Annotated in this window: 52 protein-coding genes (2 of these 52 cut by a window edge); 44 read left to right on the top strand and 8 right to left on the bottom strand. The window is 47.1% G+C overall.

Going from position 1 to position 57671, the window contains the following annotated elements; all coding sequences use genetic code 11:
• The 5 genes in view from argC to argH are tightly spaced (at most 3 nt apart) and all read left to right on the top strand, a layout consistent with a single transcriptional unit that may run on beyond the window.
• Positions 1-427, top strand: the final stretch of a protein-coding gene (argC, locus tag ACP7FG_RS03245) for an N-acetyl-gamma-glutamyl-phosphate reductase (RefSeq protein ID WP_439225499.1). 599 nt of this gene lie to the left of the window's left edge; the window shows 427 of its 1026 coding nt (coding positions 600-1026); the start codon falls outside the window, past its left edge; it ends in the stop codon at positions 425-427.
• Positions 424-1167: an acetylglutamate kinase gene (gene argB, locus ACP7FG_RS03240; RefSeq protein ID WP_439225498.1), complete on the top strand. Its 744-nt coding sequence runs from the start codon at positions 424-426 to the stop codon at positions 1165-1167. The genes argC and argB overlap by 4 nt, the downstream gene beginning before the upstream one ends.
• Before the next feature lie 2 nt (positions 1168-1169).
• The gene (locus ACP7FG_RS03235; RefSeq protein ID WP_439225497.1) at positions 1170-2120 is read left to right on the top strand and encodes an ornithine carbamoyltransferase; all 951 of its coding nucleotides are present in this window, start codon (positions 1170-1172) and stop codon (positions 2118-2120) included.
• Entirely contained in the window at positions 2117-3328 is a 1212-nt protein-coding gene (locus ACP7FG_RS03230; protein WP_439225496.1) for an argininosuccinate synthase, read from the top strand. The genes ACP7FG_RS03235 and ACP7FG_RS03230 overlap by 4 nt, the downstream gene beginning before the upstream one ends.
• A 3-nt stretch (positions 3329-3331) precedes the next feature.
• Positions 3332-5194: an argininosuccinate lyase gene (argH, locus tag ACP7FG_RS03225; RefSeq protein WP_439225495.1), complete on the top strand. Its 1863-nt coding sequence runs from the start codon at positions 3332-3334 to the stop codon at positions 5192-5194.
• A gap of 22 nt (positions 5195-5216) precedes the next feature.
• On the opposite strand, the gene ACP7FG_RS03220 is transcribed toward argH, so the two are convergent.
• Positions 5217-6059, bottom strand: coding sequence for an MBL fold metallo-hydrolase (locus tag ACP7FG_RS03220; protein WP_439225494.1), 843 nt, complete (start codon positions 6057-6059; stop codon positions 5217-5219).
• Positions 6060-6259: 200 nt separating this feature from the next.
• Here ACP7FG_RS03220 and ACP7FG_RS03215 point away from each other — a divergent pair, with 200 nt between their 5' ends.
• Together ACP7FG_RS03215 and ACP7FG_RS03210 are read left to right on the top strand one after the other, a co-directional pair.
• Complete coding sequence (locus tag ACP7FG_RS03215) at positions 6260-7840, top strand: hypothetical protein (protein WP_054490562.1); 1581 nt, start codon at positions 6260-6262, stop codon at positions 7838-7840.
• A 73-nt stretch (positions 7841-7913) separates the two neighbouring features.
• Positions 7914-10619, top strand: coding sequence for a TonB-dependent receptor domain-containing protein (locus ACP7FG_RS03210; protein ID WP_439225493.1), 2706 nt, complete (start codon positions 7914-7916; stop codon positions 10617-10619).
• A 195-nt stretch (positions 10620-10814) separates the two neighbouring features.
• On the opposite strand, the gene ACP7FG_RS03205 is transcribed toward ACP7FG_RS03210, so the two are convergent.
• Positions 10815-11702: a mechanosensitive ion channel family protein gene (locus ACP7FG_RS03205; protein ID WP_224798348.1), complete on the bottom strand. Its 888-nt coding sequence runs from the start codon at positions 11700-11702 to the stop codon at positions 10815-10817.
• Between the two features lie 99 nt (positions 11703-11801).
• On the opposite strand from ACP7FG_RS03205, the gene ACP7FG_RS03200 reads away from it, so the two are divergent.
• Positions 11802-13394, top strand: a complete 1593-nt coding sequence (locus ACP7FG_RS03200) for an ABC-F family ATPase (protein ID WP_199494114.1) — start codon at positions 11802-11804, stop codon at positions 13392-13394.
• Here the strand turns inward: ACP7FG_RS03200 and ACP7FG_RS03195 are convergent.
• A complete protein-coding gene (locus tag ACP7FG_RS03195; protein ID WP_439225492.1) occupies positions 13391-14056 on the bottom strand; it encodes a glutathione S-transferase family protein in 666 nt (221 codons plus the stop codon). The genes ACP7FG_RS03200 and ACP7FG_RS03195 overlap by 4 nt on opposite strands.
• A gap of 17 nt (positions 14057-14073) precedes the next feature.
• Positions 14074-14724 carry a DUF1707 SHOCT-like domain-containing protein gene (locus tag ACP7FG_RS03190; protein WP_222236617.1) on the bottom strand — a complete coding sequence of 217 codons (651 nt, stop codon included), beginning with the start codon at positions 14722-14724 and terminating at the stop codon, positions 14074-14076.
• A gap of 118 nt (positions 14725-14842) precedes the next feature.
• Between ACP7FG_RS03190 and ACP7FG_RS03185 the strand changes: the two genes are divergently transcribed.
• From ACP7FG_RS03185 to ACP7FG_RS03130, 12 genes are all read left to right on the top strand, one after another.
• Positions 14843-15286, top strand: a complete 444-nt coding sequence (locus ACP7FG_RS03185; RefSeq protein ID WP_439225491.1) for a hypothetical protein — start codon at positions 14843-14845, stop codon at positions 15284-15286.
• Between the two features lie 49 nt (positions 15287-15335).
• Complete coding sequence (locus ACP7FG_RS03180) at positions 15336-16547, top strand: M24 family metallopeptidase (RefSeq protein ID WP_439225490.1); 1212 nt, start codon at positions 15336-15338, stop codon at positions 16545-16547.
• Between the two features lie 146 nt (positions 16548-16693).
• A complete protein-coding gene (locus tag ACP7FG_RS03175) occupies positions 16694-17017 on the top strand; it encodes a hypothetical protein (RefSeq protein WP_439225489.1) in 324 nt (107 codons plus the stop codon).
• A 47-nt stretch (positions 17018-17064) separates the two neighbouring features.
• The gene (locus ACP7FG_RS03170; protein ID WP_439225488.1) at positions 17065-18312 is read left to right on the top strand and encodes a TolC family protein; all 1248 of its coding nucleotides are present in this window, start codon (positions 17065-17067) and stop codon (positions 18310-18312) included.
• The gene (locus ACP7FG_RS03165) at positions 18309-19211 is read left to right on the top strand and encodes an efflux RND transporter periplasmic adaptor subunit (protein WP_439225487.1); all 903 of its coding nucleotides are present in this window, start codon (positions 18309-18311) and stop codon (positions 19209-19211) included. Before ACP7FG_RS03170 ends, ACP7FG_RS03165 begins: the two co-directional genes overlap by 4 nt.
• A gap of 12 nt (positions 19212-19223) precedes the next feature.
• Positions 19224-22355: an efflux RND transporter permease subunit gene (locus tag ACP7FG_RS03160; RefSeq protein ID WP_439225486.1), complete on the top strand. Its 3132-nt coding sequence runs from the start codon at positions 19224-19226 to the stop codon at positions 22353-22355.
• 117 nt (positions 22356-22472) lie between these two features.
• Positions 22473-22853 carry a BlaI/MecI/CopY family transcriptional regulator gene (locus ACP7FG_RS03155; RefSeq protein ID WP_439225485.1) on the top strand — a complete coding sequence of 127 codons (381 nt, stop codon included), beginning with the start codon at positions 22473-22475 and terminating at the stop codon, positions 22851-22853.
• Entirely contained in the window at positions 22846-23787 is a 942-nt protein-coding gene (locus ACP7FG_RS03150) for a M48 family metalloprotease (RefSeq protein WP_439225484.1), read from the top strand. Before ACP7FG_RS03155 ends, ACP7FG_RS03150 begins: the two co-directional genes overlap by 8 nt.
• On the top strand, positions 23787-25013 hold the full coding sequence (locus tag ACP7FG_RS03145; protein WP_439225483.1) for a TolC family protein: 1227 nt from the start codon (positions 23787-23789) through the stop codon (positions 25011-25013). The genes ACP7FG_RS03150 and ACP7FG_RS03145 overlap by 1 nt, the downstream gene beginning before the upstream one ends.
• The gene (locus ACP7FG_RS03140; RefSeq protein WP_439225482.1) at positions 25010-25294 is read left to right on the top strand and encodes a hypothetical protein; all 285 of its coding nucleotides are present in this window, start codon (positions 25010-25012) and stop codon (positions 25292-25294) included. Before ACP7FG_RS03145 ends, ACP7FG_RS03140 begins: the two co-directional genes overlap by 4 nt.
• Before the next feature lie 22 nt (positions 25295-25316).
• Positions 25317-26837, top strand: a complete 1521-nt coding sequence (locus ACP7FG_RS03135; RefSeq protein WP_439225481.1) for an efflux RND transporter periplasmic adaptor subunit — start codon at positions 25317-25319, stop codon at positions 26835-26837.
• 8 nt (positions 26838-26845) lie between these two features.
• The gene (locus tag ACP7FG_RS03130) at positions 26846-29923 is read left to right on the top strand and encodes an efflux RND transporter permease subunit (RefSeq protein ID WP_439225480.1); all 3078 of its coding nucleotides are present in this window, start codon (positions 26846-26848) and stop codon (positions 29921-29923) included.
• A 355-nt stretch (positions 29924-30278) separates the two neighbouring features.
• Here ACP7FG_RS03130 and ACP7FG_RS03125 read toward each other — a convergent pair whose 3' ends face one another.
• Positions 30279-30479, bottom strand: coding sequence for a hypothetical protein (locus tag ACP7FG_RS03125; protein ID WP_006956255.1), 201 nt, complete (start codon positions 30477-30479; stop codon positions 30279-30281).
• 75 nt (positions 30480-30554) lie between these two features.
• Between ACP7FG_RS03125 and ACP7FG_RS03120 the strand changes: the two genes are divergently transcribed.
• From ACP7FG_RS03120 to ACP7FG_RS03080, 9 genes are all read left to right on the top strand, one after another.
• On the top strand, positions 30555-30899 hold the full coding sequence (locus ACP7FG_RS03120; protein WP_011234488.1) for a hypothetical protein: 345 nt from the start codon (positions 30555-30557) through the stop codon (positions 30897-30899).
• A gap of 66 nt (positions 30900-30965) precedes the next feature.
• Entirely contained in the window at positions 30966-31457 is a 492-nt protein-coding gene (locus ACP7FG_RS03115) for a DUF411 domain-containing protein (RefSeq protein ID WP_100690648.1), read from the top strand.
• 2 nt (positions 31458-31459) lie between these two features.
• Complete coding sequence (gene tatA / locus ACP7FG_RS03110) at positions 31460-31678, top strand: twin-arginine translocase TatA/TatE family subunit (protein ID WP_053954069.1); 219 nt, start codon at positions 31460-31462, stop codon at positions 31676-31678.
• A complete protein-coding gene (locus ACP7FG_RS03105) occupies positions 31668-33431 on the top strand; it encodes a copper resistance system multicopper oxidase (RefSeq protein ID WP_439225479.1) in 1764 nt (587 codons plus the stop codon). The genes tatA and ACP7FG_RS03105 overlap by 11 nt, the downstream gene beginning before the upstream one ends.
• A gap of 11 nt (positions 33432-33442) precedes the next feature.
• Positions 33443-34186 carry a copper resistance protein B gene (locus tag ACP7FG_RS03100; protein ID WP_053954067.1) on the top strand — a complete coding sequence of 248 codons (744 nt, stop codon included), beginning with the start codon at positions 33443-33445 and terminating at the stop codon, positions 34184-34186.
• A 26-nt stretch (positions 34187-34212) separates the two neighbouring features.
• Entirely contained in the window at positions 34213-34563 is a 351-nt protein-coding gene (locus ACP7FG_RS03095) for a copper resistance CopC family protein (RefSeq protein ID WP_011234483.1), read from the top strand.
• Positions 34560-35408, top strand: a complete 849-nt coding sequence (locus tag ACP7FG_RS03090; RefSeq protein ID WP_439225478.1) for a copper resistance D family protein — start codon at positions 34560-34562, stop codon at positions 35406-35408. Before ACP7FG_RS03095 ends, ACP7FG_RS03090 begins: the two co-directional genes overlap by 4 nt.
• Before the next feature lie 17 nt (positions 35409-35425).
• Complete coding sequence (locus ACP7FG_RS03085; protein ID WP_008489764.1) at positions 35426-35860, top strand: YybH family protein; 435 nt, start codon at positions 35426-35428, stop codon at positions 35858-35860.
• Positions 35861-35881: 21 nt separating this feature from the next.
• The gene (locus tag ACP7FG_RS03080) at positions 35882-37192 is read left to right on the top strand and encodes an APC family permease (protein WP_100690645.1); all 1311 of its coding nucleotides are present in this window, start codon (positions 35882-35884) and stop codon (positions 37190-37192) included.
• Positions 37193-37218: 26 nt separating this feature from the next.
• On the opposite strand, the gene ACP7FG_RS03075 is transcribed toward ACP7FG_RS03080, so the two are convergent.
• Positions 37219-37965, bottom strand: coding sequence for a MauE/DoxX family redox-associated membrane protein (locus ACP7FG_RS03075; RefSeq protein ID WP_006956240.1), 747 nt, complete (start codon positions 37963-37965; stop codon positions 37219-37221).
• Between the two features lie 388 nt (positions 37966-38353).
• Here ACP7FG_RS03075 and ACP7FG_RS03070 point away from each other — a divergent pair, with 388 nt between their 5' ends.
• The 15 genes from ACP7FG_RS03070 (at position 38354) to ACP7FG_RS03000 (ending at position 55860) form a co-directional block, all read left to right on the top strand.
• Positions 38354-41059, top strand: coding sequence for a TonB-dependent receptor (locus ACP7FG_RS03070; protein WP_439225477.1), 2706 nt, complete (start codon positions 38354-38356; stop codon positions 41057-41059).
• Positions 41060-41125: 66 nt separating this feature from the next.
• Positions 41126-41857, top strand: coding sequence for a hypothetical protein (locus ACP7FG_RS03065; protein WP_439225476.1), 732 nt, complete (start codon positions 41126-41128; stop codon positions 41855-41857).
• Positions 41854-43500 (top strand): 2Fe-2S iron-sulfur cluster-binding protein, encoded by a 1647-nt coding sequence (locus tag ACP7FG_RS03060; RefSeq protein WP_439225475.1) that lies wholly within the window; start codon positions 41854-41856, stop codon positions 43498-43500. Before ACP7FG_RS03065 ends, ACP7FG_RS03060 begins: the two co-directional genes overlap by 4 nt.
• 659 nt (positions 43501-44159) lie before the next feature.
• Positions 44160-45449 carry a TolC family protein gene (locus ACP7FG_RS03055; protein ID WP_439225474.1) on the top strand — a complete coding sequence of 430 codons (1290 nt, stop codon included), beginning with the start codon at positions 44160-44162 and terminating at the stop codon, positions 45447-45449.
• 1 nt (position 45450) lies between these two features.
• Positions 45451-46980, top strand: a complete 1530-nt coding sequence (locus ACP7FG_RS03050) for an efflux RND transporter periplasmic adaptor subunit (protein ID WP_224798365.1) — start codon at positions 45451-45453, stop codon at positions 46978-46980.
• On the top strand, positions 46973-50098 hold the full coding sequence (locus ACP7FG_RS03045) for an efflux RND transporter permease subunit (protein ID WP_439225473.1): 3126 nt from the start codon (positions 46973-46975) through the stop codon (positions 50096-50098). The genes ACP7FG_RS03050 and ACP7FG_RS03045 overlap by 8 nt, the downstream gene beginning before the upstream one ends.
• A 99-nt stretch (positions 50099-50197) precedes the next feature.
• Positions 50198-50575, top strand: coding sequence for a hypothetical protein (locus ACP7FG_RS03040; RefSeq protein ID WP_133540735.1), 378 nt, complete (start codon positions 50198-50200; stop codon positions 50573-50575).
• A gap of 93 nt (positions 50576-50668) precedes the next feature.
• On the top strand, positions 50669-51007 hold the full coding sequence (locus ACP7FG_RS03035) for a P-II family nitrogen regulator (RefSeq protein ID WP_034818190.1): 339 nt from the start codon (positions 50669-50671) through the stop codon (positions 51005-51007).
• Between the two features lie 57 nt (positions 51008-51064).
• A complete protein-coding gene (locus ACP7FG_RS03030) occupies positions 51065-51436 on the top strand; it encodes a hypothetical protein (protein WP_034818188.1) in 372 nt (123 codons plus the stop codon).
• A 27-nt stretch (positions 51437-51463) separates the two neighbouring features.
• The gene (locus ACP7FG_RS03025) at positions 51464-51922 is read left to right on the top strand and encodes a hypothetical protein (RefSeq protein ID WP_006956218.1); all 459 of its coding nucleotides are present in this window, start codon (positions 51464-51466) and stop codon (positions 51920-51922) included.
• A 79-nt stretch (positions 51923-52001) separates the two neighbouring features.
• The gene (locus ACP7FG_RS03020; protein WP_439225472.1) at positions 52002-54263 is read left to right on the top strand and encodes a heavy metal translocating P-type ATPase; all 2262 of its coding nucleotides are present in this window, start codon (positions 52002-52004) and stop codon (positions 54261-54263) included.
• Positions 54264-54300: 37 nt separating this feature from the next.
• Positions 54301-54654: a cupredoxin domain-containing protein gene (locus tag ACP7FG_RS03015; protein WP_011234468.1), complete on the top strand. Its 354-nt coding sequence runs from the start codon at positions 54301-54303 to the stop codon at positions 54652-54654.
• 214 nt (positions 54655-54868) lie between these two features.
• The gene (locus ACP7FG_RS03010; protein WP_417442873.1) at positions 54869-55312 is read left to right on the top strand and encodes a hypothetical protein; all 444 of its coding nucleotides are present in this window, start codon (positions 54869-54871) and stop codon (positions 55310-55312) included.
• Positions 55313-55404: 92 nt separating this feature from the next.
• Positions 55405-55674 carry a DUF5676 family membrane protein gene (locus ACP7FG_RS03005; RefSeq protein WP_133566291.1) on the top strand — a complete coding sequence of 90 codons (270 nt, stop codon included), beginning with the start codon at positions 55405-55407 and terminating at the stop codon, positions 55672-55674.
• Positions 55675-55719: 45 nt separating this feature from the next.
• Positions 55720-55860 carry a cupredoxin domain-containing protein gene (locus tag ACP7FG_RS03000; protein ID WP_153849795.1) on the top strand — a complete coding sequence of 47 codons (141 nt, stop codon included), beginning with the start codon at positions 55720-55722 and terminating at the stop codon, positions 55858-55860.
• Between the two features lie 142 nt (positions 55861-56002).
• On the opposite strand, the gene merA is transcribed toward ACP7FG_RS03000, so the two are convergent.
• Together merA and merP are read right to left on the bottom strand one after the other, a co-directional pair.
• Positions 56003-57406, bottom strand: coding sequence for a mercury(II) reductase (gene merA / locus ACP7FG_RS02995; RefSeq protein ID WP_133566289.1), 1404 nt, complete (start codon positions 57404-57406; stop codon positions 56003-56005).
• Between the two features lie 55 nt (positions 57407-57461).
• Positions 57462-57671 carry the 3' portion of a mercury resistance system periplasmic binding protein MerP gene (gene merP / locus ACP7FG_RS02990; protein ID WP_034818174.1) on the bottom strand. It continues 90 nt past the right edge of the window, so only the last 210 of its 300 coding nucleotides appear in the window; the start codon falls outside the window, past its right edge — the gene reads right to left on this strand; it ends in the stop codon at positions 57462-57464.

Raw genomic sequence — 57671 nt, 5'->3', positions numbered from 1 at the left:
AGCGTCTCTTGCTACTCAGGGGGCAGAGCTTTCTTTGCAGGCGTACGGCCTGTTTGAGCATCGGCATACGCCGGAAATTACACAGCAATTACAACATGAAGTGCTGTTCACTCCCCACTTGGCGCAATTCCCTCGTGGCATTTTGGCCACTTTGTACGCCGAGCTTAATGACGATACCAGCGATGATGACTTAACGAGCGCGTACCAGTGCTATGCGGAGCAACCCTTAGTGCGCTTTAAGAAACTGGCTCGCCCGGCCATTAAGGACGTGGTTCAGCAGCCGTTTGTGGATATTGGCTGGCACCGGCAGGGTAACCAACTGATTGTGCTGTCGGCTATTGATAACTTACTGAAAGGTGCGGCGAGTCAGGCCATTCAGTGCATTAACCTGCAACTGGGGTTGCCTGTTGAAGAGGGCTTGCTATGAAAGTCATAAAACTCGGTGGCAGCCTGTTAGAACAACCGGAAGCTTTAAGTGCGCTGTTTCAGTCGCTGAAACAAAGCGACGATGAAGTTGTGCTCGTACACGGTGGCGGAGCCCTGGTGCAACAATGGCTGGCAACCGCCGGTTTGCACAGCGAAAAGATGAACGGTTTAAGAGTCAGCCCGGAGCAGCACATGCCTTATATTGTCGGCGGACTGGCAGGTGCGGCCAATAAAACCTTAATGAAAGAGGCTATTGCCGCAGGTTTAAAACCTATTGGTCTGACGCTTTATGAAGCGGGCGTTCTCTGTGCTAAACAGTCTGAAAGCTTGGGTCAGGTTGGGGTTTGTCAGCTTCCAAATGCAGAGCCCGTGCCCGGTCTTATTTCTGATTTACTGGCTCAGGGTTACCTGCCAATTATTAGCTCTATCGGCTTCAGTGATTCCGGCGACTGGTTCAATGTTAATGCCGACGATGCTGCTGTGGCCGTCGCCGCCGCCTACAATGCCGATTTGTTGTTGATAACCGATGTTGAAGCGGTGCTGGACGGCAGTGGAAACCCTTTAAGCCATCTCAATTCAGAGTCTATTCAGGAACTCATCCAGGCAGGTGTTATTAAAGACGGTATGGAGGTGAAAGTTCGCGGGGCGCTAAGTGCCGCAAAACGCTTACGACGATGTGTGCGAATTGGCAGTTGGAATGTAATGAATAACCCCTTTTCAGGCACACAGATTAGTGAGTAAGTATGATGAAACATTGTTTATCCGGGCTGGAGTTTTCTCCGGCTGACACTTTACAGTTATTGGCGTTAGCGCAAGCGCAAAAAGCGTTCCCCGAAAAATACCAACACACGCTGGCCGGCAAAAGCGTGGTTACTCTATTTGAAAAACCAAGTTTACGCACGCGGCTGTCTTTTGACATTGGTTTGCAGAAGCTGGGCGGTCATGCGGTTTACCTGAACGAGCAGGGGCAGGGCATGGGCGTGCGTGAAACCGTTGCCGACTATGCCCGTAATCTATCCTGCTGGGCTGATGCCATTGTCGCCCGGGTTATGTCGCACAGTACTTTAGAAGATTTAGCTCAGCACGCCTCGGTTCCCGTGGTTAACAGCCTGTGCGACCGCTTTCATCCTTGTCAGGCACTGGCGGACTTTTTAACCCTGCAAGAGCAGTACGGCAATGTGCAGGGACTAAAGCTGGTGTACTTAGGCGACGGTAATAATGTTTCGCACTCGCTGATGCTAACCGCTGCCACAGTCGGCAGCGATTGCACCATTATTTGCCCGAAAGGCTATGAACCCAATGCGGACCTTGTGAAAAAAGCGAAGGCTTTGGCGAAAAAGAGCGGCGCCAACATTGTGGTGACGCACGATATTGCTGCGGTGGCAGATGCCGATGCGCTCTACACAGACACTTGGGTTTCCATGGGTGATGATCAACCTCTGGATGCGGTACGCGAGATTTTCTCCCCCTACCAAATAAACGCGCAGTTGGTTGAGCACAGTGGTGCTACTTCGGTGCTGCACTGCCAACCGGCACACCGCGGCTATGAAATTACCTCCGATGTTATGGACGGCCCTATGTCCCGCTGTTTTCAGCAGGCTGAGAACCGGCTTTACGCGCAAAACGCTTTATTAACCCTGTTATTAAACCCAACGGCAGCATTACTGCCAGAATCTATGGAGAAAGCCTCATGAGTCACGTGAAGAAAGTTGTATTGGCCTATTCTGGCGGCCTAGACACCTCAGCCATTGTGCCCTGGTTAAAAGAAAACTATGGCTGTGAAGTGGTGGCTTTTGTGGCTGATGTGGGGCAGGGCGCGGAAGAGCTGGAAGGCGTGGAAGAAAAAGCCAAAGCGTCCGGTGCGTCCGAATGCCACGTGGTTGATTTAAAAGACGAGTTTGTGAAGAGCTACGTGTACCCAACGCTCAAAACCGGCGCCATATACGAAGGCACTTACTTACTGGGTACGGCCATGGCGCGTCCGATTATTGCCAAAGCCCAGGTTGAGGTGGCCCGTAAAGTGGGTGCGGATGCGCTTGCGCATGGCTGTACCGGTAAAGGTAATGATCAGGTTCGGTTTGAGTCCTGCTACGCCGCTTTAGCTCCTGACTTACAAGTGATAGCTCCGTGGCGCGAATGGGAGTTAAGCAGTCGGGAGTCTCTGTTGGATTATCTGGCAGAGCGGGGTATTCCGTGCTCTGCGTCGGCGACCAAAATCTACAGCCGGGACGCTAACGCCTGGCATATTTCGCACGAAGGTGGAGAACTGGAAGACCCTTGGTGTGAGCCGACGGATAAAGTCTGGACCATGACGGCATCGCCAGAGCAGGCTCCGGATAAACCGGAATGTGTTTCTGTTAAGGTCGAAAATGGCGAAATTAAGGCGGTGAATGACAAAGCGATGTCGCCTTTTGAATGCTTGAATGTGCTGAATGACATTGCTGCGAAACATGGTGTCGGGCGGGTGGATATTGTTGAAAACCGCCTGGTGGGCATGAAAAGCCGGGGTTGTTACGAAACACCGGGTGGCACAGTTATGATGGCTGCTTTGCAGGCTATTGATGAGCTGGTATTGGATAAAAGCAGCCGCAGCTGGAAAGCTCAACTAAGCGAGCAGTTCGCGCAATTGCTGTACGACGGGCGCTGGTTTACCCCATTGCAGCATTCGGTGATGACGGCAGCGGAGTCTCTATGTTCGACCGCCAGCGGCGACGTGGTGCTGAAGCTCTATAAAGGCTCAGTGACAGCGGTTCAGAAACGTTCATCGAATAGCTTATACAGCGAAGACTTTGCGACCTTTGGTGCGGACGAAGTCTATAACCAGGCGCACGCCGAAGGTTTTATTCGGTTGTTCTCCCTTTCCAGCCGGATAGCGGCGTTACAGAAGCAGCAAAAGGGGTAGATTATGGCGCTATGGGGTGGACGTTTTGCGGCAGGACCCGATGCCGCGTTTCAGCAGTTTAATGATTCGCTGCCTTTTGACTATGTGCTGGCTGAGCAGGATATCACCGGCTCTAAAGCCTGGGCGAATGCGTTGCACAAGGTTGGCGTACTGAGTACTGAGGAGTGCCAGCAGTTACAGCAGGCATTGAGTGAACTGCTCAGCGAAGTACGCGAAGACCCGACGGCAGTTGCTGTTGGTGGCGACGAGGATATTCATTCTTTTGTGGAAGCAGCGCTGATAGCTAAGGTGGGTGATTTAGCCAAAAAGCTTCATACCGGGCGCAGCCGTAATGATCAGGTAGCTACCGATTTACGCTTGTGGTGCCGCGAGCAGGCCGGAGCTCTGAAACAGTCGTTAAAGCAGAATCAGCAGGCATTACTGGACCTTGCGCAACGTGAAAAAGACACGGTCATACCCGGTTACACACACCTGCAACGGGCGCAACCGGTTTTGCTGGCGCACTGGTGCCTGGCCTATGTGGAAATGCTGCAGCGCGATAGTGAGCGCTTACAAGACGCCACTGATCGGCTCAATAAAAGCCCCTTAGGTTGCGGTGCACTGGCGGGGACGGCGTATGCAGTCGACCGCGAAGCCATTGCCAGCGAGCTGGGGTTTAGCGAAGCAACACGTAACAGTCTGGATTCAGTATCCGACCGTGATTTTGTGGTGGAGCTGTTAAGCACCGCGTCGTTGTCGATGCTGCATTTGTCGCGTTTGGCGGAAGATTTGATTTTCTACAACTCCGGCGAAGCAGGCTTTATTGAGCTGGCCGATAACGTGACCTCGGGATCTTCGCTCATGCCGCAGAAGAAAAACCCGGACGCGCTGGAGTTGGTGCGCGGTAAAAGCGGCCGGGTTGTGGGCTCATTAACCGGCTTAATGATGACCTTAAAAGCGCTGCCATTGGCTTACAACAAAGACATGCAGGAAGATAAAGAAGGGCTGTTCGATGCTTTTACCACCTGGCAGGCGTCACTGGCTATGGTGACCTCAAGCCTGAATGGTCTGACGGTTAACCATGCAGCCTGTCGTAAAGCGGCGCAGGGCGGTTACGCGAATGCGACGGAATTAGCGGACTATATGGTGTCCAAAGGTATTCCTTTCCGGCAGGCGCATCACAACGTCGGTGAACTGGTGCAACAAGCCATTCAGGCGAAAAAGCCATTAGAGGATATGCCGCTGGAGGCGTTTCAGGCAGTGGTTCCGGTGATTGATCAGGACGTTTATGACTGGCTGACGCTGGATGCTCTGCTGGAAAAACGTTGTGCGCTGGGCGGTACGTCCCCGCAGCGGGTGAATGAAGCGTTAAAAGCGGCGCAGCAGCAACAGCAGATTCAGGTGCGTGACGCTAATCTGGGGGATATTGGTGCCATTTTAGACTTAGTTCAGTATTGGGCCGGAGCCGGCGAGAACCTGCCGCGGGCTAAAGACGATATCGTGCACTCGATTAACGAATTTGCAGTGACCGAAGTGAATGGTGAAGTTATGGGCTGTGCGTCTTTGTATATCTACACCACAGGTTTAGCGGAAATTCGCTCGTTAGGAGTCAACCCGAAAACCGAGGTGCGTGGTCAGGGGCGTATGCTGGTGGCTTACTTATTGAAAAAAGCTCGTTTGTTGCAGCTAAACCGAGTGATAGTACTGACCCGGGTGCCGGACTTTTTTGAGCAGCGGGGCTTTAACCATTGCTCGAAAGATACGTTACCGGAAAAGGTCATGAAGGACTGTGAGATTTGCCCAAGGCTGGCCAACTGCGACGAGCTGGCCATGGAATACCACCTTGAGCAACCGAGCGAACAGTTAATTTTCCGTTCGGTTTGTTAGTCAGATTACAGTTACTTAAAACTTAGTAGAGCGTTGCAATCCAGCGCTCTTCGTTAATAAAGGACCAACTCCAGTCTTTCCATTTGTCGCTCAGACCCTTGGTTTTCACTTCTTCAAGGCTCATGCCGCTTTGCTTCATGGCATCAACTTCGGCTTTGGTTTTTTTCATCATGTTCAAAAAGCTTTGGTAATCGGCTTTATTTGCCAACGGACCATGGCCGGGAATAATCACGGTGTCATCGGTAATACGGTTCAACAGCTGCTCCACATTCGCGATATAGCCATTCACGTCTCCGCCACTTTTCAGATCAATAAACGGGAAACGTTTATTAAAGAACAAATCGCCTGGATGCAATACGTTAGCATTTTTAAACCATACCGCGCTGTCACCGTCAGTATGACCGTTTGAGAGGTGGAAAACGTAAATGGTGTCATTGTTAAAGTGGAAGGTAATGGCAGAGTCAAAAGTAATGGCCGGCAGACCCGTTTCGTTAAAGCTGTCGTCGTTACTTAAGCGCTTACGCACATGGTCATGGGCAAAAATGGTCGAGCTTTGGTTGTTCGCGAACCACATATTGGAGCCGACATGGTCGCCGTGGAAGTGCGTGTTCAGAATATAATGAACTTCTTTACCGCTTAACTCCTGAATTTTTTCCGCAATACGCTCTGCTACCTGAGTGTATTGGTCATCGACCAGAAACACGCCATCGTCACCTGATGACATCAGCATATTGCCGCCGGCTCCGGTCAGCATGTAAATATTGTCGGCTACTTCATTGTGTTCAATGGTTACATCTTCGAAACGGTCAGCCGTAGCGGGTAAAGCAAAGGCTGCCATTAAACCGCTGATTAAAAGTTTACGCATGGGGTCTTTCCTCGTTTGTGTTTTTATTACTGATATAGGTTACTTATTCAACAAGCGCAAAGATCAAAAGAGAAAACTCAGGTTACCGAATGGTGAATATTTTGTGACACTTTTGTGTTGTCACAATCCTGTCATGCAGGCGTCTTAGTCTGCTCCCGACTTAAATCATAACTGGACAAAATCCAAGTCGGGAGAACCCAATGAAATTTAATACTTTATTCAAAATCTCTGCAGTTACAGCAGCCTTATTTTTAGCTGGTTGCGGCGGCGATATTAATGTTACCCCAACGGTGAATAACAATGGTGGCTCTGATGCTGGCGGCGATACGGGCGGTGGTGACAGCGGCTCATCAAACCCTTGTGCAAGCTATGCAGACATTCAGGGTGAGTACGACGGTCAGGACTGCTCTTATGATACAGACTTTGCCAGTGCAACCATTGAAATAGCTGAGGACATTACTTTTGAAGAATTGCCTGACGGTGGTGTTCATGTGTTTGATGGTGCTCTGCAAATTGGTGAAGACTGCGACACCACAACCGATTGTGAAATTAATCAAAATGGCCCGGTCATGACGGTTGAACCTGGCGCGGTGCTGGCATTCACTTCTGGCGAAGCCATTATTCAGATTGCTCGCGGCGCTCAGTTGAACGCTATCGGTACTTTCGACAAGCCGGTTAAGTTCACCTCGGCTAACGAGTTTGACCGTTTAAACGTATCAGGCGACGCTCCACGCTACGCAGACTGGGGTGGCATCATCGTTAACGGTAACGGTATTACCAATGAGTGTACTGATGCAGAGCGCGACGGCGGTACCTGTAACCGTGAATCGGAAGGTATTGTCAGCTTCTACGGTGGTAACGACAACACTGACGACAGCGGCTCAATGAAGTACGCACAAATTTGGTACGCAGGTTCGGGACCTCGTGACGGCGGTGACGGTGATGACTTGAACTCACTAACACTAAACGCGGTAGGCTCAGGTTCTTCTTATGAGTTTATTCACATTCACCAGGGCTTTGATGATGGCATTGAGTTCTTCGGTGGCGCTGCTGACTTAAGAAACATTGTCGTAACGGATACCCAGGATGACTCGCTGGATATGGACGCTGGTTGGCAGGGACGTGCGCAATTTGTGTTTATTAAACACGGCACAGTGACAGTAGACGGTCAGACAAACTACATGGGTAACGGTGGTTTTGAGGCAGACGGCGAGAAAAACAATGGTCCGGACTATTCGCAGGCACCAACGTCAGCACCGACTATTGCTAACGTGACCATTATCACTACCGACGGCACATCCGTACGTGATAACGACCCGTCAATCGCTACGAAATTTGACGACAACTTCCAGGGTCAGATGTACAACGTACTGAAAATTAAAGAGAACGGTACGGCAGACGACGGTTGTGTCTTCTTCACTTCTGACGGTGAAGCGGGCGTTGATAATGGCGAACTCGATTTCTACAGCTCGGTCATGGCGTGTACCAATAACTTTGTGAACACCGGTGACAATACCTTTGGTGACGGCGAAACCTACAGCCAATGGTATGACAACGGTGGTGAAAATGAAGTGCTAGACGGTTCAGCAATGGTTCTGAATGACGATGGTATTTCGACTGATATGTCTTCTTCAATCACTATTGCTGCGAATGACTTAACCGCATTGAATGATGACTTCTTTACTCCGGTTGATTTTATCGGCGCACTTTCTGACGACGATACAAGCTCTGAATGGTACCAGTGGGTTGAAACTGCTGTAGCTGCTTCTGAGCAGGACTAATTAGAGTTGGAATGCGAATAAATAGGCGCACCACAGTTGCGCCTATTTTCCGATTTTATTGCAGGAGTTGATTATGAAGAATCAATACAAACTCAAACCGGTTGCTTTAGCGGTTGGTTTGGGCCTGTTTGCCACGGCTCCGACAGCTTTGGCACAGCAAGCTGACGAAACTGAAGTTGAACGCGAGTCGACCATTGAAGAAGTGGTTACTACCGGTAGTCGTTTGCAGGGAAGTGCGGCTGCGGTGGTTGAAGAGCGCAAAAACCAGGCCTTTGTGGCGGATATTCTGGGTGCAGAGCAGCTGTCTCGTTCCGGTGACAGCGACGCGGCTTCAGCGTTGCGCCGGGTGACCGGTTTGACCTTGGTGGACGGCAAATTTATTTACGTGCGTGGTTTAGGTGAGCGCTACTCAAGTGCCCGCATTAACGGCGCCAGTATTCCCAGCCCGGACTTAACCCGTAATGTGGTGCCGCTGGACATTATTCCATCGACCATTATTGAAAGCATGGCGGTACAAAAGGTGTTTTCACCTTCCATGCCGGCGGCTTTTGGCGGTGGTAACATTGATATCCGCACACGCTCGCTGCCGGATGACTTTATTTTTAATGTTGAGGCAGGAGTCGGTCTTAACAGCAATGCCGATGACGGCTACACCTATAACCGCAACGATGACGGCATTCCTGACGGGATCCGCGATGCGATTGGTCGTTATCAGGGTGACTTTAGCTTACGCAACATTATTAATACCGATGGACTGAGCGGCAGCGGGAACAGTGCCGGTTATCAGGCGCGGGCCATTAATGCGTCACTGGCGAAACAATTACCTCGTGACATGGTGCTAAAGGAAGAGTCTCTGGATCCTAACTTTGATTTAAAAGCGACCTTAGGTAACAGTTTTGATGAGTCCTGGTTGGGCGGCACTATCGGAGTGTTGGCTGCTGCGTCTTATGACAATGACTGGGATGTCTCTGAGCGTCGTAATGCGGTTATCAGTAACAATGCTGAAGCGGGCTGTTCAACTTCGCTGGAAACTGCCGAGGATGTCTCTAACTCGTGTTACAACACCTTGTCTGAAACTACGGTGACACAGGAAACTGAGCGTCTGAACGGCTTTTTTACCGCAGGCTATGAATTAGATACACACAGTGTCAGCTACACCAAAATTTACCTGGAAGACTCAGAGGACGAGTCAGAATTTGGTATTAAGCAAAGCCCCAACGGCAGTAACCTGAAAACTATTGCCGGAACCGGTATTGCTAACCGAGAACATGAGTTCAAATACGAAGAGCGGGTACTAAACGTGGACCAATTCCGCGGCCAGCACACCTTTATGGACTATTGGGGCATTGGTTTTGACTGGCAGTACACGGAGTCAAAAGCGGAGACGGAAATTCCGACCGAAGTATCTTACCGTTTTGATGACATTTACAACACTGACGGTAGCTTCTCTGAGACTCGGGTAACGGGTGATGACAACCGCGCTATCTTCCAGTTTGTGGATATGGAAGACAACGTGAAGTCATACGGTGGTAACTTCTCGCTGCCATTAATGTTTTCCGGGTTGGAGCTGGAATTGAAAGCGGGCTACGACTTTGTTGATAAAGCACGTTACTACAACACCAGTCGTTTTAGTCTGGATAACGCTTCTGGATCACGTTTGTCAGTGCTGGATGATTTAGACAACGTACTGGAAGTTACCGGGTATCTGACCGATGAGGTCATCGACGAAAATGACTTCCGTATTACCTTCCGTGAACCGGGTGCGCCAAATGCGGATGATTACCTGGCTGCTCAGAAAATCGATGCGTATTACGGTGAGTTCGATGCCATATTCGACAATACCTGGCGTGTCAGTGGTGGTGTTCGTTACGAAGACTTTAAGCAAGTGTCATTGGCGACCTCGAGCTTAATTTTTGACGAGCAGGACCTGAATAACTACTTCAACCCTCAGCGCGTTATCGATAGCTCGATTTCAGAAGACGATGTTTACACCGCTTTGTCACTGACCTATATGGCTAATGACAATTATCAGCTTCGTTTTGGCTACGGTGAAACCGTGGTTCGTCCGGACTTGCGCGAGACGGTTCCGGTAGCTTACTACGACCCGACTACGGATATTCGCACTTTTGGTACGGCCGGTTTGCAAAGCAGTGACTTACGTAACTACGACGCTCGTTTTGAGTACTATGCGGATAATGGCGATAACTACACCGTTGCAGCGTTTTATAAGGATATTTCGAATCCTATAGAGTCGGTGCTACGGGTCGGAGATGAAGATTACACACTGACCTATGTGAACGGTGAATCAGCCGAAGTGTACGGTGTTGAGTTTGAATGGCTGCACGACTTAGGCTATTTAGCGAATGGCTTCTTTACCTCAGGTAACTTAACCTGGAGTGATTCAGAAGCGTCAATTGATCCGGCGCTGGCCGGTAACTTAACCAACCCGACTAAGCGCATGACCGGACACTCAGAGTACGTGGCTAACTTCCAGTTAAACTACGACTCTGCCAACGGCGAGCACTCAACGTCGCTGGTTTACAACGTGTTTGGTGAACGCATTCTGGCAGCAGGTGTTGGTGGACGTGAAGACGCTTACGAACAGCCTTTCCACTCGCTGGATTTGGTGTACAACTACTATCCGAGCTTCAGTTCAAAAATTGGCTTCAAGGTGAAGAACCTTCTTGGAGAAGATCAGGAAGTGACGCAATCGGATATTTTAGTACGTAGCAAAGAAGTCGGAACCGTCGTTAGCTTAAGTTACAGCTACGAGTTCTAAGTAACCTGATGTTTACATCAGGTGAGGTGGATGTAGCGGGCGCTGAGGCCGCAGGAACTATTGAGGAGGACGCCCGTAAATACATCCATGTAGGGCTTGGGCAGCGCCATCCATGGCGCTGCACACCTCCTCAATAGTCCACTGCAACCGTCGGTCGCGCCCTCTACCACCATCCTTACTGATGCAATAGCATCATTAGGTCATCTTTATCTCTAGTGGTTTCAGCGTATCTAAATGCACATCGCGCTGCGGGAAGGCGATGGTGATGTCATTCTCGGCGAATATCTTATCGATTTTAAAGCGTATGTCGGACTGTACTCGACGAATATCCATAGGGGCTTCAACTTCTGTCCAGAAGAGTAAATTGAAGGTTAAGCTGTTGTCACCAAAGTCATCGAAGAAAACTTCAAAAGGCAGGCGTTGAACAATTTTTTCGTGTTGGCTGGCGGCTTCCAGCATGAGTTCGCGAACCTTGTCGATAGGCGAGCCATAGGCAACCCCAACGGTGACTGTGCTGCGTATTTCCGTCGATACCAATGTCCAGTTTACTACGCGCTGTTCCAGGAAGTAGCTGTTAGGCACCAATACATGCACGCCGTCGAAGCGTTTGATGCGAACACAGCGGTTGCCAATTTCTTCAATTTTGCCCCGTTCATTCTCGAGCTCAACGATGTCGCCAATGCGAATAGGGCGCTCGGCAACCAATATCATGCCGGAAATCAGGTTGTTTAACAGGTTCTGGGCACCAAAACCGACACCAATGGCTAATGCACCACCTAGCACCGCGAATATGGTAATGGGGATGCCGGCAACGGGCAGGGCTATTAAGACAATGAGCACGTAAGCCATGAATGAGAACAGCTTTCTAAAGGCATAAATGGTGTTCTGCGAGGCATGACCCGATTTAAGAGCCCGTTTGACCAGGCTGGAGCCAACCCAGCGTATAACAATAACGCCAACAATAATCAGTGTAATGGCAATAATTACCTGACTGAGGTATATCTGTGCGTCGCCGGTCTTCCAAAGCTCGGTGTTCCAAATTTTACTTAAATTCGTGGAGACATCATTCCAGGACATTTGCATAGTCTATTTACCCATTAGTGAATCTTTCTTTGTAATTTACGCGAAAACCACGTACATTGCGCGCTCAATTTTTACCCTATAGTCCTGGATGTTGAATACGTGATTTCTGCTGCAAATATCACCATGCAATTTGGTGCGAAGCCTCTTTTTGAAAATATTTCTGTTAAATTCGGCAATGGCAACCGTTATGGCCTTATTGGTGCTAATGGCTGTGGTAAGTCGACCTTTATGCGCATTTTAAGTGGTGAGCAGGAGCCTTCCTCCGGCAACGTCTCGCTGGAGCCGAATACCCGCATTGGTAAGTTGCGTCAGGACCAGTTTGCGTACGAAGAGTACAGCGTGGTTGACGCCGTTATTATGGGGCACGAAGAGCTGTGGGCGGTAAAAGAAGAACGGGACCGCATTTACAGCAGTGGCGAAATGAGTGAAGAAGACGGTATGCGTGTAGCCGATTTGGAAACCGAATTTGCTGAAATGGATGGCTATACTGCGGAGTCACGCGCCGGTGAGTTATTGCTGGGACTGGGCATACCGGTAGAGCAGCACTTTGGGCTGATGTCGGCGCTGGCACCGGGTGTAAAAATTCGGGTGTTACTGGCGCAGGTACTGTTCTCCGAGCCGGATATTATGCTGCTGGACGAGCCGACCAACAACCTGGACATTAACACCATTCGTTGGTTAGAAGAGGTGTTGGCGGAAAAGCAAAGCACTATGATCATTATCTCGCACGATCGTCACTTTCTGAACACGGTTTGTACGCACATGGCTGATATTGATTACGGCGAGTTGCGCGTGTACCCGGGTAACTATGACGAATACATGTTTGCCGCTACTCAGGCGCGCGAACAGCTGATGAGCGATAACGCCAAGAAGAAAGAGAAAATTGCGGAGCTGCAGAGCTTTGTCAGTCGTTTCTCGGCGAATGCGTCAAAAGCCAAGCAGGCGACCTCGCGTCAGCGACAAATGGAAAAGATTCAGTTGGATGAGGTTAAAGCATCCAGCCGGGTGAATCCGTATATTCGCTTCACGCAAGAGAAGAAACTTTACCGGCTGGCGCTTGAAACCGAAAACGTACGTAAGAGCTTTGATGAAGAGGCCGTTTTAAAAGGCTTGAGCACATCGATAGAAGTGGGTGAGAAAGTCGCTATTATCGGTGCCAACGGTATTGGTAAAACGACTTTGCTGAAATGTTTGATGGGCGAGTACACGCCGGACTCAGGCAGCATCAAGTGGTCTGAAAATGCGGCGATAGGCTACTACGCGCAGGATCACGCTCATTGGTTTAAGCAGGAAATGACCGTTTACGAATGGATGTATCAGTGGAAGAAGCCAGGCGATGACGAACAGGCTATTCGTGGTGTGTTGGGTCGTATGCTGTTTTCTTCAGACGATATTCAGAAGCCGGTATCGATTTTATCCGGTGGTGAAAAAGGGCGGATGATCTTCGGGAAACTGATTTTGCAGCGCCCGAACATTCTGGTGATGGACGAACCGACGAACCATTTGGATATGGAATCGATAGAGTCGTTAAACATGGCACTGGAGCAGTTTGAAGGTACCTTGTTGTTTGTCAGCCATGACCGCGAGTTCGTGTCGACTTTGGCTACTCGTATTATCGAAATAACCGACAAAGGCTTACGTGACTTTGCCGGTAGTTACGATGAGTATCTGGCGCAGCTGGCTGCCGCTTAACGCTGCACCATTTTCTGGGCGCTCTTGACCAGTTCGTCAGGATCGCCCATCCGCTCCGGCTTTGTGACACCGCGTTGGCAGGCAGGACGCTCACTGATGGTGTTCATCCATCGCTTCAGGTTTTCCAGGCCGTCAAGACTGACACCGGACCAGTCGTGGGTACGCACCCAGCACCAGTTGGCAATATCCGCTAACGAGAAGTTTTCACCGGCTAAGTATTCAGACTCTCCTAAACGCTTATTCAGCACCTCGAACAGCCGACGGCTTTCGTTTTGATAACGTTCAATGGCTGACGGTAGCTTCTCCGGAAAGTACCGATAGAAGACATTAGCTTGTCCCATCATGGGGCCTATGCCACCCATTTGAAACATCAGCCATTGGATCATACGCGAACGTTCTTTCGGATCTTTAGGGTTCAGTTTGTCGTAGGTTTCTGCCAGGTACAACATAATGGCACCAGATTCAAATACCACGAAGTCGTCGTTGTCTTTATCGACAATTACCGGAATGCGCCCGTTAGGATTCATTTTCAGAAAGTCCGGGCGCTTTTGCTCGTCGTCCTGCAACTGAACGTGATGGAGATTATAGTCCAACCCCATTTCTTCTAATGTGACCGTGGCTTTGTAACCGTTGGGTGTGGCAGCCGTGTAGAGTTCAATCATATGTACCCCTTAAACCGTTAACGAGATTGAAAGGTGCCTTTTAAGCTATTTGCAAAGGCAACAAACTTCTCTTTTATGGTGCGCTTCACTTTTACCTCAACAGAACCCAGTACCTGGAAGCCCTCAATACGTATATGAGGAGCCTGCTTTAAGTTGCCCATAGACGGGGCTTTATTCTCTGTGGAACCAAGAATGCTAAAGACGTTGGTGCTGATAGTAATTTCTTCAGGCACAAAAATTTCAAGGCTTGAAAGGCCGCCTATAATTTTTATAGTAACGTCAGGGTGTTGGAATACGGCATCGGTAAAGTCCAGTTCTACTGAGCCTAACAGGGAATAGATTGTGATTTCGCGTGGAACCGTCCATACACCACAACGCTCATTAGAGGACAGTATGGAGACCACGTTTTCTGTTGGCAGAACTCTGCCTTCACCGTAATGTGGCGAGAATTGCTGTTCTTTCATGCTGTCGTATGAGGTATCGGGCTTCAGCTCCAGGTCTTCTACCAGTTCCGCCAGCTGGCTATGTGCCGTCGCGTCCATAGCTTGATCAAGCCGGCGTTCAAAGGCTTCTGCCGACAGCTCACCGTGGCTGTAATTCATGACCAGTTGGTCGATGGTTTCTTCCCGGACTTTTTCTATTGGGCGATCTTCAAACTTTACACTCATGATGGTTCCTTGTTGTTCTTATCTTCTTATTATGGACAACAAAGCAATTCTTAGGCCAGAAATAATTTCTTTAATAATCATGCGCTTATAATTTCATTGAAAGTTGAGGTTTGTGCTTGTGACCAAATATTGGGAAGAACGACCAATTTACACGAGAGCAGTTGACCTTCTGCGAGTTATTAACTTAACTAAAACTCAGGAAAATCAGGCTCAGGATAAAGTATTGGGCTGGTTTTCCGGCATTCACAAAATGATAGAGCGGATGTTGCGCAAGTCACTGGAGTTTTTAGAGAACGCCGCGGACAAACCTTTTAAGCTGGCTGACAAAATAATGTACGGTAGCGACTGGCATATGGTGTCTATGGTTAACGACATTGAAGCCTATTTTGGGCAAATAAAGGACATTTTTGAAAAGCAGAAAATGCAGCCTTTTGCCGATAAGTTCTATTTTAAAAATGCACTGAGGTACGTTGATTTAGAGGCTTATATTAAACGTGCGGAGAATGTGTTTAGTCAGGATTACATTGCACGGTTGAAAGAAATTCGGACGAATTTGATGTAGCCTGATGCTATTAAATCCGATGAATGCTCAATTAATAAGAGGAATGTTTATGACCCATGGGGTAGGGGTTGCGCGGGCTGAGGAAGCTCTCAGCGCTTTGGAAAATATGACCGCAGGTGTTCAGCCTATTCAACTGGAAGAATACCAACAGCGCGTTGCCAGAGCGCAGGCACTGATGCAGGAGCAAGGCATTAGCGCTATGTACTTAAACGCAGGAACCAACTTAGAATATTTTACTGGTTTAAAGTGGTACCCCAGTGAGCGCCTGGTTGGCGCTGTTCTCCCGGTTGAAGGGGATGTCACCCTGATAGCGCCGGCGTTTGAAGTCGGTTCATTAACTCAGGCAATGATACTGCCCATGGATACGGTTTTGTGGGACGAGCACGAATCACCCTACGAACGGTTGTTGGCGTTCTTAACTGAGCATTTTTCTGATGGTTATAAGCTGGCATTAGATGAATCCACACCCTACAGCGTGGTGGCACAGCTGGAGGAACGTAAACCCGCCGAAACAATGTGCGACGCAAAAGTCATTACCGCTGCCTGCCGAATGCATAAATCTCCCGCAGAATTGGCGTTAATTCAGGCCGCAATGGATATGACCATGGCTGTGCACAGAGCCACCGGCGCTATGCTTCACGAAGGCATCACAGCGTCGGAAGTCAGAGCTTTTATTGATAAAGCACATCGTAAGGTGGGAGCGTCCGGTTCGTTTTTCTGTATTGTTTTATTTGGCAAGGCGACCAGTTATCCGCACGGCGTTAATTACGAACAGCGCTTAGAAAAAGACGACTGGGTTCTTATTGATACCGGCTGCAAGCTGCATGGGTATCATTCTGATATTACCCGTACATACGCATTTGGGACTGCAACTGAAGAGCAAGAGCAATTCTGGCAGCACGAGCGTGATTTACAGCAAGCGGCCTTTGACGCGGCACGTATCGGTAAAACCTGCGAATCTGTTGATGATGCGGTTCGCGCTAAATTGAAAGAGCTGGGTTTAAAGGCTGACTATCAATTACCGGGTGTGCCGCACAGAACGGGACACGGTATTGGTATGGATTTGCATGAGTGGCCTTATCTAGTTGGAGGCGATAAGACTAAATTAGCGCCGGGAATGTGCTTTAGTAATGAACCTATGGTGATTAACCCGGAGAAGTTCGGCGTGCGCCTGGAAGACCATTTTTATATGAGCGAAGAGGGGGCTTTTTGGTTTACCGAGCCGTCGCGCTCAGTGGATGACCCGTTTAACCTTCTGTAACTGGCCTGGACGGTGCCTGACGTTTCACGTCAGGCTCTATGCTTAAATATCTCACCTTAAGAACTCAGCTAACATCGCAGTTTATCAAACACTAACGCGAATTTCTGCGCTGGTCTTATGGGGGATTATTCGATAAAGTGACCGCCATGAAAATATCTTGGTTGCTCATCGTGGTCGTATTAATACACAGCTTTTTTACCTGTGCGTCTGCTGCTGGGCATATCGAAGACTCGAGTCACCAAAGTGTCGATGTTGTGTTTGATTCAGACCATGATATCGAGCATAAAAGTTCAACTACAGAGCAACCAGCTCTCGATCATGAACATCAATTTCATGCTCACATAAGTTGTATTACCGGCTATGGAATAGCCGTTTCTGCAACGCCAGTGATTCTTGCGTCCAACTCAAACTCTGTGGATTTTGGCCAAAGCCTGACTCACCAACCCCCTGTACCTCCACCAAACGCGTAACCGTTAACTTAGACTTTTTAAAACCTATAAGTTAATGGAGAAGCAACATGAAGTATTTACACTTCGTGGCAGCCTTTTGCTTAGGCGCGCTAGTGCCTGCGGCGACGGCTGCTACGACAGATTTAACGCTGAAAGAAGCGTTACAAAAAACGCTCAACAATAATCCTGAGTTACTGGAATATGATTATAAAATACGAGCTGCAGGAGCACTGATAGAGCAGGCTGAGTTTTCACCTAACCCAAGGGTATCTGCGGAAATAGAAAACTTCGCGGGTTCAGGACGGTTAGAAGGTATCAGTAGCTCACAGTTAACCGTATCCTTTTCTCAGCTCATAGAATTAGGGGACAAACGGCAGTTACGCGTTGAAGCTGCAACCGAAAAAGAAAAAGCTCAGCGAGCAGAGTTCGAGTATCGTCAAATTGAGGTCTTGGCGGAAACTACACAGCGTTTCTATGACGTTTTAAAACTTCAGCAAGTCGCGCATACCAGCGAGCGTCAAATTGAGCGAACTGAGCGACTGATAAAAGTGGCGCAGGAGCGTGTAGAAGCTGGCGCGGTGCCTAGATCCGAGGTTATTCGCATTAAACTGCAGTTAGAGCGCCAATACGCTTTCTCTGACGAGTTGAACGGTAAACTGAAAAAGCAACAAGCTGAGCTGGCTTCAATGTGGGCAGGCGAGCTCAGTTTTAAGCGGGTCTCTGGAGGCTTTTCTTTTCCGCTAAGTCTGCCGGAAAAAGCCAACGTGTTATCGGCTGTTAATCGGGCGCCGGAGTATTTGCGTTTACTGGACTCTGAGCAACTCCTACAAGCGCAAGCCAGAGCGTTAGCAGCGAACTCAAAGTCGGATATTACCGTTGGTGTCGGGGCTCGCTACAATAATGAGTTCGATGATGCAGGTTTAATCGTCCAGGCATCGATGCCATTGCAGTTCACTGACCCTAACGTCGGTCGCATAAAACAAAGCCGATTACTGCATCAGTCTAACCTTGCGCAGCAAAAACAGGTTCGGCAGCAACTAAAATCACTGGCTTTATCGCTAGTGCACAGTTTGCAAACTCACCAAAGTTATCTGCAAAAGATAAACCAGCGACTGATGCCATTATCTGAGCAATTACTTGAACAAACTCAACAGGGTTACGCACGCGGAACGCACTCTTTGTTGCAAGTGTTAGACGCGCAAACGGAGTTAGCCAAACTCGAGTATGAAAAAGTCTCCCGTCAACATGCGATTTACAGCGACATCATCCAATTAGAGCGCATGACCGGACAGCCGTTTTTAGGAGTACAACCATGACTTTCAATTCAGTGATCACTCTGTTCTGCATCGCCATTTTTTCACTGCCCGCATTGGCTTATGAGGAAAAACACGCAGAGCATGAGGTACCCCATACCAATTTAAGTGACGCAGCAATAGAAAACGCGAAATTAACGTTGGCAACAGCGAGCGTTCAAAACCTTCGAGTAAAGCAGACTATTTTTGGGGTGATAGCCCCTAATAACAACAATATCGTGCATATCGGAGCTAAGTACAAAGGTATTGTTACATCGCTAAAGGCCAATATCGGCGATGCCATAACAGCCGGGCAAACCCTGGCTGTTGTTGAGAATGTTACGACAGGCACGGCATTTGAAGTCATCAGCCCAATTAGCGGAGAGGTGACGGCTCGTTTTACCAATGTTGGTGAAGTGGTTGAGCAAAAGCCATTATTTGAAGTCCTGGATCCGTCATCTGTCTGGGTAGAGCTTTCAGCGTTTCCGGAGAACATTGAGTCATTAGCAGAAGACCAGACGGCACATGTTTACGACTTGCATCACCACAAGACAGTCGAAGGGACGATTTCTTATCTATCTCCACAAATGACCGGCGGACATATTGCACGCGCACGTATCGAGCTGCCCAATCAGTCGGGGCATTGGCGACCGGGAATGCACGTAAAAGCCGATGTCGTTACAGACAGCTTTAACGCGAGCTTGGCCATAGATAACGATGCCGTGCAACGTTTAGAAGATAACCCCGTTGTTTTTGTTAAAGAGGGTAATCGTTTCGAAGCTCGAGAAGTTGAACTAGGCCGAACTGACGGTGAATACACCGAGGTGTTATCGGGTATTGAAAATGGCGAAAGTTATGTCGTTGAAAACAGCTACTTGATAAAGGCTGACATTCTAAAACAAGGCGCAGGCCACAGCCATTAGGGAGAGTAAACAATGATAGATGCACTCATTCGCTTTGCGGTTGAGCGTCGATGGCTGGTGCTTGCCGCAACCTTGTTAGTAGCAGCTGCGGGCGTTTATAGCACATTAAAGCTACCTATCGATGCTGTGCCGGATATTACCAATGTTCAGGTACAGATAAATTCAGAAGCGCCAGGCTATTCGCCATTAGAAACCGAACAACGTATTTCTTATCCGGTGGAAACCGCGATGGCAGGTTTACCAAAGCTGGACTACACCCGCTCGATCTCACGCTATGGGTTGTCGCAAGTTACCGTGGTGTTTGAAGAGGGCACCGATATTTACTGGGCCAGACAACAAATCAGTGAACGACTGCAAAAGGTAAGGGGAGAAGTTCCCGACGGTATTGAGCCGACGATGGGGCCAATAGCCTCCGGCCTTGGTGAAATTGTTAATTATGTAGTACGCGCGAAAGAGGGGGTTACCAATGCCGATGGCGAGGCGTATACGCCCGAGCAGTTGCGTACCATCCAGGATTGGATCATTAAGCCGCAACTGGTCAAGGTGCCCGGTGTTACCGAGATTAATAGTGTGGGGGGTTATGAAAAGCAATACCAGGTGGCTCCCATCCCCGGCCGTATGCTGGCCTATAAAGTGACCATGCAGGATCTTTTGGCAGCATTGGATCTTAACAATAGAAACGCTGGCGCCGGTTATATCGAGAAAAATGGTGAGCAATGGTTGGTGCGTTCGCCTGGACAGCTTAAGACACTTGACGATATTCGTAATGTGGTCGTGACAAAACGTGATGATGCACCGGTGCGCGTGAGTGATGTGGCTGAGGTCAAACTGGGAGAACAATTACGCACTGGCGCTGCAACCTCGGGCGAGGACGAAGTGGTATTGGGCACGGCCATGATGCTTATCGGCAAAAACAGTCGCATCGTTGCGCAGAATGTGGCCAATAAAATTGAGGAGGTGCAACGTAGCCTGCCGGACGGTGTCATCATTGAAACGGTTTATAACCGCACATCCTTAGTGGATAAAACCATTGCAACGGTAGAGAAAAACCTGTTTGAAGGTGCGGTACTGGTTATTGTGGTACTTTTCATTCTGCTTGGAAATGTCCGTGCAGCGCTGATTACGGCGTGCGTTATTCCCTTGAGTATGCTGTTTGCGGTAAGCGGCATGGTCGCCAACAAGGTGTCTGGTAATTTAATGAGCCTGGGCGCAATTGATTTTGGCATTATTGTCGACGGTGCGGTCATTGTTGTCGAGAACGCGCTGCGGCGCCTGGGGAATGCTCAACAACGCCTCGGTAGGGTGCTGACAACCAAAGAGCGTTTAATTGAAGTGACTCACAGTACACGTGAGGTCTTCAACCCAGCCGTTTTTGGTGTACTGATTATCATGCTGGTCTACCTGCCAATATTTGCGTTAAGTGGCGTGGAAGGCAAGATGTTCCATCCCATGGCGTTTACGGTTGTAGCGGCGTTGTTAGGTGCGCTGATTTTCAGTGTTACCTTTGTACCAGCTGCTATTGCAATATTTGTCCGTGGCAATATTAAGCACGGCGAAAACCGAATAATGCGAGCGGCCCGCAAAGTGTATCAGCCGGCTCTACGGCAAACATTAAAGCTTCCAGTTGTCATTATTTTGCTTGGCTTTGGGTTATTTGCGGTATCACTGTTTCAGGCGAGTCGCATGGGAACTGAGTTTTTGCCACAGCTTGATGAAGGCGATATTGCCATGCATGCCTTGCGCATTCCGGGGACTGGCTTACAGCAGTCTATAGCAATGCAAAAAGATGTTGAGTCTGTGGTGTCACGCTTTGACGAAGTTAAACTGGTATTCTCAAAAATTGGTACCCCGGATGTTGCGACCGACCCTATGCCACCGAGCGTTGCTGATACCATTATTATTTTAAAGGAGCGTGAGGACTGGCCAAACCCAAAGAAACCCAAAGAGCAACTGGTTGCTGAAATACGAACTGCTGTGCAAGAGCTTCCCGGTAATAAGTACGAGTTCACTCAGCCGATTGAAATGCGCTTTAACGAACTTATTGCAGGCGTTCGAGCTGACTTGGGGGTTCGTATTTATGGCGATGACTTGCAAACGCTTAAACGGTTAGGTGACTCAGCCGCCGCAGTCATTCGCACCGTTGATGGCGCTGCTGATGTTCGGGTTGAACAAATGACCGGTTTATCGACACTCTCAGTTGTACCTAAGCGTGATCATTTAGCGTTATTAGGCCTAACAGTCGCTGATGTACAACGAGCAGTTCAAGCCGCGGTTGGTGGAGTTCAGTCAGGGATTATTTACGAGGGGGATAAACGCTTCAAGCTAATGGTACGTCTCAACAAAGAATGGCGTAAGAGCATTGAACAGCTTAAATCACTGCCTATTGATCTGCCTGCCGGCAACCCTGAGCTGCGCTATGTGCCGTTGGGAGAGGTCGCCGAATTGAGTTTGGAAAGTGGACCGAACCAAATTAACCGAGAAAGCAGCAAACGCAATGTTATTGTGAGTGCGAATGTTGAAGATCGTGATTTGGGCTCTTTTGTGGCAGATGTTCAGGATGCGCTAACGACTGACGTTGATTTGCCGGCAGGTTATTGGGTTAACTACGACGGTACCTTTGAACAGCTGCAATCAGCTTCCCAACGGTTGAGTTTGGTTGTGCCATTAGCGCTGCTATTAATTATTGGCCTGCTATACAGTGCGTTTAATTCGCTGAGCAGTGCACTCGTCATATTTACAGGCGTTCCCTTAGCGCTGACCGGCGGGATATTCGCATTAGCGCTGCGTGATATGCCGCTATCAATTTCCGCTGCAGTCGGCTTCATTGCACTGTCGGGCGTGGCGGTTTTGAACGGCGTGGTCATGCTGACATTCATACGGCAACTGCTGCGCGACGGACTGCCGTTGAAAGATGCGGTGTTTGAAGGCGCGCAACAACGGTTAAGACCTGTACTGATGACTGCTCTCGTAGCTAGCCTGGGCTTTGTCCCTATGGCATTTAATACCGGTGTCGGCGCTGAGGTACAGCGACCACTGGCTACTGTGGTAATCGGCGGCATTGTCTCGTCGACATTATTGACTTTGGTGGTGCTGCCAGCGTTGTATTACTTAGTACAACGTTTTAAAGGAACCCATGTAGAATAAGTTGAAGTATTTAAGCACGCTCGTTATTGGGCGTGCTTTCTGAAGGAAAACCGATTGACGCTCGGTTTTTATGTCTGTAGGCTAATTTGCCATCAGTAATTAGCATTGAGTGAACTAATGAAACTGGGTGACCTAGAGACCTTTGTATTGAAAATGGCGTGGCAACTTGGCTCAGGGACGGTGAAAACCTTCTATACCCAAGTAAAGCCAGCGAGAAATGTGTCGCAGAACACAGTGCAGTCGACGCTAGAGCGTTTATACCGGAAGTCGATACTAACGCGGCATAAAGAGGGTCACGCCTACGTTTATCAGCCTAAATTATCCCGTGAAGCATTTACCGCCCAGTTGCTCACCAATATGGTTAGTGAGTTTGAAAGCGACCCGTCAATGACATTAGCCGCTTTTGTTGAGCAACAAGAGGGGGTAAGCGATGCTAAGTGGAAACACTTAAAGGCGGTTGTTGAGCAAATTAAAAATGAGGAAGCACCTGATGGTTGAGCTGCTTTTTTCCTCGTTATTTTTAATCGCCATTGTGTTTTTCGTGTCGTTGGCAATAGTTGAGGGTCAGGTGTGGCGATATAGACGCCGCAATAAAACGGCCTTGCCGACACCGTTGTTAGTGACTCTAACAACAGCACCGGTTTTACTCGCCACAGCTATTTTATTAGCGCTTAGCTTGACCCTTCTTGGAAAAGGCACCGGGCTCATTGTCGACCACTGCCTGGTGCATGGGTTGAATCACCCTCACCTTTGTTTTGAACATTTGCCAGCAGGCGAGTTGTCTTTTCTGGCGGTGGTTGGTGCATCCTTACTGATACTCTATATAGCGGTTAAGTTCGCCATTCTGGCAAAAAGCACGTTTAAATACGCTCGAATTCACCGGTCGGTGAGTCAGTTCCAAACAGGCCGCATCAATTGGTTAGACAGTGATCGGGAAATGGCTTTTGTAACGGGTATAAGACAGCCTCGTATTTACCTAACTCACATGCTGAAAAAGCGTTTATCGCGACAAACCTTAAGGATTATTGTGGCGCACGAAATACAGCATGTTCGCAATCGTGACCTGATTAAAATGTTCTTTATAGAGTGTCTCCTAAGCTTTTACAGCCGCCGCACAAAAACGTATTTAATGAATCAATGGGTGCTTTATCGGGAGCAAAAAGTCGACAGGCAGTTAGCTGGTCGGTTTGGCCGAGCCGCTGTGGCCGATACGTTATTGCGCATGTTGCCGATTAAAAACCATGAGGCTGGCTTAAACAGCGCTGGCGGTGATATCGAGCAGCGAATCACTGCGTTAGCAAATTTAAATAAACGTTCTTTGTTTAGCGCTAAGAGAGCTTATCAATGGGTGGCAGTATTAACACTGAGCCTCACTGTATTTTTAACCGTCGAGCATCACGCGCTTGAGACGTTAATTGGATGGATTAATTAATGATAAAACAACTCGTTATCAGTGCGCTGTTGTGTGGCACGGTCGCGCCCGGCGCGGTTGCACAGAGCTCTGGCACGACCGAACAAGATATTGTGACTGCCTATATGAAGCAACAACGTATAGAGCAGTGGCTGGATGCCGAGACACAAGCCATTCAGGCCGAAAGAGAGGGCGCGGCATTGCTGCGTAACCCGGAACTGGAAGTTAGCTATGAGCCGATGACATATGCTGACGGTAGCGAAGAAAATGAATTGGCTATTTGGTTGACGCAGTCCTTCGACGCATGGGGAGCAAGAGACAGCCGGCAACAAGCAGCGAACCACAAAGCATTGGTCGAGCAATTACGGCTAGCGGCAGAGGTGCGTGATGAGCTGGTTGAAGTTAAGCGTCTTTTTTATCGGTTGGTCATGTTACGAGACCACTACGCTTCGGCGCAGCAGTGGGTCAAACAGTTAGAAAAGCTGGTTGATTTGAGCAACCAACAATTACAGTTAAACGAACAATCGGCCTTAGACCATTTCCGTCTGAACCAGGCGTTGTCATCAGCTGTGCTGCAACTGAGCACACTTGAACAAAAAGTGATTTCTACCAGTAAATCTTTGACCGCATACACCGGTTTAACGCTTAGCAATATTGACGCTTCCCTGTTGCCGAATGACTTAACGGTTAGTCGGTTAAGTCAACTGTCACCACCGCAGGATACATTGGAATTAAAGGTGCTTGAATCGTTGTTGAAAGGCTTAGATGCGCAACGTGCAGGCGCAGATGCAATGGCACTGCCAGAAGTTGCGCTCAGTGTGGGCGTTCGACAGTTGGATACGAATGCCGGCAACCAGTCAGAGGCGGCTGCATCCTTAGCCATTGAGCTGCCGCTGTTTGAACGCGGTCAATATCATTCGCGCCACTATGCCAGCCTGACATCGGCACTGGAAATAGAACAAGAGCAGACCCGACGGCGTGTATGGCAAACGTTCGCAAGCATTAAGCAACGCTTAAAAGCAGGCATCAAAGGCCTGAATAAAGCACAACAAGAAAGTGTCAGTGAAATGCTTGATAGTGCCACTGAAGCCTACTGGTTGGGCGAGATTAGTGTGACTGAATTAATTGACATTCAACAGACGCAGATGGCGCTTAGTGAACAAGTGCTGTCGGCAAAACTGGCGATCAGACAAGACTGGATCGCCTTGCAATCATTACTCAATCAAACAACGGAGATTAACCAATGAACACATTCTTGAAACTACTGGCAATGGCCGCAGCAGCGGCAGCAATTACGGCTTGCTCCGGGGATGAACATGGACACCCGCACGATGACGATGGTGGCCATATGAGCGAAGAGCAGCATGAACATGGAGAGGGCACTCATGAACATGCCGAAGAGCAACCGGAAACAGAAGCTTACTACGGCGATGAACAAGCCGAACCGGAAAATTCGACCGAAGAAGCCAGTAAAAAAGAAGAAGACACTCACACCCATGAAGACGGTGAAGAGCACGGTCACCACTAATTAGAGAACCAAGGATATGAACATGCGACTTCATCAGCTTTTAGCAAGTATTTTTATCGCCTTATTGCTAGCGGGGTGTGGCCAAACTGAAACTGAGTCGCATGGTCATGCGCACGAAGAAGCGGCAAGTTTAGTGTATACCGATTACACAGAGCACACTGAGCTTTTCGTAGAATTCCCTGCATTGAAACGGGGCGAGAGCTCTCGTTTTCTTGCTCATTTAACCAACCTTAGTGACTTTACTCCGGTTACAGAGGGCGCCGTTTATGTCGAGCTTAGGCAAAATGGAAAATTGAAAGCTGGCTTCCGGGTTAAACAGCCGACCCGAGACGGTTTATTTACTCCTGTTGTGACGCCGCGTGATGCGGGACGTTACCAACTGAGTATTCGCTTAGAGAATGATCAGTTCAGTAGTACCCATGAACTCGGCGAAGTCAGGGTTTTTGCGGCAAACGAACACGCACAAGTCTCGCAACCAGAGGTTGCTGGTGATATCACCTATTTAAAAGAACAGCAGTGGCAGCAACCGTTCGCGACTACTAAGGCGCAACAGTTATCCCTCAGCGAATCAGTGCCTGCGTTTGCTACGGTAAAAGCGCCGGCCAATAAGCAAGCGACGATCCGCGCTCCTCAGGCCGGTTATTTTTTCCCGGATGCCTCAGTTACGGCAGGTCATTCGGTTGAGCGTGGCGATAGACTCGGGCTGTTAGTTCCCCGAGCTCAGAGCTCTCAAGATATTATTTCGTTGCAATTAGAGCTTGCTGAATATCAATCAGAATTGGTCCTGGCTGAGCAAGAAGTTCAGCGCTTACAGCAGTTAGTTGACAATGGTGCGATACCAGAAACCCGTCTGCAAACGGCTAAAGCTAAACAACAGCAACTGAGTAGCCGAGTCAATGCCACGCAAGCGCGTATTCAGCAAGGTCAATTGGGCGAGACCGAAGGCGGTATTGCGATAAAAAGCCCGATTAGTGGCAAAATTTTAAGCAGTCCGCTAGCCAGTGGAATGTATGTTGACGAGCAGCAAATTCTGACCGAGCTTGCGGCCAACCAGCAACGCTGGTTAGAGCTGTTTATTCCCGAGCGTTTTAGTCAGCACGTGCAAGCCATTTCAGGTGCATGGCTAGATACCGATGAACAAATTGTTCGGTTAGATGAGAAAAACTCAATAGTTGCTGCACGCTCCTTGATGGTTCAGCCCGTTTCAAGAACTTATTCCGTAACCCTGGGGTTCGCTGCTGACAAATGGCAGCCCATGATTGGTCAGACTTTTGCGGCCAAGGCGATTACGTCGGCGAATAAAGCGGCGATTGCGATTCCCGTGAGTGCAGTCATCAGACAAGAAGGTAAGGACGTTGTATTTGTGCATACAGGCGGAGAAACGTTCGAGCGCCGGGAGGTTACGTTGGGTATCCAGGATGGCGAGAACATTGAAGTGACTCGAGGCTTGAAAGCGGGTGAGCGAGTAGTAAGCACTGGCGCTTATGACGTTCGTTTAGCGGCTCTCGGTGGTGAAGAAATCGGCCACGGCCACGCACATTAAGGATTTTTATGATTGATCGAATTATTCAGTGGTCGCTCCATAATAGGCTGATTGTTATTGCGTTGGCATTAGTGCTTTTGGTCTGGGGTGGTTACAGCACCATTAAAGCGCCCGTCGATGTATTTCCTGACTTAACCGCGCCATCGGTCACTATTGTGACAGAAGCTCACGGTATGCCGCCGGAAGACGTTGAGAAACTCATTACCTTTCCGATTGAGTCCGCGATGAACGGAGCCTCGGGTGTACGTCGGGTTCGCTCTAATAGTGGTATTGGTATCAGTGTCGTTACCGTTGAGTTTGACTGGGAAACCGATGTTTATTTAGCCCGTCAGATGGTGTCGGAGCGTCTGCAAACATTACAGAATGAGCTACCCTCAGACGTGGGAGCACCGCAGATGGCACCAGTGTCCTCTATTATGGGGGAAATTATGTTTTTAGCGCTGACTTCAGAGGCTCACTCTGAGATAGAGCTAAAAACAACGGCTGATTACACCATTAGAAGGCGGTTGCTGGCTGTGCCGGGCGTTGCTGAAGTGATTTCGACCGGGGGACAAGTCAAGCAATACCAAGTTGTCGCGAAACCGGATGCACTCATTGCAAATGATTTATCGCTTGATGATGTGACCAAAGCCTTAGAAGGCTCCAACATGACCTCATCGGCTGGCTTTGTAAAACAGAACCAGCAAGAGTTTCTCATCCAGGGCATGGGACGTATAGAGTCGCAAAGCGATATTGAGCAAACCGTGGTCGCTAATCGCGGTGGTATTCCGGTGTTAGTGCAGGATATCGCGGATGTTGAAGTTGGGCCCGCCTTACGTCGAGGGACTGCGGCTTTTAATGGTCGCTCAGGTGTGGTGTTGGGTATTCAAAAGCAACCGAACACCAATACGCTAGAATTAACGGACGACTTAGATCGCGTCATTAATGATATCAACCAAAGCCTGCCAGAGGGCATGACGCTACAGACAGATACATTCCGTCAGTCAGACTTTATTGAAACATCCATTGGCAACCTAAACAGCGCGCTTAGAGACGGTGCGATTTTAGTCGTTGCCATTATGTTTATCTTTCTCTTCAGTGCCCGAGCAACCGGTATTGCCTTAGTGGCAATTCCGCTGTCGTTATTGGTTGCTGTCTTAACCATTCGCCACTTCGGAGGCTCTCTAAATACAATGACCTTAGGCGGTATGACTATTGCCTTAGGTGCGCTTGTTGATGACGCCATTATTGTGGTTGAAAACGTGGTTAAACGACTCCGTGAAAATTTGGCGAAGCCGGCTGCGGAGCAACTGTCTAAATTGAAAGTGATTGCCGGCGCAACACGAGAAATTGAAAGCTCGATTGTGTTTGCGACCTTTATCATTGTTTTGGTCTTTTTGCCGCTGTTCTTTTTACAAGGCGTTGAAGGGCGTCTGCTGCAACCGTTAGGCGTTGCCTATATTGTTTCTATTCTGGCTTCTCTGTTGGTCGCAATTACGATTACGCCGGTACTGAGTTACTACGGGCTGAGCGGCAGTAAGAGTTTACTGGCATCGCACGATACGCGCTTTATTAGCGCGCTTAAGGCAAGCTATCGACCTATTCTCAATGGTTCACTGCAACGGCCAAAACTTTTGCTATCGTCAGCGGGCGTACTGTTGCTGATTGCGTTATTGGCGGTGTTCCAGTTTGGGCGCGGATTTTTGCCGGAGTTTAATGAGGGCAGCTTAACGGTCAGTGTGGTTACGGTACCAGGAACGTCTTTAGAAAAGTCCGATGCTATCGGTGAACGTGTAGAGCGGATCTTACTGGACGAGCCCGAAGTGGTTGCGACGACACGCCGTACCGGACGTGCTGAACGAGACCCACACGCGCAGCAAGTGTTTGCGTCGGAGATCGACGTTAAGCTCAGTATGCAGTCCCGCTCAAAAGAGGCGCTGCTCGAGAGCTTACGCCAGGAGTTTTTCTTCCTTACCGGGGTTAACGTCATTATCGGGCAGCCCATATCGCATCGTATTGACCATATGTTGTCGGGCACGCGCGCAAACATCGCTATTAAGTTATTTGGCAATGAGCTGTACAAACTGCGTCAGCTGGGTGCTCAAATCGAAAGCTTGGTCAAAGAAGTTCCGGGAGCCGTTGACGTAGCGATGGATCAGCAAGCGGAAATTCCGTTTATTACCTTTGATTTCAAGCGGGCTCAGTTAGCACAGTATGGGATGAGCATCGAGCAGGCATCGCATGCGTTGGAAACGGCATTTGCCGGAACATCGGCAAGTCGCATTCTTGAAGAACAGGCGACCTTTGACCTGGTGGTACGCTACCCTTATCGGTATCGCGAAGATATTGAGTCGTTAAAAAATACCATGATTAAGGCACCGAATGGCGCAGTTATTCCGTTCTCAGCCATCGCAGATATCAACAAGACGCGTGGTGCTAACACCATTACCCGTGAAAATGTGCAGCGTAACCTGGTGGTCATGGCAAACGTGAGTGGTCGCGACCTTATTGGTGTGGTTGACGATATTGAACAACGGATAACGCAGAGTATCGACCTGCCCACGGGTTATTATATTGAGTTTGGTGGACAGTTTGAGAGTGCCGAGAGCGCTAACACACGGCTAATGCTGCTCGGTATTGGCGTAATTATTGGCATTTATTTGTTGCTACTCACGGCGTTTAACTCGGCTAAAGAAGCGTTCTTGGTGATGTTAAACCTACCGTTAGCGCTGATTGGTGGTGTCGCTGGCATTTACTTTGCTGGTGGTGTTATCAACATTGCTGTCATTATCGGTTTTATCACACTGTTTGGTATAGCCACGCGAAATGGCGTTATTTTAGTGGACTACATCAAGCAGCTTATGGCTAAAGGTGTCGAATTAACGGATGCCATTAAGCAAGCATCAGAAGAACGGTTAGTACCTATTTTGATGACGGCGTTGGCAACGGCATTAGCGCTCATTCCATTATCGTTGGGACTTGGCGAGCCAGGCAGTGAAATCCAGGCTCCTATGGCGATAGTTATCCTTTGGGGCCTTATTTCTTCGACGGTGCTAAATATGGTGATAGTGCCGGCGGGTTATTTCTTGCTAAATAGACAGAAATAGAAATGTGATTAACCACTAAAACGAAAAAGCCCCGCACGAAGTGCAGGGCTTTAGGGATAGATGGTGCCGGAGGCGGAATCGATAAGATCTAATAACTTATTGTTTTATAGTGGATAAAAAATATTAAGATTCAAGCGTGTTACTTACCTTGTTACTAAAACTTCAGCTTTAGTTTTTTGATTGAAAGCTTTTTCACAAATGAATCTTTTAACTTTTTGGCTATGCCCAATACTCGCTTAACACGTTGAACATAGCTATAGTGGTCTGCAACTTGTGAACGTGTAGTGGCAAATAAATTCGTGCTTCTGATCAGAGATGAAAAGCTATACTTGTTGCTTTGGTTAAAGTGAATTAGCTATTTATCAACATTTTTCCATGGGCCGAACGCTATAAAGTAAAGAAGAATGATATTTGCGATAGGGATAACAATCAGAAGACCCAATGGACCAGGGTAGCCAACTCGTTGGCAGATACGCCATGCGGGAACAATAAAAATAGCTCCCACAATCAGCATCCATAGAAAGCCCATACCTGCGAACATTTCGTGATTCATCATTATCTGCTCCTTATTTGACATGCGTTAAAATGACGTTAGACTGAAGTTTATTAAATTGCAAAAAGCAGGGTGCTCGTGCTAATTCGAATTCTGTTATTAATGACAGTGCTATTGGTGTCGATGTCGTTTTCGCAAACGGCAGAAGCTCACGCATGTCATGATAACAGCCAAATGCAGCACAGCATGATGTACGAAGCCGACACAAACGATTGCGAGCATGAGACGCAAAAGCACAACTCGTGCTGTGCTGACATGACCATTCGGCATTGCTCCGGCGGCTCGGTTTTATTTGTCGGACAGTCTTCTTCGGTTAATGCCGCTGCAGTTAACCTCTCTGCCAAAGTCGATGCGCCCGTTGACACCTCCATTCGTGCTAAACACGCGTCTAATTTATTCCGTCCCCCAATAATTACCGCTTAATAAGTTACTAGAAATTTAACACACGCTCGGCGTGTTTCCTTAAAACTTATTAATCGGTGAATAATTATGTCTATCAAACGCAATATCGCTGTTTTGGCGATGCTGTTTTCCGTGTCTGTATCTGCAACCGATGTAGAAGAGCAGCAACTAACCGTTCTAAAAGATCCCAACTGCGGTTGCTGTGAAAAGTGGTTACAAGCTTTACCCGATAGCTTTAGTGTGTCCGTACAACATCCGAACAACCTGACCCAACGAAAACGTGACTCCGGTATTAGTGCCGAGGTCCAATCCTGTCATACCGCTATTTCTAGTAATGGCTATGTCTTTGAGGGGCACGTTCCTCCTACATTGGTTTCTCATTATTTAGCTGGGAAAAAGTCAGCCAATGGCATTGGATTAACTGTTCCTGGCATGCCGGTAGGGTCTGTTGGTATGGAAATGGGTACTCGGTTTCAACCGTATACGGTCTATGAAATCAAAGAGGACGGTTCAATTACACCTTATAAGCAGATAGCAAGTTTAGAGCAGCAGCAAGCACTCTCAAATGGAGGGCTTTAGCTATGGGATTTGGCGGCATGAGTATGGTTCAGTTAGGAGTTTTACTGGTTATTGTCATTCTTCTTTTTGGTAGTAAAAAGCTACGAACCCTGGGCTCCGATCTTGGTAGTGCGATTAAAGGGTTTAAATCATCGGTTTCTGATGAGCCGTCTGATAAGGAACAGGACGTTCAACGTTATCAAAATTTAACCTCAAAAGAGGAGCGTCATAATGAGCAATGAGTTTAACAAAGGGCGTCGAAAGTTTATTAAATCTGCATTCACTGTGGCGTCTGCTTTAGCAATCGCCAAAGTAGCCCCAACTTGGGCTGCTCCTCAGGGACGCAGTTTTAAAGATCAGATCCTGACAAACGATGAGATTGATCTGACCATTGCAAAGTCCCCACTGCTCGTGGGAAATAAAGTAGGAGCACCAATAACCATCAATGGCCAAATGCCGGGCCCTTTGATTCGTTTAAAAGAAGGGCAGCGAGCAAAGCTAAATGTGACTAACCGGTTGTCGGAAGACACGTCAATTCACTGGCACGGAATTATATTGCCGGAGAATATGGATGGCGTGCCTGGCGTATCTTTCGAAGGGATAAAGCCAGGACGAACGTTCAAATACCGCTACGATGTCGAGCAAAACGGAACTTATTGGTATCACAGCCATTCCGGTTTGCAGGAGCAATTGGGACACCTGGGGCCGTTAGTGATTGAACCGAAAGACGGAGACATTGGTGCTGATCGAGAACATACCATTATTCTCAGCGACTGGACATTCGAAGATCCGGATACCGTGTTTCGTAACTTGAAAGTTGCGGAGGGGTACTATAACTATCAAAAACGTACGATATTTGAGACCTTCGAGGACGTGCGACAGCAAGGGTTAGAGAAAACCTGGAAGCAACGAGAAATGTGGGGGCAAATGCGAATGAGCCCCCGTGATATTGCGGATGTGACGGGCAGTACTTATACCTACCTGATGAATGGCCGCGATTCACAGATGAACTGGTCAGCATTGTTTAAGCCTGGTGAAAAAGTACGCCTGCGTATCATTAATGGTTCGGCAATGAGTTTCTTCGACGTAAGAATCCCTGGATTGGAGATGACGGTAGTGGCCGCTGACGGGCAGCCTGTGAAGCCAGTGCCAGTTGACGAGTTCCGCATTGGTGTGGCGGAAACCTACGATGTAATTGTCCAGCCTAAGCAAAACAAGCCTTACACTATTTATGCTGAGAGCTTTGACCGAAGTGGTTATGTCAGAGGTACATTAACGCCGGAACTTGGTCTTGAGGCTGAAGTGCCTGAACTACGGCAAGTTCCTGAGCGAGGCATGGCCGCTATGGGCATGGGAGCGATGGCGATGTCCGGTGATATGAAAGGCAATAGCATGAATATGAAGCATATGGGCGGCAATAACAGCCATATGACGCATAAAATGACACACAAAAAAGAGCTCCCGGTCGAAAACATTAAAATCAAACACCGTGAGTCCGGACATGGCGCCGGGGCGGCTATGATTGCTACAAACCCGGTAAGCCGTTTGCATGAACCCGGGATTGGATTGGAAGACGTTGATCATAAAGTCTTAGTGTATACCGACTTGGTCGGCGCGCATGAATGGCCGGATACGCGGGAGCCCGAACGACAGATAGAGCTGCACTTAACGGGTAATATGGAGCGTTACATGTGGTCTTTCGACGGGAAGAAGTTTACCGAAGTGAATGGCCCGGTTCAGTTTCATCATGGAGAACGACTGAGGTTGGTGATGGTAAACGATACGATGATGGACCACCCCATACACCTACACGGTATGTGGATGGAACTTGAAAACGGACAGTATCCACGCCCACGCAAACATACGATTAGCCTGAAGCCGAGCGAAAAAGTGTCGTTATTGATAACGGCAGACGCGCCGGGTAGTTGGGCGTTCCACTGTCACCTGTTGTATCACATGAAAGCGGGTATGTTCCGTGTGGTCAATGTCGCATAAGGAGGACAATTATGTACGGTAAATCATTATTAGTGGGTGCGGCGTTGTTGCCAGGTTTAGCAGTCGCCGGACATGCGAAAGAGGACTGGCCTGAACCCGTCAAAGAATATTACACCGGGCAAGTACTGTTCGATCGGTTGGAGTTAACGCGAACCAACGAGGAAGAGAACCTAGCCGTCTGGGACATGATGGCTTGGTATGGCGGTGACTATCACCGAGCTGTTTTCAAGAGTGAAGGGGAGAATGTTCAAGACGACGGTGAGCCCACTGACTTGGAAAGTGCCGAACTGCTGTATGGATACTTGGTGTCTCCGTTTTGGTCGTTTCAGGCCGGTATTGGTACGCGAGGTACCTTATCGTCGGACGCGTCTATGGAAAATTATGCTGTCGTGAGTTTTATGGGGTTGGCGCCCTATTGGTTCGAAATGGATAACTCGCTGATGGTGAATGAAGAAGGCGACGTCCAATTTGTTAGCGAAACTGAGTACGAGTGGCAGCTCACACAAACATCGTACTTACAGCCTCGCATTGAGTTTACAGCCAACCTGACAGATTCAGACAAATATGAACGGCAAAGTGGCTTGAGCAACTTGCGTGTGGGGTTGCGTTATCGTCACGAAATCAGTCGTGAGTTTGCACCCTACATTGGTGTTTATTGGAACGGCGCGTTAGGCAACACGGCAGATGAAATGAAACGAATGGGTGAGGACACCACAGAAACAGGCGTGGTCCTTGGGGCCAGAGTTTGGTTTTAATTGATAATAAACAAAGAGGAAACAACATGAAAAACATACTTAAGTTAGCCTTCGGTACCACGTTATTTTTTAGTGCATGGGCCAGCGCTCACGTCGGCCTAACATCCAGTAGCCCGGAGGACGGTGCGACTTTGTCCGAGTCACCAACGGAAATTACGATGAATTTTTCCGGTGATGTTCGTCTGGCTAAAATTATGCTGCACTCAGATGACGGTAAAATGCATCCGCTGGACTTTTCGATGAGCATGACTCCCAAAGCAGCGTACGAAATTGCTGTTAAAAACAATTTGGCGTCAGGTGGTTATACGGTTTATTGGACGGCAATGGGTGGGGACAGTCATAAAATATCGGGTGATTTTAGCTTTGAGGTGAAATGATGACCCTTTGGAGTGTGGCCAGCGTTTTAACGTTGGCCTTTATATTCTGGCTTAACGCGGTGATGACCGCCTCGCCTTATATCGTTTATTTGTCCGGTTTAAAAAAGCAGTCTGAACGAAAGAATAGCCTTGTTGCGTTGCTTCTATTACTGGCAAGCCTTCTGTATTTTTTTCTGAAAGTCGGTAGTTTTGCTGCTGAAGGCTTTGCCGGCATGATTGACACGACCTACATGCAGTTTATATGGACCGGCCCTGTTGGGTTGTTCATCCAACTTCAGATAGCGGTTGCTATTGCTTGGATTGTTTACTCCGTTGTTAAGCTAAAACGTATAAAGTGGGTGCTATATGTTGTCGCCATTGGACTCATGGGATGGAGCTTTTTAAGTATTGGTCACGGCAGTGACGCCGTCTGGTGGGGAAAGCTAGCGCTTTTAACACACTTGTTAGTCGCTTGGGTTTGGTTCGGCAGTCTTAACTCATTGCGAAAGCTGGCAACGTCGGTACCGCTTGCTAAAGCGAAAGCCATTATGGAGCGTTTTGGTGTGCATATGTCTGCAGCGGTTCCAATACTCCTTATTGCGGGCTTGGTTATGTATCGTAGTGCAGCAGGGCGATGGATGCCAGAGCTGCCGCTTACGTCGTATGACACGGTACTACTAGCGAAACTTGTGTTTGTGGCGCTGATTCTCCTTGTTGCCGCATTGCATAAATTAAAGTTCGTACCGCAATTAAATGATAACGCGGCCGCCAAGCGACTCAAAAACTCCATAACGGCGGAAATGGTATTGGCTGTCACTATTTTTACCCTGGCCTCTGCGCTAAGCAGCGCGTTTTCCCCCGGTTAATGTAAGGAATAAGAAGAATGAAATTACTTGTGAGTGTTTTTATGGTTTCGGTAATGTTTATTTCAGCGCCCAGTAGCGCCGAAAAACTATCTGAGCCGACCGCTGTGCTTGATGCATTTCGAACTGCTTTAACTGAAGGTGACACGGAGGTCGTTAAAGACGTGCTTTCCGATGATGTGCTTATCTTTGAAGGTGGTGGCGTTGAACGGTCCCTGGCTGAATACAGTGCTCATCATCTTAAGTCAGATATCAAATTTAGCCAGGCGGTTCCTTCCAAGCTGATTGAAAGAACACGATATGAAGTGGCTAGCCTTGCTGTGATCACTTCTCGATATAGTATTTCCGGGGCGTACAACGGGCGTGAGATTGATTTAACGATGAATGAAACTGTAACCGTTTCACATACCCCGGAGTCTGGCTGGAAAATTATCCGGATTCACTGGTCCAACTAACGTCAACCACAGGAGCTGATTATGGCGGAACACGATCACGAACACGGACATCAGGGTTATCAGAAAGGAAGCCTTAGTCTTTGGGGGGCGGTGTCGCTGGGGACTGGTGTCATGATTGGCGCTGGTATTTTTGCACTGACAGGACAAGTTGCTCAGCTAGCAAGAGAGTGGTTTGTACTGGCGTTTGTGTGCGGCGGTATCATTGCCGGTTTCAGCGCCTATTCGTATGTGAAACTGGCCAAAGCATACCCGTCAGCGGGGGGCATTGCGATGTTCCTCAGTAAAGCCTATGGGAAAGGAAGTGTGACGGCAATATTCGCACTCTTGATGTACTTTTCTATGGTGATTAATGAAAGTTTAGTCGCTCGGACATTTGCGTCCTATACCAGCCAATTAATTTCTTTTGAAGCGCAGTGGCTTGTCCCGTTGTTGGCGGTTGGTTTGCTGGTCTTTGCGTTTTTTATCAATATTTTGAGTAATCAGTTTATTCAAACGTTCTCGTTTTTTATGGCCTTTGTTAAGGCTTTAGGATTGGTGATTTTAGCGGCTGGTGGTTTGTGGGCCTCAGGCATTCAGTTTGAATCGATATCGGCTATTCCAGAAGAAGCTACCGGCGGCGGTATTTTAGCGGGGATTGCTTTAAGCATACTTGCGTACAAAGGGTTTACAACAATAACCAATAGTGGCGGTGAAATTGTTGAGCCCAAGAAAAATGTCGGGCGTGCCATTATTATTTCGTTGATTATCTGCGCGTTAATATATGTTCTGGTCACTCTGGCGGTTGGCTCGAGCCTGTCCATAGATGAGATTGTGAAAGCGAAAGATTATGCGCTTGCTGAAGCTGCCAGACCCGTCTATGGCGAGACTGGACTTTGGGTGACGGTCGCTTTTGCAATTGTCGCAACGGTATCCGGTGTGATCGCGAGCGCGTTTGCCGTCTCGAGAATGTTGGCTATGTTGACCAATATGAAACTTGTGCCACACAGTCATTTTGGGATGCCAGGTTCCATTCAGAAGCACACACTGGTTTACACTATCGTGATGGCTATGGTCTTAGCTGCTTTTTTCGATTTGAACCGAATCGCTTCGCTTGGTGCTATTTTTTATATCGTTATGGACATTGCGATCCACTGGGGGGTATTGAGACATCTTAGACAAAAAGTGAATGCCAATATTTACATACTTGTCAGCGCAATCACGCTAGATGTCATCGTTTTAGCCGCTTTTATATGGGTGAAATGGACAAGCGATCCGCTGGTTATTTGGGCGTCTCTTATCGGTATGGCATTGATTGCCGCTGGTGAGATTTTGTTTTTACGTAAAAAGCGTTAAGAAAAAGAGCGCATAGCGCTCCTTTTCTAGTTCATTGTAAAAAACATCCAGATAGCCATAGCGACCATCATGAGGTTTTCAGTGAGCGAAATGAAGCCTAACGGCACATTACTTGAGCCACCGACACAGGCACATTTTAGCTCACGTTTGTCGACATAAACGGCTTTAAAAACGGAGACAGAACCCACGATGCCTATGAATAACGCAATAGGGATGGAAATGACATGAGCAAATTCCGCTGCCATTAACAGACCCGCCAAGCCTTCGGCGTAGGGGTAAACACGGCCATAAGGCACCCATTTTTTGGCGAGAAGATCGTAGTTGAGAAACATGGTAGAGAATTTCTCTACGTCCTGGAGTTTGAGCAAGGCCAGAACCACCATCGAGAAACTGATGAACCACTCGATGGTTTGTCCGGTAAATGCGCGACCAAAAGACAACCACGACGTGGCTACGGAGAGGAGCGCTGTCATAATAAATAATGCAATAACGGGTCGGTAACTGGTTGCGTCAGGGTCAGGAAGAGGTTTTCCAAGAAAGGCTCGAACCTCTTCGTACCCACCGATGCGTTCATCACCAATAAACACTTGTGGAGTGGTATCGACGTTGTGTTTTTCCTTGAATATGTCGGTTTCCTCGCGGCTTTCCAGTAGGTTGTCGTCCACATCGTAACCGTTGGCTTTAAGTAAGTGCCGGGTTTTTAAACCGAAAGGGCATTGGTGGTCAGGTGTCGACATTCTGTAAAGCGTGGCTTTTTTAATTGATTGACTCATAGCCAAGTTCCTTACGTAAAACTTATGTATTCATGTACGCATTATAGTCGGCAAAAGATTAAAAGCATCAATAATCAGAAGAGGGTAAAAATTCATTAAAAATGAAAAATTATTTTTATTTTGAAAAAAGTGGACAACTTTTTTTATAGCTTTTCTAGTCATCTTGAAGAGCTTATTTTAAAAGATTATTGATACATGAGGATAACTCTAAGTTGAATATACAACTGCTATAGGCTTTGCTGTTAAAGGTTTTTTTATACAACTTTAATCGTTTTTAGCTTGACTAAAATTCTGAGGTTTCTATTCTGAGAGTTGTATAAACAACTTAGATAGCAGTACGAAGTCTAATCGGAAAGTAAAATAATTATAATCTAATCGAGGTGACAAAATGCAAAAGTTACTTAAGTCTGCTGTCGCTATAGGTGTATCTGCGGCACTTTTTAATACAACAACAGTTTGGGCACAGTCAGGATCTGATAATACTCAAGCCGAAGACGTTGAGAAAATCACGGTGACTGGTTCGCGAATTCAGCGAATAGAAGCAGAAAGTGCTGCTCCTGTTCAGGTTTTCACGGCGGAAGATATAGAAGTCTCAGGAATGACTTCGGTAGAGATGATTTTACAGAGAATGTCAGCCTCCGCTGGTTTTGCTGGCAGCCAGAGTAATGCTTACTGGACCGGTAACGGTTATGGCACCGCTCAAGTTAATTTGCGTGGACTGGGCATTAACCGAACGCTTGTGCTTCTGAATGGCCGTCGTGTTGTTAACGGCGGTACCGGCGCAAACAGCTCTGTTGACTTAAATATGATACCGGTTGAAATGATCCAGCGTATCGAGGTTCTTAAAGATGGCGCTTCAGCGATATACGGTGCGGATGCCGTTGCGGGCGTGGTGAATATTATCACCCGTAAAAGTTACGATGGCTTTACTATCGAAGGGCGCTTAGGCTCGACAGATGATGGTGAGGGTCAAGATCGCAAAGTTAATATGATCTTTGGCGCCAGCAATGATAAAGGTCGCGTAATGGCGACATTAGGCTATCGTTCTTCAGACGAAGTTAATATGGCCGATCAAGCCGGTTGTGCTTTGGGTGAATTAACACCAGGCCAACTGGATTGCTTCGGAAGCTCAAGTACCATTGGGGGGAGAGCAACCATATTGACGGGTCCAAATGCTGGAGATCGTATTAACTTCAGTCAAGATGCTGACGGTAATGGTGATTTCTATGAACCCTACAGCGCTGAGAAACATAACTTTGCATTTTTTCCTTATTTAAATTCGGTTAACCCAATTACAAACTGGAATTTCTCCGCTTTCGGGGATTATCAACTGTCTTCCGATGCGGCGGTATTTGCTGAGGTTTTATACAGCAACCGGACCTCCGATCAATTAGCAACGCCGGGAACATTAAGAGGTATTGAGTTTGATGCCAGCCACCCAACAAACCCAACGGGCGAAACAATTCGACTTGAAGGTCGTAATTTATTAGAAGGTGGACCAAGAACGTTCTTTCAAGATGTTAATACGTTCAGAACGGTCGTCGGCATGAATGGTGTTATTGGCTCAGGTTGGAACTGGGAAGTTGCTTATAACTATGGCCGTAATACAGCCATTGACGGTATGACCAATATCGTCAATATGCAGCGTCTATCTGCTGGCCTAGACCCTAATACGTGCGGCTCCAACGGCATTCCCTGTATCGACTTGTTGGGTTATGGGGATCTGTCTCAAGAGGCATTGGATTACATCATGTTTCGCACGACTGATAATGGGGGGAATGAACAACGTTCATTGACCGCAAACATTTCAGGCGACTTATTTGAAGTGCCTGCTGGATGGGTGCCAGTCGCTTTTGGTGTTGAACATCGTAAAGAGAAAGGTTGGCGAAACCCGGATTCATCAATTGTTGCTGGCATTATGAATACCAATCAGGCGGACCCGATAGAAGGGAGCTATACAGTTGATGAAGTTTACGCTGAGACTTCTTTACCGTTGCTGGCGGACTTACCACTGATTCAGTCGTTGAATTTAGATTTAGCGTATCGTTACAGTGATTATGACACCTTTGGTAGTGATGGAAATTATAAAGCGAGCGTTCACTGGCGTGTATCGGATGCTTTGAAAGTGCGGGCGACTCAGTCAACTGCTTTTCGGATTCCGAACATACCTGAACTCTTTGGTGGTGTTGCTGAAGGAAATCTGACAACAACCGACCCGTGTGACGGATGGGACCAGGCCGGTGCTAACCCAACTGTGGCGGCAAATTGCCAAGCAGACGGGGTTCCTGCAGGGTATGAACAGTTTGGTGCAACCGTGCTTACCACTGTTGGTGGCAACCCTGATTTAAAACCGGAAGACGCAGATACTTTCACTGCAGGGTTTGTATGGGATATTGGCTCGGCGGACAATTTACAGTTGACGGTTGATTACTACGATATCGATATTGAGAATGCTATTCAGCGGATCCCTGGATCGACCAAACTGTCTGTCTGCTATAGCTCAGAAAATTTATCGCATCCATTTTGTAGTCCTGAGCACTTTACGAGAGATTCTTTAACTGGCGATATTAACTTTTTGTCTGCTCAACCCACCAATGCCGCAACTGAAAATGTGTCGGGTGTCGATACTGCTTTATTTTATAACACCGAGCTACTGGGTTGGAAAAGTGACTTCAGTTGGAATGTTAGTTACTTAAATGAGTATAAATTTGCGCCTTTTGTTGGTGCGGATGAAATTGAATATGCCGGGTACATTACTGGTGGCAGAGGAAGCTATACGCACTGGCGTTCAAATGCTTCGGGAACCTTTATGAAGCAGGACTGGCGTGTACATTACTCCGTTCAGTACATTGGGCCTGCCGATGATATTAACGCTGCTCCATCGGAGATTGGCTCTCGAGCCCCCAGTGTTTTCTATCATAATCTGCAGGGAACCTACTTTGTAAACTCAAAACTGAGCGTGACTGGCGGTGTGAATAACCTTTTTGACAAAGAACCGCCTTATATCCAAAGTTGGACGGACGCCAATACTGACACTATGACTTATGACTTGTTAGGCCGTCAGTTATACCTGAAGGTACGTTACAGCTTTTAAAGACTAGACTGGCTGTCGCTTTTCCCTGGGAGCGGCAGCTTTTTTTTATTAAATTTGAGGTAGGGTATGACTCAAAAGAAACGCTCCAGTAGCTGGCGAGTTTGGCATCGTTGGCTATCTTTGATTTTTGGCCTGCAAATGGTTATTTGGACAATCAGTGGCGCTTACATGGTGTTCTTCGATTTGGATTATATTCATGGTGATCACTTAGTTGAGGATGTTAGTCAGCCTTTACCTGAAGGTACTGAGGTATCAGATTTAGATAAGTTATTAACGCGTTATCCTGAAACTGAAAAAGCCTCACTAGAGGCTCGCAGACTAGATGGTAAGCTACAGCCAGTATACAAGTTAAAAAGTGATAAAGGTGAGTTTTTGGTTAATGCAAAATCGTTAGAGCGCATTGAAATAACTCAGCATCATATTGAAGACTTGGCCAACCGATACTACGCACAAGAGAGTGCAGACATTGAATCCGTTGTTTATATGACGGATAACCCACCAACTGAAATTAGTGAAACTTTGTTGCCAGTATGGCAAGTGAACTACGATGACTTTGGTAATACCAGCCTTTACTTGTCTGAAACAACGGGTGATTTGCTCGTAAAACGACACACTTTCTGGCGTGGTTTCGACATTGCCTGGATGCTACACATAATGGACTACGATGAACGTGTGGATATAGAAACGTGGTGGTTAAAAGCCTTTATTATCGGTACATTTATTTTAATGATAACGGGCATTGTTTTGCTCCTTTATACCATAACGTTTAAAAGAAGACCGATCGGAGGTGCCCAATGATAAGGTTTATACAATGGCTTCATCGTTGGGTGAGTTTAATTTTAGTTATTCAGGTCGCTTTGTGGCTAGTGAGTGGTTTCTTTTTCAGTATAACTGGCCATCATGGAATGTCGGGTCATCAATACATGGTCTCCGAAAACTCTAAGCCGCCTCTTAAAAAATTAGCAACTCAGGTCGACTTTACTGAAATGTACCAAAGGTTTCCATCAGCACATTTAATTGAACTGGTAAGTGTTGCTGGGGTTGGTCAGTATCAAGTGACATTGGCAGATGGAAATATCCTGTATTCCAACGCTAACACAAGCGAAAACTGGTCTACCGGTGAGGCTTTGGCAACCCAATTAGCGCTCAGTAGCTATAATGGTCCGGGTCACGTCGAAGCGGTTGAAAGAGTCATGGGAAGCGATGAAGTGAATGGCTGGGAAGCTTCGGGGTTTCGCATTGATATTAAAGATGATCTTAATACTCGGATATACATCGATGAAGCCTCATCTCAGGTAGTGGAGCATCGCAATACACCATGGACAATAGCTGACTGGGCATTTCGTCTGCATTTTATGGATTACACTGGTGGCCGAAGCTTTAATCATTTATTGATTTGGAGTGCCGGGTTATTCGCTCTTTGGTTTTCGTTATCGGGCTTAATTCTCTTAGGCCGAAATATTACTAACGGTGACTTTAATCCGAACCGTAAGAGAACGTGGCTAGAATATTTTCAGCAGAAAGGGCAACCAATTGCGAGTAGTTGTGGCGGTGGCGGTACTTGTGGATTATGTAAAGTGACACTACAAGGCAACAGCATACCGAGTCCGACAGCCGCTGAAAAAGCGTTATTGAGCGCTACTGAATTAGAAGCGGGGACGCGCTTATCGTGTCAGCACAGAACATCACCCGACTACGACGTTAAGCTCCATAATGCCGGGGTTGGCGATATTGCTTTAACACTCGACTCAAAGCGGCAGCTTACCCCGTCCATTATGGAACTTACATTTGTAAGTTCAGGCCCCGTTAGTTATGAAGCCGGGCAGTTTATGCAGTTTCGTATCCCACATTTAGACGCAATATTGTCACGGCATTACTCGGTTGCTACGCGACCTCAATCGACTCGATTTGTGTTTAACGTACGACAACTGCCCTCGCCAAGTGAAGGGGTGCCCCCAGGCATCGGTTCAAACTACTTGTGTAATTTAGAGCCTGGCGCTCATGTCGATGCTATTGGACCATTTGGTGACTTTCAGCTGACGAAACAAAATAATCACACGCAAGTCTTTATCGGAGGCGGCGCCGGTGTTGCACCGTTAAGAGCGTTAATACAAAGTGAGTTAGCAGCAGATTCTCCTCGTCGTTGCATATTCTTTTACGGCGCACGATATGAAAAAGAGCTCTGTTATAGGGATGAGTTCGAAAGAGATGAGCGGTTAAATTATATACCGGTACTTTCAGAGGTTGCTAAATCAGATGCGTGGGCCGGGCACACTGGCTTTGTGCACGAAACTGCAATGAAATGGTTGGCAGATGAAAACAAAGACACATTGGACGTTTACGTGTGTGGTCCTCCACCAATGCTGAAAGCGACGTTAGAGTCTCTTGCTGACTTTGGCGTTCCGCGAGAACAAGTAAGGTTCGATGACTTTGGTATTTAGAGCTTGAAAGCGCCTGAGTTAGCAATAAATCGGGGTGGTGATGTAGAAGTCGTATCACCACCTGGGTTGACTACCTCGTTATGGGTACTTCCTTTAATTGATTGATCTTTATCAGCCAAAAGAGATACACTTCAAGCATGTTTTTACAGTAAAGCTTCGCATGTATCGTTTAATCATTGCCCTACTGCTATTAGCAGTAACAACAATGTCATTTTCACAAACTATCAGTACGGAAAAGGCATGTATGCACGATCCTACTGAGCAAGTTTGCGATCTTGCAGATTGCGAAGTGTCACATTCTCTTACCGATAACTGTTGCTCTGATTCAATGATGCGTCATTGTTACAGCCCGTCAATTACTGTCGTTTATTCTGAGCAATCCACCGTTCCGCCTATTGAGAAGCTGGTTTTTAACGCTTCCTCATTCTTAGATACGAATATTAAAGAAAAGCATTCTCTCTCGCTTTTTCGCCCCCCAATCCACTCTTAAAAATACGAAATTTCTCGCTCCTGGCGCGTTTATCGTCCAGGTAAAAGCACAGCTATAAGCTTTGGTTCGGTCATTGTCGTTACGACGTCGTTCGTCGTCCTCGTTACGGTCCGACTCATAACTTGGTCTGTGTTTAATTTAAAAATTCACAGTTTTTGAGAGTAACAATATGAAACTTTTAAGAAGAATGGCTTATTTAAGTGTTCTGACTGTAGTGGTGCCAAATGTCGTTAATGCACAAGAGCCGCTTTTGAATTTGCAAGAAGCAGTGAGTATCGCTGTACAAGAAGATCCTTGGTTAACGGCAAGTAAGCAAACCCAAGAAGCATTCGCGAGTGAAGCAATAGCCTCTTCCAGTTTGCCTGACCCTAAAATATCGCTCACGGCTGCCAGTTTCCCTGTTGACAGTTTTAGTTCACGACAGGAAGGAATGACCCAATTGATCGTAGGTGTTTCACAAACTTTTCCTAGAGGAGACACGCTATCGTTGTCTCGTAAGCAAAAAAATCAATTGGCCCAAAAACAACCGCTTTTGAGGGCTGATCGTATTGCTAAGGTCAAAACAACGGTAACGAAGTTGTGGTTAGACGTTTTTTTCTTTCAGCAAAGTATCCGTTTGATTGAATCCGATAGAGCGCTTTTTGAACAGTTAGTGTCGACGGCCAAGGCAAGTTATACCAGTACTGAAGGAAAAGCACGGCAGCAGGATGTTATTAGGGCCCAGCTTGAGCTCACACGACTGGATGACCGATTGACTTCATTAAGACAGAAAGAGGAGCGATTTCAAAGCAAACTGTCGGAGTGGATAGGTGCTATAGCGAAATCAAAGTTACCAGATGACGTTCCTAACCTTACGCTACAGGAAGCATTGAGTTCGCCTTCAACAATGCCTAAACAAGCCTTGTACGAATTAATAAAAGGGCACCCAGTTTTGCAAGCTATCGATCAAGACATTTCGGCGTCGGAAACTTCTATAGAGCTTGCTCAACAAGGTTATAAACCACAATGGTCAACCAACCTTAAATATGGTCATAGAAACGATGCTCCAAGCGGTACTGACCGTGCCGACTTGTTTTCAGCCGGAGTTACGTTCGATATACCACTGTTTACTGATAACAAGCAGGATGAACAGGTACGCTCAGCAAAGTTTAGAACGGAAGCGAAAAAAACTGAGAAGTTATTGGTTGCCAGGCAGTTAATAGCCAGTTTACGCAGTACCTTTGTACAACTGAATCGTTTGAATGAACGCGCTGCTCTTTATCGTGAAGAGCTACTTCCACAAATGTCCGCCCAGTCTGAAGCTGCATTGACAGCCTACAACAATGATGATGGCGACTTTGCAGAGGCGGTGCGTTCACAGATTGCTGAAGTCAACGCAAAAATTGATGCATTAGCAATCGCCATGAACCGCCAAAAGCTGATTGCCGAAGCAAACTACTTATTATTCTCAGGAGTTTAAAATGAAAACAGTCACTAAATCTCTTATAAGTTTAGCTGTAGGGTTTGCGGTTGGCGCTGGTGCTATTGGCTACTTAATGCAGTCAACTGCGGGCTCCGATGCTTCATCGGATAATGCCAAAAAAGAGCCGTTATATTGGGTGGCTCCGATGGATCCAAATTATCGGAGAGACAAGCCAGGAAAGTCTCCAATGGGGATGGACCTTATTCCTTTCTATGGCGATGATGGGGGAGAAAGTTCACCCGGTACTGTGAGAATTGATCCCGATGTTATTAACAACCTTGGGGTTACAACTGCAACCGTCACGTCCTCGAGACTCAACCTGGATATCGAAACAGTTGGCTATGTTCAGTTTGATGAGAACCGAGTGCTGACAGTAAGTCCCCGTGTTGAAGGCTGGATTGAAAAGCTTTTTGTAAAAGCGGTTGGTAACTCAGTTAAAGCCGGCGAGCCTTTATACAGTATTTACTCTCCTGAAATGGTTAATGCGCAAGAAGAGCTTGTATTGGCCTCGCAAAGAGGTAATCAGGTTCTACTAGATGCTGCTGAAGAACGCCTAAGAGCTCTGCAAGTCTCTGAACCTGAGATTAAGAAGTTAAAAGAGACTCATAAAATTCAGAAAACAATTACGGTAAAAGCAAAGCAGTCCGGGGTATTGGATAAACTGACTGTGCGTGAAGGTGCGTTTGTAAAGCCGAGTATGAACTTAATGACGATTGCCCAACTGGATAAAATATGGGTTATTGCAGAAGTCTTTGAGCGGCAACTGAACCAGGTTGAGGTAGGTAATAAAGTTCAAATGGATCTTGAGTATGCTCCGGGTAAAGACTGGGAAGGAAAGGTTGATTATGTCTATCCGTCACTTAACCCTAAAACTCGGACGGGACAAGTTCGAATTCACTTCGACAACCCAGATGGTTTTTTAAAACCGGGCATGTTTGCGAATCTTAACATTAAGGCTGGTTTAGGCGACAAAAACTTAATCATCCCTAAAGAAGCGCTTATCCGAATGGGTGGTTCGAACCGAGTTGTACTGGCACTGGGTGATGGGAAATTTAAATCAGTTAATGTTGACGTTGGGCGGTTAGGTAGCTCGCGAGTTGAGATTTTATCGGGTCTTATGGCAGGTGATGAAATTGTTACATCGGCTCAGTTCTTAATTGACTCTGAGTCCAGTAAGTCTTCCGACTTTAAACGTATGAACCACGACTCTAACACTGATAGCGAGAGCCACGACACTATGTTAAATGAAGCTGTATCAGTCGAAGCTGTCTGGGTCGAAGCAACAGTTAAAAGTGTTATGCCTCAACATTCGATGGTTACGCTGAATCACGGTGAGATTCCTGAGTGGGACTGGCCTGCAATGACGATGGACTTCGATGTCGCTGATGATGTTGAACTCTCAAAGCTCAGCGCTGGTTTGTCCTTACATGCGGAAATTTCACAAGTAGGTAAGCAACGTTACCAGCTCACATCGATTCATATTCCTGAGCAAGAACAAGTGACAGAGCAGGAGCATAACCATGATTAAGTCAGTCATTCGATGGTCAGTTAGCAACCGATTTTTTGTTCTTCTGGCGACATTAATCCTTGTGGGCGTTGGTGCCTTTGCCGTCAAGAATACACCAGTAGATGCATTGCCGGACCTGTCTGATGTTCAGGTGATTATTAAAACCAGTTATCCAGGTCAGGCCCCACAAGTAGTAGAAGACCAAGTTACCTATCCATTAACAACGTCTATGTTATCAGTTCCTGGAGCTAAAACGGTTCGTGGGTATTCGTTTTTCGGAGATTCCTATGTTTATGTCATTTTTGACGAAGACACAGATGCTTACTGGGCACGTTCGCGAGTACTTGAATATTTATCTCAGGTTGCTCCCACACTGCCTGCTAATGCAAGGCCACAATTAGGTCCTGATGCTACAGGAGTTGGTTGGGTTTATTTGTATGCCTTGGTCGACCGCACGGGTAACCACAACTTGAGTGAATTACGCAGTATGCAAGACTGGTTTTTAAAGTATGAACTGCAAACTGTTGAAGGTGTCTCTGAAGTTGCCGCGCTGGGCGGTATGGTAAAGCAGTACCAGGTAAAAGTTGACCCGGAGAAGCTTCGCGCATTCGATATTCCTTTGGCTCACATACAAAACGCTATCCAGAGAGGTAATCAGGAGGTGGGGGCTTCAGTGGTTGAAATGGCTGAGGCTGAGTATATGGTTCGGGCCTCCGGCTATATTGAAGGTGTCTCCGACTTAGAGAGTATCCCGCTTGGCGTTGATGAAAATGGCACGCCATTATTGCTTAAAGACGTTGCTGATGTGGGTGTGGGCCCCCAAATGAGACGCGGTATCGCCGAACTCAACGGTGAGGGAGAAGCCGTGGGTGGTATTGTGGTAATGCGTTTCGGAGAAAATGCCCAAAAAACGATTGATGGCGTTAAACAAAAGTTGGAAGAATTAAAGTCTGGGCTACCAGAAGGTGTCGATATAGTCACTGTCTATGATCGTTCGGGGCTTATCTCGGATGCCGTGGAAAGTCTCTGGAAAAGTTTAATAGAAGAACTCGCTATTGTCGCGTTTATCTGTGTGATATTTCTCTTCCATGTCCGCTCCTCGCTGGTTGCCGTTATCAGCTTGCCTTTGGGTATTTTAACCGCGTTTATTGTCATGTATTGGCAAGGAATTAACGCGAATATTATGTCACTTGGAGGGATCGCAATCGCTATTGGCGCTATGCTCGATGGTGCCATCGTCATGATTGAAAATATGCATAAGCATATGGAAAAAACGCCACTGACAGCAGAGAACCGCTGGCGGGTGGTTGCCGCCTCTGCTTCAGAGGTGGGCCCTGCTCTTTTCTTTAGCTTGCTCATTATTACCGTCAGCTTTATGCCGGTATTTACCTTAGAAGCCCAGGAAGGGCGGATGTTTTCTCCGCTTGCTTTCACGAAAACTTACGCAATGGCAGCCAGTGCAGCCTTAGCGGTTACCGTTATCCCCGTGTTGATGGGATATTTTATCAGAGGAAAGGTAACACCTGAGGGGAAAAACCCGCTTAATCGGTTATTGATCGCCGGGTATAAACCGCTTTTAAAAGGCATTTTGAAATACCCCAAGACAGCAGTTGTCGGAGCGCTTGTTATCCTGGCCGTTGGTGTCTGGCCGATTGACAAAATTGGTAGTGAATTTATTCCAGATTTGGATGAGGGCGATTTGATGTATATGCCCACTACCTATCCCGGATTATCAATTGGTAAAGCAAGGGAGCTGTTGCAGCAAACCGACAAGCTCATAAAAACGGTACCGGAAGTGAAGACGGTTTTTGGCAAAATTGGTCGAGCGGATACCGCCACTGATCCGGCACCCCTAACGATGATTGAAACCTTTATTCAACTGAAACCGAAAGATCAGTGGAGAGACGGTATGACCACTGAGAAGTTGAAAAAAGAACTGGATGCGCTTGTAAAGTTTCCGGGGCTGACCAATGCGTGGGTTTACCCCATTAAAACTCGCATTGATATGCTATCGACAGGTATCAAAACGCCGGTAGGTATAAAAGTTGCCGGAGCCGATCTTAATGAAATTCAGACGATAGGGCAGCAGCTTGAAACGATACTTGAAGATGTAGATGGTACGGCTTCTGTTTATTCAGAACGTGTGGCAGGTGGGCGCTATGTCAAAGTTGACATAAAAAGAGAGCAAGCTGCACGTTACGGTTTGAACATTGAGGATGTTCAACAGGTTGTTGCCACGGCTATTGGTGGAATGAATGTTTCAGAGACCATTGAAGGGCTTGAACGTTACCCAATAAACTTGCGCTACCCTCAAGATTACCGTGATTCGCCGGAAGAATTAAAGAAGCTACCTTTAGTTACGCCAAACGGGCAGCGTATTAGTTTGGCGGATGTGGCTGATGTCTACGTTGAACTTGGACCGCCGGCAATTAAAAGCGAAAACGCAAGACTTAATGGCTGGACTTTTGTCGACATTGAGGGAGTTGATGTCGGCACTTATGTTGAAAAAGCAATGAAGGTTGTAGAACAAGAACTCGAGTTGCCAGCAGGGTATTCAGTTACCTGGTCCGGGCAGTACGAATATATGGAAAGGGCAAAGGAAAAACTGACTTACGTGATTCCGTTAACGCTCGCGATTATTATCGTTCTTTTATATATGAACTTTCGAAACGCTACAGAAATAGCCATTATATTGGGAACTTTGCCTCTCGCATTGGTGGGGTCAATCTGGCTAATGTATCTTTTAGATTATAATTTCTCAGTTGCTGTAGCGGTTGGTTTTATAGCACTAGCGGGGGTTACCGTAGAAATAGGGATATTAATGCTGACTTATCTTAATCAGTCCTATAACGAATACGAACAACGCCAACTAGAGCAAGGTAAAGCTTTGACTAAAGACGGTGTTTCTCGCGCTGTAATGGAAGGGGCTGGGCTTCGTGTTCGTCCTGTCATGATGACGGCTGTTTCTACAATTGCAGGTCTACTGCCTATTATGTTTAGCACAGGAACTGGTGCTGAAGTGGTTAGCCGAATAGCCGCCCCGATGGTTGGAGGAATGATCAGTGCGGTTATTCTAACCTTGCTCGTGTTACCCGCTGTTTACTACTTGTGGCGTGGGCAAAAGGTTAAGCGTGTATAAGACCAATTATTTTAGTTAAGAGACGCACATCATTGATCTTGATCAATGATGTGCGCTAACAAGTATGCTAGGTTAAAATTCGGGATTGGGGACACACATATGGCTCAAACAAAATTTTTAGTTGTGCTTATGCTAGGAATAGTAATTCAACTATCCTTCCCAGCTGCTCCTGTCCATAATACTGCCTCCAGCGCAGAGCACGTAATCAACGTTAATCAGGCAGATGTTGCAAACGAGAGAAAAAGCAACATTCATTGTGATGACGACGAACAACCTGCCAGTAAAACGTGCTGTTATTGTTTAACTGACTCTGCTGATACATGTTTAATGGATGCGGGGTGCAACTCTGCAAGCTCACCTTTAGTATTAATTCCGTTCAATTTGCCAATAAAGTCAATTGGTTACTTGCAGCATCCTCTTTCATATGAAGGGAATGTTAAGCAAATGTCTTTTGATATTTTTTATCCTCCGAAATAGCTCCTGCTGAATTTCAATTAAAACTTTTTTCGAAATTTAATCATGCTAGATAGAGCTCTTAAGTTAAGTGACTTAAGGCTTGTAGGAGAATATATGAACCTATCTAAAATCACCGCTATTTTTGATCAACTTCGGCAAGACGCAGTGGAGGAGACTCTGGTTGGGTGTGGCGTTAGCGGCTTTACATTGTTTCCTGTTCGAGGTCGAGGCTATTACTTCGATAGTTATAACGATGATCACTTAGTTGAGCACGTACAGCTCGAAGTTTATGTGAACAGTGATGACGCGCGTGACGTTGCGTTTTTGGTAGTTGAAGCGGCCCATACCGGGGTATCTAACGAGGGCTTAGTCTGTATCTCGCCAATAGATGAATTGCTTTGGGTTCACGACAAACGAGCAGCGACTGATAAAGAACTCTCGTTACAACGTTAATATCGCGGCAACGTCGACTGAAGCATATTGGTAGTTTTAATAAATAGGACAGTACTGATGTCAACTAACGATCATAGAGCCGGAGTGCGGGAAATTAACTTAGTCAATCGCACGTTAAAGCTAAACACTGAGAGTGTGAAAAAAGTTCGCGAAGCGATTAACGAAATCGATCGCTTGGTTGGTCTTGATAGCGTTGCCTACGACTCTGACCAGAACTTGTTATCGGTCGCTTATGATGCCTCTAAAGTCGATCTGACTATGATAGAGGAAAAGCTCGGAATATTTGGTGTTGAAATAAATAGTGGCTGGTGGACTCACTTGAAAGAGGAATACTACAAATTTATTGATCAAAATATTAAAGATAATGCAGAGCATACACCGTGGAGTTGCCACAGAAGCCCGCCACGTACCAAAAGCAAACGAAAGTAACAATTAATTATAGGTAAGGAGTAAAAAATGCAAATAGAAACAATCAAAGATGTACTGAGTTGGACCGTTGATTTCCACAAAAACCTGAAGGAGTGTGTGACTCACTGCTCTAAACAAAACCAAGATGAACGAGCTCGGATGATTCTAAGCTACGTGTCGGGTCATGAAGCTAGCTTAGAGCGAATGGTTGAAGGTTTTTTGAATACAGCCAACCTAAATGCATTAGACACTTGGTGTTATGACTATATTGGGAAACATCCCATCGTTGAGCATGGGCACTGCGATTCGCCTTTTAAAGAGTTAGATACCGATCACATTATGGAGAAGGTTGTAAACCATCATGAGCAAGTCATAGAACTGTATGAACACCTATATTCCCGTGTTGATATAGATAGCGCAAAAGAGCTGCTAGAAACGGTAAAGAACGTTGAAGAAAATGAAATTAAACGAATGGTGCAAACTGCGAATCGATTTTCGGATATGTAGTGAGTGACGGTTTTATCGTTGGTACTTTGCGGGAAATAGCTGTTGCTTGGCTCGTTTCCCGTCAATAAGGAGCACTGGTATGGGTGTAAAAACTGAGGACGTTCGTAGTCGTTCCATTGAGGAACTCATTATCGAGGGAGCCGGTTGCGCGAGTTGTGTTGGCAAAATCGAAAATGCATTAAAGTCTGTATCCGGCGTGGAAAATGCTGAGATGAACTTTGCCCAGCGAACGGTCAGTGTGACTGGAACAGCAAATCCGAGCGCTTTAGTGAAAGCAGTAGAGAGGGCGGGGTATAGCGCTAAAGTAGCCACGTCCGAAAGTGACGGTGATGCGTTGGCAGAAAAAGAGCAAGCCGACTGGGCTTATTACAAGCGGCTGATGCGGGAGATGACCGTTGCGCTGTCGTTAGGTGTACCTCTCATGATTTATAGCCTTTTTGTTGGTGAAATGACGGTGACCACTGCCACAGAGCGTGTGACATGGTTAGTCGTAGGTATTCTAACGTTAGGTGTACTTTACTTTTCGGGCAAACACTTCTTCGTCGGTGCCTGGCAATCTTTGAAAAATCATTCCGCTAATATGGATACGCTGATCGCACTTGGTACTGGTACCGCCTGGTTGTATTCCATGGTGGTTGTATTGGTTCCGCACCTGGTTCCGGAAATGGCGCGTCACGTATACTTTGAAGCGACCGCAATGATTATCGGTTTGATCAATTTGGGGCTGGCACTTGAACTGAAAGCTCGTGGGCGCACGTCCGAAGCCATAAAACGTCTCATTGGTTTGCAGGCGAAAACCGCAAGGGTGATTCGTGACGATAAACAATTGGATATCGCTATCGAAGACGTACTCGAGGAGGACGTAGTACGTGTTCGTCCCGGAGAAAAAATCCCTGTTGATGGAAAAGTTATAGAGGGAAGTACCACCGTTGATGAATCTATGCTAACGGGTGAACCCATGCCCGTGGAAAAATCAGTTGGTGATGACGTTGTGGCGGGCACGATAAATAAAAGTGGTTCCTTTTTGTTTCAAGCGACAAGAGTCGGAAAAGATACAGCACTTGCTCAAATTATTAACATGGTGAAACGGGCGCAAAACTCTAAGCCCCCAATCGGTCGTCTTGCCGATGTTATTTCAGCTTACTTTGTGCCAGTCGTTATGATTATCGCTGTTATCAGTGCTCTAGCTTGGCTTAACTTTGGGCCTGAGCCGGCACTGGCCTTTGCTGTGGTATCAGCGACCACTGTCTTGATTATTGCTTGCCCTTGCGCATTAGGCCTGGCGACGCCTATGTCGGTAATGGTGGGTGTAGGAAAAGCCGCAGAGGCAGGTGTGCTGATTCGCAATGGCGAAGCATTGCAAACAGCGTCGAAAGTATCGGCTATGATCCTGGATAAAACGGGCACCATTACACTTGGTTCTCCTAAAGTCACCGACGTATTAGTAGCGAGTGAGTACGATGAGCAAACCGTACTGCAACTTGCAGCGACACTTGAGTCTGGCTCTGAACATCCGCTAGCACAGGCGATAGTTGAGTCAGCCAGGGAAAGAGGGATTAAGACAAGTAAGGTCTCGAACTTCAACGCCATCGCTGGTCATGGCGTGGAGGCAGAAGTTGACGGGAAGTCCCTCCTTTTCGGTAATGAAAAGCTGTTGCGTGAACGTCAAGTTGAGCTCGGTAACTTTGTTGAAAAAGCCCAAGGCTTAGCTGCTGAAGCTAAGACGCCTATGTACTTTGCCGTTGATAATGAGTTAGCTGCAATTATTGCAGTTGCCGACCCGATAAAAGACGACTCCGTAGCCGCCATTAAACGTTTGCAAGATAACGGTGTGCGAGTAGTGATGCTTACTGGTGATAATCGCGCGACAGCAGAAGCAGTTGCTGAAAAAGTAGGAATTAAAGAATTTTTCGCTGAAGTTCTGCCGGAAGAAAAATCAAAAAAGGTTCAGGAGCTGCAGATGGAAGGCGAAATCGTTGGCATGACGGGAGATGGTATTAATGATGCGCCAGCACTAGCTATTGCCAATGTAGGCTTCGCGATTGGCACGGGAACGGACGTCGCTATTGAAAGTGCTGATATTACATTGATGCGCGGGTCGTTGCACGGGCTTGCCGATGCGGTCGCGGTGAGCAAGGCCACACTGAGCAACATTAAACAAAACTTATTTGGTGCTTTTATTTACAACGTAGCAGGTATTCCTTTTGCCGCAGGCGTTCTGTATCCATTTTTTGGAATGCTGTTGAGTCCGGTTATTGCAGGTGCAGCAATGGCTTTTTCTTCGCTTACGGTAGTGAGCAACGCTAACCGGTTACGCTTTTTCAAAGCCAAGAAACATTAATGCACCTTTTAACATTGGCGCATTCAGGAGAATAAATATGTTATTTATTAATATTGCTGGTATCGCTCTGATCGCACTGATCGTCTGGTGGTTTTGGCTTTACACGCCCAAGCAGATGAAGCTGGGAGAAGGTGATTGGGTGATTGCCGTCGAAAACGGCACCTACTCGCCTTCGAGAATAAACGTACCTGAAGGTAAGCCGGTTGAACTCAGGTTTCTGCGGAAGGATCAATCGCCTTGCTCTGAAACTCTGCTTATCCCTGACCTGGAAATCAGTGAAACGTTGCCTTTTAACAAATTAAAGCCAATTCAAATACCAGCACTGGAACCCGGAGAGTATGACTTTCATTGCCAGATGCAAATGTATCGGGGAAAAATCGTTGCTGGTTAAATGGCTTAAAACGTCCAGGTCACAATGAGAATTTTAAAAGTTTTCCGCTAGATTCAATGAAATTCAATTTCATCGAAGGCATTGAAGAATTCGGCGATGAATACTGCCGTTATATGGGATCTACGTCAGCGTGGGTTCCAAGATTTAACTGTAATGAAATAACGTCAAATTAATGAAACCAATACAATTTGGTCATAATCAAGAGGGTAATAGAATGAAAAAAGTACTTTCAGCTTTAACTATCACAGCTTTAATGGCCTCTCCTGTCTTTGCTGATGCTCAGCATAAACATGGCGATGATAAAAAAGGTTCAATGAGTGGAATGATGCACCATGAAAAAATGACATCAATGCATGAGCACATGCAGGAAATGCGCGAAGCTATGGAAAAAATAAAAAGCGAATCTGACCCCAAGAAGCGTAAAGAACTCATGCAAAAACATATGAAGTCAATGCAGAAGGGCATGCAAATGATGAACCATGGGATGGATAAAGGCATGAACAAAGGAGAACATAAAAAGGGAGACAAAGCAGAGCAAATGGGCAAAGAGAATATGATGAATAAAATGAAAATGATGGAGCATCGAATGGATATGATGCAAAAGATGATGGAGCAAATGATGGAACACCAAAGTGAGGAAATGAAGCAGGGTAGTTAAGCGATATAAGGCATTCGCTTAAGATTAAGTGCGGTTATTTATAGGAATAAGTAGCCGCGCTTTTTATTTGATTTTGCAATTTTTTAGGACAAATGATGAAGCTTGATGCAAGTAAATTTGGTTTAGCAGCTGGCGCCGCCTTTGCTGTAGTATGGTCCATCTGCACTTTACTCGTGCTTTTTTGGCCTTCTAGCATGATGGCGTTAACAGAAAGCATGGTTCACGGTAAATTTTCTGGTTTCGAGTGGAATTTCAGTTTTAGTGGATTTGTTACGGGATTATTCGGGTGGTCCTTGGGAGCTATGATTACTGGCTGGCTAATTGTAACGTTATATAATAAACAAATGAAAACGGCTAAATGAGATTGTTGTCAAACTGGAAGCCTTTAAATCTGTTGCTCTGAAACTTTGCTTATTCCTGATCTGGGGATCAGCGATACTTTACCGACCAATAAGTTAAAGTTGATCGAATTGCCAGTATTAAAGACCGGAGAATACGATTTTCATTGTCAGATGCAAAGGTATCTAGGAAAACTTATTGTCAAATAAGTGAGACAAATAAGAGCTAATATGAATGAAAAAAAAGTGCTTATAACAACTATTATCACTCCTGAACTAGCTTAACCTATCACCAACCAGCAGCTAAACCCGAAATATTGGTAACTGTCCAGTGAAGTTAAGCTAGGTTATCTCACCCAGCGCAGCAAGATAATTGGCTAACATCTTTAGTAAACGTTTGAGCGCATAATTTTAAGCCTTCTACCATCGTAAGGTATGGGAAGAGCTCATCAGCCAACTCATTGACTGTCATTCCTGCTCTTATCGCCATTACAGCAGCTTGAATCAACTCACCAGCTTCTCCTGCGACGACTTGAACACCGAGCAGCCGGCCGCTGCCACTTTCTGCGACAATTTTTATAAACCCTTGGGTATCGAAGTTAACCAATGCCCGTGGGACATTTTCAAGGCCCAACGTGCGGCTTTCGGTGACGTAACCACCAGTTTTAGCATCAGCTTCTGATAAACCCACCGTGGCGACTTGTGGATCAGTAAAGATAACCTCGGGCATTGCACTGAGATCAAGATGCGCATCACCGCCCGTCATGTTAATAGCGGCTCGGCTGCCGCCTGCGGCGGCGACATAGACAAACTGCGGCTGATTCGTACAGTCGCCTGCCGCATATACTCTTGAGTTAGAGGTTTGCATGCGATCGTTAATCGTTATGGCACCGCGCTCGGTTTGTACGGCGATGGTTTCTAAATCGAGGTTTTCCGTATTGGGCGTGCGGCCTGTGGCCACGAGCAGTTGTTCTGCTTTTAATGTTCCGGCATTGGTTTTGAGAATGAAGTGTTGTCCGTCGTAACGCACTTCGCTGGCTTCTGTATGCTCAAGCACATTGATGCCTTCGTGATAAAAAACAGTGGCTATTGCCTCACCAATGGCAGGCTCGTCTTGGGATAACACCCGACTGCGAGCCAAAACAGTAACTTCACTACCGAGACGCGCGAAGGCCTGTGCTAATTCAAGAGCAACGACCGAGGCTCCAATAATAGCGAGGCGTTTAGGAATGTTACTTAGCTCTAATGCGCTTGTCGAAGTAAGGTAAGGGGTTTCAGCTAAGCCGGGGATGGGGGGTTGTGCGGGTCGGGCCCCGGTGCCGATAAAAGCACGGTCAAAGTAAACCGTTTGCTCACCGCCATCGCGAAGTGATACGGAAAGAGTTTCATCGTTTATAAAGCGGGCTTCGCCGTTAATAACGGTAATGGCGGAATTCTCTCTAAGAATACTCTGGTATTTGGATTCACGGAGTTCTTCTACCCGAGCCTGTTGTTGCTCGAGGAGAGCTGATCGATTTACCTTAAGAGTATGAGTACTTAAGCCTTTATCAAAAGGGCTTTCTCGCCGCAGTTGGGCGATATGAGCCGCTCGGATCATGATTTTAGACGGGACACAGCCAATATTGACACAAGTTCCGCCAATAGTACCTCTCTCAATGAGCGTCACTCGGGCACCTCTCTCGGTCGCTTTGAGTGCCGCAGCCATCGCACTGCCGCCGCTACCAATGACAGCAATGTGTAAATTGTTATTACTCATAACGGTTACTCCTTGGTCTTTCAGTTTTACAGCAGCTATAAGGCATTGTGATGTTTCATGACTGATTTTTTGGTGCCGTTGCTTTCAGTGTTGATGGGTATCCTGCATTTGTCGTTGCTTCAGTGAGCTGCTTAACTGACGTTTTTTCGTCGTCGAATGTCACGGTTGCATCCCGCTCTTCAAAACGGACATCGACGGCGCTCACACCTGCAACTTGGCCAAGTGCAGCTTTGACAGTAATTGGGCAGGTGACGCATGTCATACC

This window comes from Idiomarina sp. ST10R2A5 (assembly GCF_051842325.1).
In the GTDB taxonomy this organism is placed as follows: domain Bacteria; phylum Pseudomonadota; class Gammaproteobacteria; order Enterobacterales; family Alteromonadaceae; genus Idiomarina; species Idiomarina abyssalis.
The sequence above is the reverse complement of the archived record's forward strand: the minus strand, read 5'-3'. Positions and strand labels throughout refer to the sequence as shown.

What these genes read in the sequence shown, in the direction of transcription:
- argB (WP_439225498.1), top strand. Translation starts at nt 424, where the DNA reads ATGAAAGTCATAAAACTCGGTGGCAGCCTGTTAGAACAACCGGAAGCT.
- ACP7FG_RS03235 (WP_439225497.1), top strand. Translation starts at nt 1,170, where the DNA reads ATGATGAAACATTGTTTATCCGGGCTGGAGTTTTCTCCGGCTGACACT.
- ACP7FG_RS03230 (WP_439225496.1), top strand. Translation starts at nt 2,117, where the DNA reads ATGAGTCACGTGAAGAAAGTTGTATTGGCCTATTCTGGCGGCCTAGAC.
- argH (WP_439225495.1), top strand. Translation starts at nt 3,332, where the DNA reads ATGGCGCTATGGGGTGGACGTTTTGCGGCAGGACCCGATGCCGCGTTT.
- ACP7FG_RS03220 (WP_439225494.1), bottom strand. Translation starts at nt 6,059, where the DNA reads ATGCGTAAACTTTTAATCAGCGGTTTAATGGCAGCCTTTGCTTTACCC.
- ACP7FG_RS03215 (WP_054490562.1), top strand. Translation starts at nt 6,260, where the DNA reads ATGAAATTTAATACTTTATTCAAAATCTCTGCAGTTACAGCAGCCTTA.
- ACP7FG_RS03210 (WP_439225493.1), top strand. Translation starts at nt 7,914, where the DNA reads ATGAAGAATCAATACAAACTCAAACCGGTTGCTTTAGCGGTTGGTTTG.
- ACP7FG_RS03205 (WP_224798348.1), bottom strand. Translation starts at nt 11,702, where the DNA reads ATGCAAATGTCCTGGAATGATGTCTCCACGAATTTAAGTAAAATTTGG.
- ACP7FG_RS03195 (WP_439225492.1), bottom strand. Translation starts at nt 14,056, where the DNA reads ATGATTGAACTCTACACGGCTGCCACACCCAACGGTTACAAAGCCACG.
- ACP7FG_RS03190 (WP_222236617.1), bottom strand. Translation starts at nt 14,724, where the DNA reads ATGAGTGTAAAGTTTGAAGATCGCCCAATAGAAAAAGTCCGGGAAGAA.
- ACP7FG_RS03180 (WP_439225490.1), top strand. Translation starts at nt 15,336, where the DNA reads ATGACCCATGGGGTAGGGGTTGCGCGGGCTGAGGAAGCTCTCAGCGCT.
- ACP7FG_RS03175 (WP_439225489.1), top strand. Translation starts at nt 16,694, where the DNA reads ATGAAAATATCTTGGTTGCTCATCGTGGTCGTATTAATACACAGCTTT.
- ACP7FG_RS03170 (WP_439225488.1), top strand. Translation starts at nt 17,065, where the DNA reads ATGAAGTATTTACACTTCGTGGCAGCCTTTTGCTTAGGCGCGCTAGTG.
- ACP7FG_RS03165 (WP_439225487.1), top strand. Translation starts at nt 18,309, where the DNA reads ATGACTTTCAATTCAGTGATCACTCTGTTCTGCATCGCCATTTTTTCA.
- ACP7FG_RS03160 (WP_439225486.1), top strand. Translation starts at nt 19,224, where the DNA reads ATGATAGATGCACTCATTCGCTTTGCGGTTGAGCGTCGATGGCTGGTG.
- ACP7FG_RS03155 (WP_439225485.1), top strand. Translation starts at nt 22,473, where the DNA reads ATGAAACTGGGTGACCTAGAGACCTTTGTATTGAAAATGGCGTGGCAA.
- ACP7FG_RS03150 (WP_439225484.1), top strand. Translation starts at nt 22,846, where the DNA reads ATGGTTGAGCTGCTTTTTTCCTCGTTATTTTTAATCGCCATTGTGTTT.
- ACP7FG_RS03145 (WP_439225483.1), top strand. Translation starts at nt 23,787, where the DNA reads ATGATAAAACAACTCGTTATCAGTGCGCTGTTGTGTGGCACGGTCGCG.
- ACP7FG_RS03140 (WP_439225482.1), top strand. Translation starts at nt 25,010, where the DNA reads ATGAACACATTCTTGAAACTACTGGCAATGGCCGCAGCAGCGGCAGCA.
- ACP7FG_RS03135 (WP_439225481.1), top strand. Translation starts at nt 25,317, where the DNA reads ATGCGACTTCATCAGCTTTTAGCAAGTATTTTTATCGCCTTATTGCTA.
- ACP7FG_RS03130 (WP_439225480.1), top strand. Translation starts at nt 26,846, where the DNA reads ATGATTGATCGAATTATTCAGTGGTCGCTCCATAATAGGCTGATTGTT.
- ACP7FG_RS03125 (WP_006956255.1), bottom strand. Translation starts at nt 30,479, where the DNA reads ATGATGAATCACGAAATGTTCGCAGGTATGGGCTTTCTATGGATGCTG.
- ACP7FG_RS03115 (WP_100690648.1), top strand. Translation starts at nt 30,966, where the DNA reads ATGTCTATCAAACGCAATATCGCTGTTTTGGCGATGCTGTTTTCCGTG.
- tatA (WP_053954069.1), top strand. Translation starts at nt 31,460, where the DNA reads ATGGGATTTGGCGGCATGAGTATGGTTCAGTTAGGAGTTTTACTGGTT.
- ACP7FG_RS03105 (WP_439225479.1), top strand. Translation starts at nt 31,668, where the DNA reads ATGAGCAATGAGTTTAACAAAGGGCGTCGAAAGTTTATTAAATCTGCA.
- ACP7FG_RS03100 (WP_053954067.1), top strand. Translation starts at nt 33,443, where the DNA reads ATGTACGGTAAATCATTATTAGTGGGTGCGGCGTTGTTGCCAGGTTTA.
- ACP7FG_RS03095 (WP_011234483.1), top strand. Translation starts at nt 34,213, where the DNA reads ATGAAAAACATACTTAAGTTAGCCTTCGGTACCACGTTATTTTTTAGT.
- ACP7FG_RS03090 (WP_439225478.1), top strand. Translation starts at nt 34,560, where the DNA reads ATGATGACCCTTTGGAGTGTGGCCAGCGTTTTAACGTTGGCCTTTATA.
- ACP7FG_RS03085 (WP_008489764.1), top strand. Translation starts at nt 35,426, where the DNA reads ATGAAATTACTTGTGAGTGTTTTTATGGTTTCGGTAATGTTTATTTCA.
- ACP7FG_RS03080 (WP_100690645.1), top strand. Translation starts at nt 35,882, where the DNA reads ATGGCGGAACACGATCACGAACACGGACATCAGGGTTATCAGAAAGGA.
- ACP7FG_RS03075 (WP_006956240.1), bottom strand. Translation starts at nt 37,965, where the DNA reads ATGAGTCAATCAATTAAAAAAGCCACGCTTTACAGAATGTCGACACCT.
- ACP7FG_RS03070 (WP_439225477.1), top strand. Translation starts at nt 38,354, where the DNA reads ATGCAAAAGTTACTTAAGTCTGCTGTCGCTATAGGTGTATCTGCGGCA.
- ACP7FG_RS03065 (WP_439225476.1), top strand. Translation starts at nt 41,126, where the DNA reads ATGACTCAAAAGAAACGCTCCAGTAGCTGGCGAGTTTGGCATCGTTGG.
- ACP7FG_RS03060 (WP_439225475.1), top strand. Translation starts at nt 41,854, where the DNA reads ATGATAAGGTTTATACAATGGCTTCATCGTTGGGTGAGTTTAATTTTA.
- ACP7FG_RS03055 (WP_439225474.1), top strand. Translation starts at nt 44,160, where the DNA reads ATGAAACTTTTAAGAAGAATGGCTTATTTAAGTGTTCTGACTGTAGTG.
- ACP7FG_RS03050 (WP_224798365.1), top strand. Translation starts at nt 45,451, where the DNA reads ATGAAAACAGTCACTAAATCTCTTATAAGTTTAGCTGTAGGGTTTGCG.
- ACP7FG_RS03045 (WP_439225473.1), top strand. Translation starts at nt 46,973, where the DNA reads ATGATTAAGTCAGTCATTCGATGGTCAGTTAGCAACCGATTTTTTGTT.
- ACP7FG_RS03040 (WP_133540735.1), top strand. Translation starts at nt 50,198, where the DNA reads ATGGCTCAAACAAAATTTTTAGTTGTGCTTATGCTAGGAATAGTAATT.
- ACP7FG_RS03035 (WP_034818190.1), top strand. Translation starts at nt 50,669, where the DNA reads ATGAACCTATCTAAAATCACCGCTATTTTTGATCAACTTCGGCAAGAC.
- ACP7FG_RS03030 (WP_034818188.1), top strand. Translation starts at nt 51,065, where the DNA reads ATGTCAACTAACGATCATAGAGCCGGAGTGCGGGAAATTAACTTAGTC.
- ACP7FG_RS03025 (WP_006956218.1), top strand. Translation starts at nt 51,464, where the DNA reads ATGCAAATAGAAACAATCAAAGATGTACTGAGTTGGACCGTTGATTTC.
- ACP7FG_RS03020 (WP_439225472.1), top strand. Translation starts at nt 52,002, where the DNA reads ATGGGTGTAAAAACTGAGGACGTTCGTAGTCGTTCCATTGAGGAACTC.
- ACP7FG_RS03015 (WP_011234468.1), top strand. Translation starts at nt 54,301, where the DNA reads ATGTTATTTATTAATATTGCTGGTATCGCTCTGATCGCACTGATCGTC.
- ACP7FG_RS03010 (WP_417442873.1), top strand. Translation starts at nt 54,869, where the DNA reads ATGAAAAAAGTACTTTCAGCTTTAACTATCACAGCTTTAATGGCCTCT.
- ACP7FG_RS03005 (WP_133566291.1), top strand. Translation starts at nt 55,405, where the DNA reads ATGATGAAGCTTGATGCAAGTAAATTTGGTTTAGCAGCTGGCGCCGCC.
- merA (WP_133566289.1), bottom strand. Translation starts at nt 57,406, where the DNA reads ATGAGTAATAACAATTTACACATTGCTGTCATTGGTAGCGGCGGCAGT.